Origin of the sequence: Kribbella sp. NPDC005582 (assembly GCF_040605415.1) — a bacterium.
Classification (GTDB): Bacteria; Actinomycetota; Actinomycetes; order Propionibacteriales; family Kribbellaceae; genus Kribbella.
In genome coordinates this window covers 286550-342924 of the sequence record NZ_JBEXCU010000004.1, presented here as the reverse complement: position 1 = coordinate 342924, position 56375 = coordinate 286550, and the positions used below count along the sequence as shown (strand labels likewise).

Below are 56375 nucleotides of genomic sequence, written 5' to 3'. Positions count from 1 at the left end.
CTCCCGGCGTCGGCCTGGACCCTCACCCACCAGGAAACCGGCAAACTCGGCGAACTCGCCCTGGTGTACGACCGCGCCCGCTAGGCCTGGTGGGCCGCGGCCAGTTGGTAGAGCAGGTTGTTGACCGGCGTCGGCGTGTTGGTCTCACGACCGATTCGTACGACGGCGCCGGTCCAGGCCTCGAGTTCGGAGGGGCGGCCGGCCAAGATGTCCCGTTGCAGGGAGCTGGTTCCTTCTGGCGGGAGCTGGTCGATGAACGCGATCTCCTTCGCCACAACGGACTCCTCGAGCTGAACACCCTTCGCTCGGCCCACCTGATAGACCTCGGTCATCGCCTCCTCGAGCAGTTGCCGGATCGCCGGGCGTGCGCGGAGAGCGCCGTACGGGGAGTTGGTCAGCGTTCCGATGGCGCCGATCGAGGCCAGCGCGAGGAACTTCTCCCACAAGGCGGTCCAGACATCCCGGGCGAGCACGGCCGTCAATCCTGAGTCCTGCAAGGCGGATCGCAGGCTCTCGGTGCGTGCGCTCGGTTGGTTGTCCCATTCGGCGAAGGTCAGCTTGCCGCCGCCGATCTGCCGAATCCGGCCGGGCCCATCGAGGAACGCAATGACCTCCACCGCACCAGGCAGAACTGCTTCGCGGCCGACCACGTCGGCCACCTGCTGCGGCGCATCGACGCCGTTCTGAGTGGTGATCACCGCCGTCTCGCTCCCAATGAGCGGCTTGAGCGCGGCGATCGCCGGCTCCAGCTGCCAGGTCTTGACGCCCAGCAACACAAAGTCGACCTCGCCGATCTCCGCGGTGTCGTCCGTGGCGCGAGCGTCCGCAACCGTGAAGTCCCCAGCCACGCTGGTCACGGTCAACCCGTCCCGCCTCAGGGCTTCGAGGTGCTCGCCGCGCGCCACGAGACTGACCTCATGCCCGGCCGCGGCCAGCCGTCCACCGAAGTACCCGCCGACGCCGCCGGCTCCGATCACTGCAATCTTCAGGCTCATACCGCCGTACGTTACCCCTTTAACCGGTAACGCAGGTACCCTGTCCACATGAAGGACCTCGCCTTCCCCTGGCACGGCGGCCGCCCGTCGCTGAACTTCACCGCCACCCTCGCCAAACGCGGCGGCCCCGCCTTCGACCGTCTCCGCACCCCCGCCGACCTAGCCCGCTGGTTCCACGAAGCCGGCCTGGCCGACCACTCCCTGCAGGCCTCCGGTAAAGACCTCACCGACGCACGAGCGCTACGCGAAGCCCTCTACGCCGCCCTCACCACCCCCACCGCAGACCTCACCCTCCTCAACCACTGGACCACCCGCCCCACCCCCGGCAGCACCCTCGAACGCACGCCCGACGGCCTAAAGCTCCGCCGCCCCCACCTCGACACCGAAGCCCTACTAACCGTCGTCGCCCAAGACGCCGCCGACCTACTCACCGGCCCCCTAGCCCACCGCATCCGCGAATGCGCCCACCCCGGCTGCTGGCTCCTCTTCGTCGACGAAAGCCGAGCCAACAACCGCCGCTGGTGCTCCATGGAAACCTGCGGCGCCCGAACCAAAATGTCCCGCTACCGCACCTGACGGGCCAAGCACTTGGTGGTGCCGCAGGCCGGGCGCACAGCGCTGCGCCCCGACCTGCGGTATCTGGTGTAGGGCAGGTATTCAGCTCACTTCGGAGAACCAACGGTGATCGAGCCATCCACCGCAAGGCCACTGGATCAGTTGGACGCCTGGGTCACCGCTGGCGCCGGGTACGCCAATGCACATCCCGTTGCTGTTGACGATCTCGAACGATCCGTTGTGATCTACAGCCTTCCACCACAGTGGACGGACGTTTTTGCAGGGCTGCTGCGACAGCGGTGCCCCTGCTGCGTCGTTGGCCGCATTCGATATGCAGAGATAGCTGTTCCGATTCCTGATCCAGAAGTACCCGTTGCCCAGCGACTCCGTGGACCAGTCGTGATCGGCCCAGGCTCCACACGGCCATTGGGTGACAGCGGCGCCACGGGCCGTGCTCCCCCCGGGGATATTCATGCAGTACCCGTTGCTCATGTTGACCAGGTGATACCAAGTGACGTTGGTAGTCATGGATCCCGCAGCCGCGGTGGTCGTGACTGCGGTCGAGGTCAACAAGGCGGCGGCGAGTAGAACTGTTGCGCGACGTAGGAACTTTCTCATTCCAGCCTCCTGGAATTGGGGCGGGGCTCCTCAAGGTGGTACCGCGTGGTCGTCATGAGCAACGACCAGCGGCCAGTCGAGCGTACGTAATCCCGTCCCTCGCAACCCGGCGATGACAACTTCCGGCCATGAGTGAATCCACTGTCTTGAGGGTCAGAGCACGGGGCCGAACACGATGGATTGCAGGCGCTTCTTGAAGGCGGCTTTCGTGACTCCTTGGGCGACGTCGACCCGGTATCCCGGGCCGTACGTCACGTAGTAGGGGCACGAATCTTCCGCAAGCCTGTCGCCTCGGATCGTGAGCGTCGTGACCGGTCGGGCAGTTCTCGTCTCGTAGATCGTGAAGGTGTGAACTGCTGGATAGACAGGGATGTTGGGTACGTCGCCACCGCCGCACAGCCCAACTGCCTCCTCGCTGAGGAGCTTGAGCCCGACTCTGCAGATGATCAGCTGTGCTTGGTACGGGTCCGGCACTTGGATGTCCTCTCGCGGAGGGGCCAGGAACTCGTCGGGCAGCGAGAAGTAGCCGAAGTCACTGTGAACCACTTTGGATTCAGATTGGACTCCGGTTTCCATGAGATGGGGCCCCGCCCCGGAGTAGGCGGGAGCCTCCGCAAGAGGCAGTTGTAGCGTGCCGCACGGCACCTCCGGAGACTGCGTCGCAAGTGGGGCTGGCGCGGCGCTCGGCGGGGTCCGCTCGGTGGTGCTGCAGCCGATCAGTGCCATGGTCAGTAGGACCACGAAGATGGTGCTGGTCCGATGCCGTTGCATGCAATTGACCTGCCTACTCGTCGGGCGGGTCCGATCGTCGCCGGGTCTGCGGCTTGCCCGTGGGCCGACTCTGCCACTCACGGGCGCAGGTAGTGCCCGGTGTCAGGTTCATGCCGCACCGGCTGAGGTACGGCGCCTGAGGGCGCGGTGAGGTTGGTGGTGGGGCGGGTGGGGCTCGAACCCACGACCCAAGGATTATGAGTCCTCTGCTCTGACCAGCTGAGCTACCGCCCCGTGCGGGGTGATGGTATCTGGTGTGGGGGTGGGGTGGGGGAAACCAGGGGTGGGTCAGGGGTTTGACGGAGTGGTTTTTGGGGTGGGGCGGGCATGATGGAGGTCAGGTCCGGAGTGGTCGGACCCGACGAAAGGGACGGGCGATGGGCTGGTTCATTTTCCTGGTGCTCGTGGTCGGGGCGGTGGCGGCGTTCAAGTACCGGGTGCCGCTGATCGCCAAGCTGACCGGGCAGCCGCAGCAGCGGATTCAGCGGGCGATCGATCGCCGCAAGGGGAAGTAGCGGCCGGGGCGGCTGACTGGGCAAGTCACCGCGGGCGCTGGAGAGAAGGCGGACCTCGGGCGGGGTCCGCCTTCTGTTGTCAGTCGGCGATGCGGCGGTTGGCTCGGCGGGCCAGGTCGGTGAAGAAGGCTCGGTAGAGCGGTTCGTCGGTGGTCTGGATCTCGACCCTGGCGAGGAGCTGGCCGGGTGCGGTGGCGTAGAGGGGCTCGTCGAGGTCGGTGACGTGGCCGAAGTTGAGGCGGGTGAGGCCCTTCTTGCGGTGGTCGACGCGGACCTTGGCCCACTTCACGGGGGTGCGGTACGAGCCGATGATGCGGTTGCGGCGGAAAAGCTCGAGGATGCCGCTCTCGACGTGGAGGTAGACCTCGTGGTGCTCGAAGGTGATCGGGTCCACGGAAACCTCGCTCGTCCGGTATGACGAAGGCCGGTCCCTGAGGGAACCGGCCGGTGCTGTGAGCTCCCGCGACTGGACTCGAACCAGTAACCTGCCGGTTAACAGCCGGCTGCTCTGCCAATTGAGCTACGCGGGATCGTATTTTTCTGTCCTCGATCCCCTGAGGACTTGAGTAGGTTAGCAGGCCCGGGGCGTCCTGCAAAAACGGGATTCCATCGGTGGGATTTTGGCTGCCGGGTCAGACTCCGAACTCCTCGCGGACGGCGGCCAGGGCCGCTTCGGCGGCGTCGACGATGCCGGGCTGGGTGGGCTCCAAACCCTTGTCCAGCACGAAGTTCCAGGTGATCGGGGACTCGGTGCTGGCGGGGTTGCGGCGGCCGACGATGCGGACGCCGCGCTTGCCGGCGAGCGGGACGTGCCGCTGTACGACGATGCTCGCGTCGACGCGCTCGCGCAGCAGCTGACCGAACCGGCCGGGGTCGTCGATCTTCAGGTCGGTCGCGCGCAAGGGCGTGCCGAAGTCGGTCGTCTCGTAGACGTGCAGGACCGACGCCTCCGAATCCCAGCCTGCCCGCTCGATCTGCTCCCAGCCGACCCGCCGTACCGACTCGGGGGTCGGCTTGCCGGGGGACTCCGTGGGGACGTCCGCCGGGAGGTAGACCGCTGCGCGGGTGCCCGCGACCCAGTTCCCGTCGGCCAGCTGGGCGGCCGCCAGGATGGACTCCTTCCGCCCGGACGCCGAACCGCTCACGGCGTCGGCAAGCTCACGGGGCCAGGTGCTACGCCGAAATCTCACGCCTTCATCATCCCAGCCGCGACAAGCCGCCTGCGGGTCCGGGGGTCAGGCGACGTAGTCGCGGAGGTGGTGGGTGGCTCGGCGTCGGAGGTGGCGGAGGGCTTCGCGTTCGAGGGCGCGGATCTGGTCGGGGGTGCGGTTGAGGTGGGTGGCGATCTCGTCGATGGTGGCTGGGGGCTGGCCTTGGAGGCCGTAGCGGTGGCGGATGACTTGTTCGTGGAGTTCGTCGAGGAACTGGAGTTGGTGGGCGATGTCGCGGCGGAGGGCGGCTTGGAGGATGCCGGGCTCGTCGTCGATCAGGGGTTCGGAGTCGATCAGGTCGAGGGCTTCGGGGTGGAGCTGCCAGGCCTGGGCGCGCTCCAGGCGGGCGAGGGTGAGGGTGGTGGCGTCGGCGAGCTCGGTGGGAGTGGGTTCGCGGCCTAGGCGTTGGGTGAGGTCGTGGCGGGCGCCGGCGACGCGGCAGGCGTCGGCGTACGCCTGGGCGGGCATCCGGACCAGGCGGGACCGGTCGGAGATCGCGCGGCCGAGCGCTTGCCGGATCCACCAGATCGCGTACGTCGAGAAGCGATGACCGAGGCGGTGGTCGAAGCGCTCGATCGCGCGGATCAGGCCGATGTTGCCCTCCTGGATGAGGTCCAGCAGCGAGATGCCCTTGCCGGTGTAGCGGCGCGCGATCGTGACCACGAGCCGCAGGTTGGACTCGATCATGCGTCGCCACGACCGGCGCCCGAGCGCGACGACCTGCTGCAGCTCGGCAGCGTCGTACGGCGCGGGGCCGGTGGCGAGGCGCTCGGCCGCCAGCACGCCCGCCTCGATCCAGTGTGAGTGCTCGTAGACCTCCTCCAAGGTGAGTAGTTCGTGCCGGCCGATCTCGCGCAGGTAGGCCACCAGCGCGGTCACGTCGGCAGGTTCGCAGTCCAGGTGCTCAGCCATCCGCTCCCTCTCTCCTGAACAAGAGGATGCAGTCGAAACCACCCTCTGTGACCGAGCAATTTCAGATCGGTGGATAACTCGCTGACGCGGCAGGTAGATCCCGTGGCGTGCAGCGGCGGAAGTGGGGGTCCACCGGGGCGGTCGACCTTGAGCACGGTTCGACCGTTTTGGCGGAGGGTGCGTGGTTGGTGGGTGCTCAACGTGACTCGCAGCGGTGGGGTGCCTGGTGAGAGTGCGGGCGGCCGCAGTGAGGGGTGGGGGTAGGACGGGTTGGCGGGTACCTTGGGGCGGTGCGAGTGGCTACCTGGAACGTGAATTCGGTGAAGCAGCGGATGCCTCGGCTCCTGGAGTGGCTGGACGAGCGGGAGCCTGACGTCGTCTGTCTGCAGGAGACGAAGCTGGCGGATGACGCGTTCACGGCGTTGCTCGGCAGTGAGTTGGCTGGTCGTGGTTACGAGACCGCCCTGCACGGCGAGGTCCAGTGGAACGGCGTTGCCATCCTGAGCAAGGTTGGCCTGGAGGACGTGGTGACCGGGGTCGCCGGGGCGCCGGGCTTTCCGCATCCGGAGGCGCGTGCGGTCGCGGCGACCTGTGGCGGCATCCGGATCCACGGGCTGTACGTGCCGAACGGTCGCGTTCCGGACTCGGATCACTATCAGTACAAGCTCGCCTGGCTCAAGGCTCTCGCCGACGTGATCGCGGACGGTCCGGAAGACCAGATCGTCTGCGGTGACATGAACATCGCGCCGACCGACGCGGATGTCTTCGACCCAGCCGCGTACGTCGGCTCCACGCATGTGACGCCGCCCGAGCGGGAAGCGCTGGCCGAGCTGATGGCGGCGAAGGGACTGCGTGATGTGGTCCGTGAGCGCTGGCCCGAGGACCAGGTCTTCAGCTACTGGGACTACCGCGCCGGCATGTTCCATCAGAACCTGGGCATGCGGATCGACCTGGTGCTCGCGTCGGAGGCAGTCGCCGACCGGACGAAGGCGGCCTGGATCGATCGCAAGGCCCGAAAGGGGACGGGCCCGAGTGACCACGCGCCGGTAATCGTGGACCTCGACGTGGCACCCGACGGCGACATTGGCCCGATGGTGCCGCCACCGTCTGCGCCGCGGGCTCGCAAGCGTGCGACGACGCTGCCGCAGAACCGTTGAGGCGGTCGAGACAGGTGAGGCAGCGAGTCGTCGCGGCCGTCGTCCTTGCCGCCTCTGCCCTGGCCGCTTCCGCGCTGACCGCCTGCACCAGCAAGAGCGAGGCTCAGCCGACGATCAGCTGGGAGAAGGTCGACGTCGGTGCCGAACCGGTCGCTCTCGCCGAGCACGACGGTCAGATCCTGGTCGGCGTCAAACACAAGGGCGCCAAGGTCGTCCCCGGAGTCGTGCTCCTCAACGGTTCCGAGCGCAAGACGCTCACCGTCAAACCCTCCGCGTCGAGCCCCTACTCGTTCGAGGCGATCTGGTACTCGATCGCCTGGGACGGCAAACGCGTCCTTGGCCTCGGCGGTGCCTCCGGCGGCGCGCACGGCAACGTCCGGTGGACGGTGTGGACCGGCTCGGTCGACGCCGGTCTTCAGGAACACCCCCAGACGTTCGACACGTTCAACGGCCTCTCCGCCGGCCAGATGAACTCCGCCGTACTGACGCCTGCCGGCGAGGCGCTGACGGGCTCGTGGGAAGGCGTCGTGACCGGCCTGGACGCGGCGGTCTGGTTGCCGCAGGCCAACAACAAGTGGCTTAAGCAGGGCTCAGCGAAGACCCCGCTGCAGAACACCAAGAACCTGCTCGTCGGAACCGGCTACGCCACCGCGTACGGCGATGGTCTCGTGCTGACCGGCTCGCAGGTCCGCCTCGAACCCAATGTCGTCCAGCAGGGCGCCGCGATCTGGCGGTCCGCGAAACTCGCGCAGGGCTGGACCCGCGTCGAGCTCCCCGATCCGGGCAGCCGCAGCCAGGCGAACACCGCCACCTGTGCCGACACCTGCGTGATCTCCGGATTCGTCGAGAACAAGCTCGCGATCTGGCGGTACGACGGCGCCAAGGCGCAGCGGCTGACCGGCGTACCGGAGATCCCGGTCGGTGACAAGGACGTCCTGCCGCCGCCGCTGTCCGACGGCAGCCCGGGCGGCGACGTCACCCAAGTGATTGCCCAAGACAACAAAGTGAAGGTTGTCAACGGCCACGAGGGCAGCTGGACGGTGTCGGAGTCGACCGGCGGTCTGCAAGGTCCGGTGACCGCGCTGGTCCGCACCAAGGACCAGGAGGCCTACCTGATCGCCGGTGGCGCGTTGTGGAAGGCGAACCTGCCTAGCTGACCAAGCCCTTCAGGTACGCCGCCTGGCCGATGTGCTGTATGTCGTCGTCCAGCACGCTGACCAGTCGAGCGCCAAGGGTGACCGGCGGGTCCCAGCGCGTGTCGACGATCCGGTCGAAGTCCGAGTCGGCTTGCTGCCGCAGGAACTCGAGCGTCTGCTCGTGCACGGCGTCGTAGTAGCCGATCAGCAGGTCCGCGGACACCTGAACCTGCCCGACCTGCTCCGGACTGTGCCCGTAGCCAGTGTCGGTAGCGTCCAGCGGCAGGCCGAGGCGCTCGTGCCACCCGTCAGCCGTGTACGTCTGCTCGTGCCCGGCGACCTCGGAGACGTGGTCGTCCTGGACCCGGGTCAGATGCCAGACGAGCCAGGCGATCGAGTTCGCCGAGTCGGACGGTCGTGAAGTGAGGATCTTGTCCTCCTGACCCTTCACGACGTCGTGCACCCGCTCCTGAATGCGGCTGTAACCATCGATCAAAATCTCGCTGGCCTTCATCACAAATCCCTTCGTCGACGCACAAAACACCCTAGACCTCGGCGCCGACAAAACCATTAGGCAGGGATTACGCCTGACCAGAGCACGCCGAGCGCCAGGCAAGCGAGCGCGATCAACCCGAAGATCCCGACCCACAACACCGCCGGTACGCCGGTCAGCCGCCGAAGCTGATCGGCATCCGAACTCCGCCCCTGCCCGCCGCGTCGCGAGTGCTGCAACTCGACCACCGCACGAGGCGCGGCCAGCAGCAGGAACCACGTCAGCAGATGCGCGAACGCCGACTGCACGGACGGCGAACCCCACCAGGTCACGCCGAAGACGACCGCACCGAAGACCAGCACCGACCAAAGCCCGTACAGGTTCCGGATCTGCAGGAGCAGGATCACCAACGCGACCAGCAGTCCCCAGAGCAGCGCAACGGCGTACCCGCGGCTGAGGGTGAAGGCGGCGGCGAGCCCGAAGAGCGCAGGGCCCGGGTAGCCGACCAGCAGGACGGCGATCATCCCCGCACCGGTCGGTTTGCCCCGGGACACGGTCACTCCGGACGTGTCCGAGTGCAGGCGGATCCCGGCCAGCTTGCGGCCGACCAGCGCGGCGATCAGACCGTGCGCGCCCTCATGCGCGATCGTCACCACGTTTCGGGTGAAGTGCCACAGCGGCCGCCAGGCGATCAGTACCAGCGCGACCACGCCGGTGCCGATCACCACGCGGACGGATGGATCCGGTTGTGCGGACGTGATGCTGTCCCAGAACTCACTCACCGGCCCATCCTTGCAGTACTACGGAAATGCAACGTGCACGGTCACTCGTTCGCGCAGTTGCTCGTTCATGACCCACAGCTCATCGGTGGCCGGCCAGTAGGACAGGTTCTCGGTGTTCTTCGGTGCTTTCGTCCACACTGACGTCGAAACACCGCCGGTGCCGCGATGCAGACAGCTGGGGTAGTCCACACCGTCACCGATGTTGTCGGCGTACTCCGGACAGACGCCAGCGATCACGAAGCTGTTGTTGTAGGACACGGCTCCCTGCATGCCCCACACCGGCGAGTTGAAGGCCTCAACCGCACGCACGACTCCGTCAGTACCGGCGGCAGGCAGTCCGGTGGTCTTGTTGAGCGGCCAGCGGACAATCCGCCCACCGCCCTTCGTAGTGTGCTCAGCCGCGACGAACGAGCCGGTGCCGGCGTGGTCGAGCGCGAGACTGGCAAAACACGGCCGTACGCCGGTAGTCGAGGCACACCCACCACCGGAGTACCAGTAGGCGCCAACCTGCGGTAGCGCGAACGCGTGCCACAGTGCGTGGTACTTGCCGTCAGCACCGAGCCCAACCTCGCCAGTGCTGGTGTCGGTCCGCCAGATGTGCCGCAGGTCGAACACCCGCAGTACGGCGCCGCCACTCGCGACCACCAGCATGTTGCCGGACCAGTACAGCCCGTGGCCGTGCCCGGCGACCGCCTGGAAGTTGCCATCCGCGGTCGGCTCCACCAGCAACACATGCCGGTACTTGTTGGTCGCGAGATCGAGCAAGGACACGCGGATCGCTGTGTCTCCGCTGTTGTGCCAGCTTGCGACGACGACCCGCCGCGCGCCTCCGGCCGGCTGTGCGTCTCCCGAGCCCGACAACCCCTGCGGGATCCAGACGTTCTCGTCGTCGTCCTCGCCGTCCTGCCAGCAGAACCCCTGCGGGTTCAGCGAGGCGGTCAGGTACGTCGAGTGGCACAGCGCGCGCCCGGTCCGGTTGGACGCCGCGAGGACCTCGGTGACCCCGACCGGAGCGAGCGCCGGCTTGGTCTCGAGCTGAGCCACGCGAGCGCCGTACGTCGCGAAGGTGTCGCCGGATACGAGTTGGAACCCACTCGCGTCGATGCGGGGAAAGGAGGCAGCGGCCTGAGCCGGGAGAGCGGGGACGGTGGCGATCAGGAGGGCGGCGGTTAACAACATTCGGCTGATACGCATGTTGTTGATAGTCCTTGACATCGACTCAGGCTGCACGCCGAACGTGGCGCGTCGCGGGCCGTTGACAGAGCGCAGCGAGCGGCGGACCGTGAATTCAAGGGGGAGAGATGACTGCTGCAATCGATGAAGGTGCTGTTGTCCCGTTGCCGAAGTTCCTGGCCGGAGCCGGGACGCTGACGCTCGTGCAGCGCAAGATCGTGGTCGATCAAGCGCTGCTGCTGCTCGACCAGAACTATGTGCACCTGCCGCTGAAGGTCGCCATGCATGCGGTCAATCCGCTGCAGCGGCTGCGGGTCCTGCGCGCGAGGATGGACCGCCAGACCCCGGAGACGATGGAGCCGGAGTGGCTCTTCCATCGGCAGTTGTCGAGCATCTTCCACTCGGTCCGCGACCTGCACACGAACTATCTGCTGCCCACGCCGTTCGCCGGGAAGGTCGCGTTCCTGCCGTTCATGATCGAGAAGTGCCATGACCCGGACGGCAGTGAGCACTACCTGATCGCCCGGACCGTGACCGGGTACAGCGCACCGCAGTTCGGTGTCGGCGCCGAGGTCACGCACTGGAACGGTACGGCGATCGCCCGCGCGGTCGCGCTCAACGGCGCCCAGTTTGCCGGGAGCAACGAAGCGGCGAACCTCGCGCGTGGTCTCGAATCCCTGACGCTGCGCCCGTTGGTGATCCAGGCACCGCCGGACGAGGACTGGGTCGTGCTCAGCTACCTCGGTCTCGACGGCTCGAAGCAGGAGCTCCGCGAGCAGTGGCAGGTCACCACCAACCTGCCGCCGATGACCGATCTCGATGCGATCACCGCGACGTCGGCGCTGATGGGCGTGGACCTGGACTCGGACGAGAAGGCGCGCGCGAAGAAGGCGCTCTACGTCCGCGAGGTGGTCGCGCTCGAACGCGGCCAGAGCTCGGCCGAGCTCTCGGCGCCGGCCGCGGTCGGTGGCGCCGACCTGCCGACCACGATGCCCGGCGTGTTCCGGGCGCGGGCCGTCAGCACGCCGTCCGGTACGTTCGGCCATCTGCGGATCTTCACGTTCAGCGTGCAGGATCCGGTCGCCTTCCGGGACGAGTTCGTCCGGCTGGCCGCGGCGCTGCCGCAGGACGGGCTGATCGTCGACGTCCGCGACAACGGCGGCGGGCACATCCACGCAGCCGAATTCACGCTGCAGACGCTGACTCCGCGACGGATCACGCCAGAGCCGGTGCAGTTCCTCAGCTCGCCGCTCAACCTGGCCATCTGCCGGCGGCACCGCGAGAACCCGGCCGGTATCGATCTCGGCCCGTGGTTCGAGTCGCTCGACCTGGCGACCGAGACCGGAGCGGCGTACTCGGCGGCGAAGTCGATCACCCCGGAGGACGGAGCCAACGACATCGGCCAGACCTATCACGGGCCGGTCGTGCTGATCACCGATGCGCGCGTCTACTCGGCGACGGACATCTTCACCGCCGGGTTCGCCGACCACAAGATCGGCACCATCCTCGGCGTCGACGAGAACACCGGCGCGGGTGGCGCGAACGTGTGGACGCACGGCCTGCTCGCCGCGCTTCTCAACGAACCGCCGCCACCCGACCCGACCTCGCCGTACGAGGCGTTGCCGAACGGCGCCAACCTGCGCGTCGCAATCCGGCGTACGCTCCGCGTCGGCGAGCTCGCCGGTACGCCGGTCGAAGACCTCGGCATCCAGCCGTCGGAGCTGCACCGGATGACCCGCGCCGACCTGCTCGACGGCAACGTCGACCTGCTGGCCCGAGCCGGCGCGCTCCTGGCCGCGATGCCCACTCGTCGCTTGGATGTCGCTACGGCGTTGGCCGGTACGACGCTCACCGTCACGCTGACCGTATCCGGAGCCGATCGCGCCGACCTCTATCTCGACGACCGACCGATCAGCTCCGAAGACCTGTCCGCTGCGCCACTCACCATCACGATCCTCGACGCTGCCGCCGGTCAGCAGCTCCGCACCGACGCCTATCAGGATGGCAGCTTGGTGGCATCCCGCCGTACGACGATCTGATTGCCCTTACGGTCGCGGGCACGAAGACGTTGGTGCTGTCGCTGGTCCATCAGCGGATTCCGGGCCGCAGATCCCGCTGCCTGCAACACGTTTGTGGCTCCGGCGACCACCGTCGGCTGACCGATCCCCGGTGCCACCCGAAGGTGACACCGGGGCCGGGCGTCAGCTCAATGAACGGCGGCCTGCGGCGGCCAGCTCTTCGTCGGCGCGGACCAGGTAGGGCTCGCGGTCGAGAACCAGCCGCGCCGCGGCGACGCTGATGTCGAACCAGAGGCCGACCAGCTCCAGCCGACCTTCCTCTTCGGCCCTGCGGACACAGGCGAAACTGCGCAGGTTCGCGAGCTGGACACCGACGTTCGCGACCGAGAGTTTGTCGGTCGGCGACAGTTTCGCGCCGGTGGCCGGGTCGACGATGTCCGGCATCGCGACCGCGCGCCGTACCGAGGGTTCGAAGTGGCGCAGCCAGTTCTGCAGGCCGGTGCCGGTGGGCACGTTCGCCTCCAGGGTGGCCGCGGCGGCGCCGCAGTGCGAGTGGCCGCAGACGACGAGCGTCCGGACGCCGAGCACGTCGACGGCATACTCGATCGCGGCTTCGACCGAGTTGCTGTCGGAGCCGTGCGGTGGGACGAGATTGCCGATGTTGCGCACGCAGAACTGGTCACCGGGGCCGGTGGTGGTGATCATGTTCGGCACGATCCGCGAGTCGGCACAGGTGATGAAGAGCTGCGTCGGTCGTTGACCGTCGGCAGCGAGTTTGGCGAGCATCGGCCGGATCTGGTCGGCCGACTCCTCGAACGCGCGGATACCGTCGAGCATCGAGGCGCGCTGGTCCGGCTCGGCGATCACCTGGGATTGCCAGGGCAGCAGCCGTCGCGCGGGGGTGGAGCGCAGCGCGGCCCGGACGGCCATCCGGTTCACCTCGACCGATCCGCCGCGGGCGATGTGACCGCGGCGCCAGTCCTCGATCGCCTCGTACGCCGCGTGGTCGAGGTGATCGACCGCGAGATCGACCCGGACCTTGGCGCCGGTCGGGATCGAGCGCAGCGTCCGGATCAACGACGAGACGCCAAGGAAGACGAGGGTGCCGCGGATCTGCACGGTCCACTGCCCGTCCTCCTCGGTGGCGGTGACCGTTGCCCTCGACAACCGATAGAGCACGCGCACGAGCGCCAGCACAAGGCCGATCAGGACTCCTTCGGCCAGTCCCAGTACGGCGACGCCTGCGGCGGTGACGACGTACACGAGGAGTTCGTCGTGCCGGCGGAGCGTCCGGATGTGCGCGAGCTGCACGAGTCGCAGACCGGTCACCAGCAGTACGCCGGCCAGTGCCGCCATCGGGATCAGCTCGAGCATGGAGCCGGCCGCGAGGACGAACGCCGCGATCCAGAGACCGTGCATCATCGCCGAGGCGCGCGATTTGGCGCCGGCCGCGACGTTGGTCGAGCTGCGCACGATCACACCGGTCACCGGCATCCCACCGAGGGCGCCGGAGACTGCGTTCGCCGCGCCTTGCCCGATCAGCTCGCGATCGAGGTTGCTGCGTTTGCCGTTGTGCAGCTTGTCGACAGCAACAGCCGAGAGCAAGGACTCCACACTCGCCACCAGGGCGACGGTCAGCACCGCCGCGATGATTTGGCCTGGTGTCCCCTCGGGGATGGCCGGTGGGATGAGCTCTTTGAGCGGCTGGTCGGGCAGGTTCACCCGCGTGACATCAGGCATCCAGACTGCGGCCAGCGCCGTGACGGCCACCACCGCGACCAGCGGTGCGGGCACCACTTTGACCTTGGGCAACCGGGGCCAGGCCAGCAGCATGACGACGGTCAGCACGCCGACCAGCACCGATTGCGGATGGTGTGCGACCAGGCGACCGGGAAGCGCCGCTACGTTGGCGATCAGCGAACTCTGCGCCTGACCGCCGAGGACGACGTGCAGTTGTTGCACGGCGATGGTGATGCCGATTCCCGCGAGCATGCCGTGCACGACAGCGGGGGAGAGCGAGAGCGCGAGCCGCCCGATCCGGGTGACTCCGAGCAGGATTTGGACCAGGCCGGCAGCGCAGGTGATGCCGGCCGTGGCGGCCCACCCGAACTGGCCGACGAGGCCCGCGACGACAACAGTGAGGCCTGCGGCGGGGCCGCTGACCTGGAGCGCTGAACCGCCGAGCGCACCGGCGACGACGCCGCCGATCACGGCGGCCACCAGGCCGGCGATCAGCGGGGCGCCCGAGGCTGCGGCGATGCCCAGCGAGAGCGGAATGGCAATCAGGAAGACCACCAGCGAGGCCGGTAGGTCATGGTGAAGGATGGAGCCCAGGGAACTACGAACTGTCGCAGGCCTGGACTGGGGCGGGGAGTGGGAAGTGGTCATGGTCGGCACGGGTCCCTCCGGCGTCTGGTGCTCACGGCATCTGGCGTCGAAACAAAGAGTGTCGATCTGCTCACTCACTGTACGGGCTCGATCAAGCTCACCCAAGCGTTTGTTCGAATTCGTTGCCAGAAGCATCGAGGAGGAATGCAGTGGATCTGCAACTGTCCGGCAAAGTGGCTGTGGTCACCGGCGCGAGCAAGGGCATCGGGCTGGCCTGTGCCGAGGCGCTGGCCTGGGAGGGGGCGACGGTCTTCGGGATCTCCCGCAACCCCGTCAACCTCGGCCAGGCCCGGGAGCAGCTTGCGGCCAAGGGCCTCGAGTTCCTTCCGGAGCTCGCCGACCTGACCGACGCGGACGCGACCGCGGAGGTGTTCGCGAAGATCGGCGTACCGGATATTTTGATCAACTGCGCCGGGGCCGCGCGGCAGATCCCGATCGACGAGCTGAGCAGCCGGACGCTGCACGACGCGATGGAGTCGAAGTACTTCACGTACATGCATGCCACCGAGGCCGTGATCCGCGGGATGGCTGAGCGTGGCAGCGGCGCGGTGGTGAACGTGGTCGGCTCGGGCGGCAAGTCGGCGAACCCGCTGCACATCGGCGGCGGTGCCGCGAACGCGGCCCTGATGCTCGCTTCGGTCGGCTATGCCAAGGCGTACGCCCGTCAGGGTGTCCGCGTGAACGTGATCAACCCCGGACTGACACTGACCGGCCGGATCGACGACCGCCTGGACGCGGCAACCCGCGCCAGCGGCCGGCCGCGCGACGAACTGCTGACCGAGATGGTCGCCGACATCCCGATGGGCCGCCCGGCCGACCCGGCCGAGGTCGCGAACGTCGCGATCTTCCTCGCCTCGCCCAAGGCCAGCTATGTCACGGGCGCCGTCGTCACGATGGACGGCGGCGTCGCCTCGATCATCTGATCACTCCGAGAACGGGGTGACCGGCCGCTCCACCGGTACGCCGTCGATCGTGAGGTCGACGGATTCGTTGAAGAAGGCCACCAGCCCGGCGATCGGCAGGAGCGGCGCGGTCGGGAAGTCGTACGACCAGGCCAGGTCGCGGCCGCCGATCGACCAGTAGCCGGTCGTGCGGCCCTTGTAGGGGCACGCCGTCTGGGTCTCGCTCGGCGTCAGGTGCTCGAAGTTCACTGCCGGCCGCGGGAAGTAGTACCGCGGCGGCAGCCCGGTCTCGAACACGATGACGGTCGACGTCGAGTCGGCGAGGACCACGCCGTCCCGGGACACCTGCACGTGCCGCGACGACCGGATCGCGTCGCACCGCGAGTACGGGTTGCGAGGATGGACGAAGACCTCTTCGTCCTCCTCGAGCCAGCTGTCCAGTGCATCCCACTGGAACCGCACGCGGCCGAGGTCGTCGTACACCCAGGCCTTTCCGCGCCCGGCGGTGTGTACCCTCGCGACTCCGTGATCGAAGACCTTGGTCTCCCCGGTGTCAGCCAGTACGCCGTCCGCCACGTCCGCGAGCGGCAGGTAGTACTGCGGGTACGGCGGGAACTCCCACACATACAGCGCATTCTCGGAGTCGACGACCACCTGGCCGTCGAGCAGCGCGCGGATCCGGCGGGGGACCGGCGCGCTGCCGCCCGGTGGTACGAAGGGCAAGGGGTAGTCGCTCATACCCCCAGTATCAGACCGTGATCCAGTCGATGTCCGCGATGTAGCCGGACGGGTTGCTGACCTTGATCGAGTTGGACCCTGCGGTGAGCTTGACCGGCAGGTAGACGACCTGTGGCGTGCCCCAGTCGTTGTCGCCGAGACCGTGGTAGTTCACCCAGTAGCTGTCGGCGTCGTTGATCGTGAGCATGCTCTGCCGGCTGGTGTCGCCGTCGGTGTAGGCGATCTTCACCAGGTACGTCCCGGTCGTCGGCACGGTGATTCCGTTCAGCGTGACGGAGGCGTCGTACCCGATGTTGCCGATCTTCTTGCCGCCCGAGCACAGCGTGCAGCCGTTCGCACTGGCGTTGCCGGTGAGGGTGCTGGTCGACGCCTCGGCCTCGTACCGGACCGGTCCGCCGTTCTTCGCGGTCAGCATGGTGATCGGTGCGCTGGCTTCCGACGTACGACTGCCGTCGACGCCCTTCACCGTGAACGTGTACTGGGTCTGCGGCGACAGCCCGGTCACCACCACACTCGTGCTCGACGTCGTCGCGACCTGCTTGCCGTTGGCGAAAACCTTGTACGACGACGCGCCGGTGCTCGGCCGCCAGGTCAGCGAGGTGGTCGTGCGGCTGACGTCGGTCACGGTCAGGTCGGCCGGGATGCTCACGCGCGGCCGGTCGTTCGGCGTGATCTTGTAGAGCTTCGAGCCGTGCGCAGGCAGGGCTGCGCTGACCGAACCGGAGACGTTACGGGTGTTCTGGTCGGCCCAGATGTCGCGGACGGTCGCCTTGCCGTTGATGCCGAGCTGACCGAAGTCACCCGTGACGGTGGCCGGCGTCTCGGCCAGGTTGAACAGGCCGACCGTGACACTGCCGTCGGCGTTCTTGGCGTACCAGGTCTGCTGAAGCTGATCCTGGTTCAGCGGCCGAGCCGGGTTGCCGGACTGGTTGATCGCGATCACCTCGCGGTTGGTCAGCAACTTCAGGCCGTACGCGTCCAGCTTGGTCAGGTCGTCACCGGCGAACAGCGGCGCGGCGTTGATCGCCCAGAACGTCATGTAACTCTGCCGCTCGGCCTCGTTCAGGCCGTCCATCGCGCCGACGCCGACGTTGATCGCGTCCAGGTTGTTCCAGTGCCCGGGGCCGGCGTCGTCGATCCACTGCGCCACGTCCCACCAGCGCTGCTTCACCGAGCCGTCCCAGCGGACGATCGTGTCGCAGTAGCACTCGACGTCGGTGTCGATCCGCCAGCCGTTCGAGTTCTGTTTCCAGACATCGGCGTACCGGTGACTGAGCGACCACGACAGCGTGTACTGCATCGGGCGGCCGGCGTTCTGCACCGAACGCCACCAGGCCTCGACGTCCTCGGTGTTGTTGTGGTTCGGGTCGTCCGGCGCACCCTTCCAGGAGCCGGGGCCGACGCCGTCCATCTTGATGAAGTCGACGCCCCAACTCGCGAAGAGTTTGGTGATCGAGTCGGCGTACTTCTGCGCGCACGGGCTCTCGTAGTTGATCTTGTACGCCGCATCCCAGCCGTTGGTCTTGCGCAGGTCCGGGTAGACGATGTCGCGGGTGAAGCAGCCGGGCGCGTCGTAGATCGGCGTGTTGCCGTCGCGGTAGACGTCGAGCCCGAGGCCGACCACGGTGTAGATGCCGAACTTCAGCCCGAGCTTGTGGATGTCGTCGCCGACCGCCTTCATGCCGCGCGGGAACCGCTTCGGGTTCGCGACCGGGCGACCGTACTCGTCACCGCCGTCCTGCCAGCCGGCGTCGACGTTGATGTACTCGTAGCCGAACGGCTTGAGCTTGGTCGCCATGGCGTTGGCCTGGGCGAGGATGTTCTTCTCGCTGATGAAGCTGCCGGGACCGTCCGGGTTCACTCCGGGGTAGTTGGTCGACTGCAGGCTCCAGGAGCTCCAGCCCAGGTAGGGCTTGGCCGCGACCTGCGGGTACGTCGCCGGAACCGGCCGGGCGTCGTTCGTCGGCAGGGGTTTCGCGGCGTCGGCGGGGGCGTTCAGGGCTGTCGTCGTCACCAGAGCGACGGCAGCCAGGACTGTGGTGACACGGCGTCTGTTCACCTGGCCGAGCGTAGGGTCGCTTAATTTACATCGTCAAGTATTCGAGCCCGATGACTGTGAGTGCTGGTTGAGACACGGTTGGCACACGACTGTGATCAACCTTCGGTGGGGGGTTGCGCGTCGTACGCACAGAGGCCGGTTCGTGAGGACCCGGCCCGATGTGGAGGGGGTTCCATCATCATTACGTCCAACAAAGCCGTGCGTACGGCGATCGCGGCGGCGAGTGCTGCCGGTCTGGTCGCGCTGGCGGCGACCAGTGCATCTGCGGCAGGTACCGCGGCGCCCGCCAGGCCCGCGCTGATCCTGACGTCGCCGGTCACGGAGGTGACGCTGACCGCCGATGACGAGTACGGGACTGACCTGAACCTCAGCACGTACGTCGTTGCCGGCAATGCACCGATCGAGGTGCGCGCGACCCGGGCGAACTTCAAGTCGCCCGTCGTCGCCAAGCAGTATGTGAAGGGCAAGCCGGTCGCCCTGCCGAAGGGCCTCGTCACCGACTTCTCGGGGCTCGGCAAGTTCCTGCACGTCACGTTGACCGACGCGAGTGGCAAGAAGGCGCTCGATGTCGACCAGTCGCTGTGCCTGAACGGCGACGGTTCGCGGACCCGGCCGGATGCTCCGGCCACGTCGCCGTACCCGAACTACTGCAACTCGAACCCGTTCACCACGGGTGCGGTCTGGGGCTTGCAGACCGGCTGGTCGGCGAGCACCTACTCGTACGACCAGAAGCCGGTGAAACTTGCCGTGGGCAAGTACAAGGCGAAGATCGTCGTCAACAAGGCCTACCGGGACCTGTTCAAGATTCCGGCGAAGCAGTCGACGCTGACGCTGACCGTCAACGTCGTCAAGGGTCAGGACCCGTGCGACCCGGGCCACGGCCTGCGGGGTTGTCTCGCGGCGAAGGCGCAGAAGGCGCAGGCCACCAAGGCCACCGCGCTGAAGGCGCACGCGGCCCGGCCGACCGGCAAGGCGAGTACGCCGAAGGGTCCGAAGCCGGACCTGGTCTCGGTGCCGGCGTGGGGAATGTCGATCACCAAGGGCGAGGAGGGGACCGTCGACGCGGACAAGGAGTACCTGGCCTTCGCCGCGACCGTGTGGAACGCGGGACCGTCGCCGCTGGTGCTGGACGGATTCCGTCGTCAGGGCAAGGACCTGATGGACGCGTTCCAGTACTTCTACGACGACAAGGGCAAGGAGGTCGGATACAAGAACACCGGCACGATGGAGTGGGACCCGCGGGAAGGCCACGTGCACTGGCACTTCACCGACTTCGCCCGCTACAGCCTGCTGAACGCCAAGCAGTCCGAGGTCGTCCGCAGCCAGAAGGAAGCCTTCTGCCTGGCCGCGACCGACATGATGGACTACACGGTGAAGAACGCCAACTGGCACCCGATGAACACCGACCTGCACACCGCCTGCGGCGACCACACGTCGCTGTCGGTGCGTGAGGTGCTGGACGTCGGATCCGGCGACACCTACAACCAGACCAAGCCGGGTCAGTCGTTCGACATCACCGACCTGCCGAACGGGGAGTACTTCGTCGAGGTGAAGGCGAACCCGGAGGGCAAGCTGGTCGAGGGCAGCACCAAGAACAACGTTGCCCTGCGCAAGGTGATCCTGGGCGGCGTCAAGGGCGCCCGCACGGTCAAGGTCCCGCCGGTCGGCGTGATCGACGCTCCGTAAGAAATTCGGTCCCCCGAAGGCTGCTCGCCCTGCCTTCGGGGGACCTCTTCTCACTCGTACGGCGTCACCGCCGCAACCGGCTCCGGTTGCGGTGTGGCCGTCCGTCGGCCGCGCATCGGTGGGCACTTTGAGCACCGCTCGACCACCTGACGTGCGCAGTCGTGGTTGGTGGGTGCTCAACGTGGGTCGGGGCGTTGAGCTGGATGGTGGACTGCTGGAGGGTGAGGCGGACGGGGACCTGGTGCCAGGGGGAGCGGGTGCGCACCAGGACGACCCGGAATCCACCGTCACGCCGCAGGCGCAGACCGATCACGACCGTGGCGATCGCCGGGACCAGTCCAGCCAGCGACAGGCTGACGCGAGCGCCGAAGTTCTGCGCGATCAGTCCGACCAGCGGACCGCCGATCGCGCCGCCACCGATGAAGACCAGGTTGTAGATCCCGGAGACGCGGCCGCGCAGGCCGTCCGGCGTGGTCAGCTGAACCATCGACTGCGCCGCGGTCAGGAACATCAGCGTGGCCATGCCCATCGCGGCCAGCACCGGGATGAACGTCCACAGCGACGGCTGGATCGCCGCGAGTACTTCGGTGATCGTCAGCAGCGTCGCGATGCCGACCAGGTTGCGCAGCCGCGTCGGGCGGACCCGGCGCGCTGACAGCAATGCGCCGGCCAGGGCTCCGACCGCGACCACGGAGTTCAGTACGCCGTACCCGGTGGCGCCGGTGTGGAAGACGCGGTCGGCGAACGCCGTCAGCGTCACGGGCAGGCTGATCGCGAACATGCCGTAGATGCCGACCAGGGTGATCGCCCAGCGGACGGCCGGCTCGTGGAACGCGTAGTGCAGGCCATCGCGGAGACCGTCGCGAATCCGCAGACCGGTTTGTCTCGCGGCCTTGCGGGCGGGCATCTCGCTCTCGCGCATCATGGTGAGTGCGGTGATCGACGCGAAGAACGTGCACGCGTTGATCGCGAACGCCCAGCCGGCGCCGAGCGTGCCGAGCAGTACGCCGCCGAGCGCCGGACCGACCATGCTGCCGAGCTGGAACGTCGACGAGACCATGCTGATCGCGTTGCGGACCCGGTCGCGGCCGACGAGTTCGGTGACGAACGACTGCCGGGTCGGGTTGTCGACCGCGGTGGCGAGGCCGAGGAACAGGGCCATCGCGTAGACCTGCCAGACCTTGACCTGACCGGTGAACGCGAGCAACGCCAGTACGCCGGCGGCCGCGCCCATCGTGATCTGGGTGACCAGCAGGACCTTCCGCTTCGGGAAGCGGTCCGCGATCACGCCGCCGTACAGGCCGAGGAGGAGGGTGGGGAGGAACTGCAGCGCGGTGGTGATACCGACCGCGGTGGCGCTGCCGGTGATCGTCAGCACCAGCCAGTCCTGGGCGATCCGCTGGATCCAGCCGCCGGTCGAACTGACCAGCAGACCGCTGACCAGGAGGCGGAAGTTGCGCACCTGCAGGGCGCTGAACGTGTCGCGGAAGCCGGGGCGGCGGAGCGGCTCGCTGATTTTCGCGGGGTGGGGATGGCTGTGGTTGTCGATGGCGGGTTCGGGTCGGACAGTACCGCTGGCCCGGGTGGTCAAAGGGATTCCCTACACGAGTGGGTGGTCAGGGGAGGACATGTCCATCCTGGTCGATGGGTCCTGAATTCCGACAGCGAATTACTCCTATTAGTCTTATTGCGTCGCGTGATAGGAGGTCCATCGATGTACGACCCGGACCAGCTCCGGACGTTCCTGGCCGTCGCCCAGTCGCTGAGCTTCACCCAGGCGGCCGAGCGGCTCGGGATCCGGCAGCCGACGGTCAGCCAGCACGTCCGCAAACTCGAAGCCGCGGTCGGGCGGCCGCTGTTCCTGCGCGACACCCGGACGGTCACGCTGACTGCCGACGGCGACGCGATGGCCGGTTTCGCCCGGACCATCCTGGCCGCCCATGAGGAGGCCGCCGGCTACTTCACCGGCTCGGAGCTCCGTGGCCGGTTGAGGTTCGGCGTCACCGATGACCTCGCGCTCACCCCGCTGCCCCGGATCCTGCGCGACTTCCGGCAGCTCTACCCGCGGATCGACCTCGAGCTCACGGTCGCCCAGAGCCCCAACCTGCTCCGCCGCGTCGAGTCGGGCCACCTCGACCTCGCGTACGTCAAACACTCCGTCGGTACCGGCTACGAGCCCAACGGCCGCCTGGTCCGCCGTGACCCGCTCGTCTGGGCCGGCATCGCCGGCACCCGCATCGCCCCTGACGGTCCGGTGCCACTGGTTGCCTACCAGGCTCCTAGTCTCAGCCGCTCCCTCGGCGTCCAGACCCTCGAGCAGGCCGGGCGCTCGTGCCGGATCACGTGCATCGTGCGCGGCGTCAACGGCGTACTGGCTGCGGTGCGGGCCGGTCTCGGCATCGCGATCTTCGCGCGGTCCCTGATGCCGGTGGACCTGGTCGAGCCGCCGCCGAGTGCGGGTCTGCCTGAGCTCCCGGCTATCGACTTGGTGCTGATCACCAACCCTCGTGCCGCGAAGGAACCTGCCGAGGCGCTCACGGCTGCCATCCTCGGCAGCAACGCGCCCCTGAAGCCAGACGCCGCCTAGAGCGCGCCGCCTCGCAGTACCAGCGCGGCTACGCTCACGCCGGCTATGGCGATGGTGACGAGGAAGGGCGCCTGTCGCCACGCCACGATGACCACCAGCAGTGCTGCAACCAGGCTTAGCGCGATCCAGCCAACCACTCCGATCGGTCCGGCGGGTGCGATCACCAGCAACCCCGTGGCGACCGCCAGGGGGAGTGGGGCCAGGAGGCGGGCGTTGGCGCCGAGGCGTTGCGGCCAGCCGCGGACGCCGGTGGCCAGGTCGTCCTGGAGGTCCGGTACGACGTTTGCCAAGTGGGCACCGACCCCGAGTAGCGCGGCTGCCGTGGTGGCCCACCAGGGCGCCCAGGTGTGGGTCGTGCCCAGGGTGACGAACGACGGGAGTCCGCCGAACGCGACGGCGTACGGGAGCCAGGAGATGACTGTCGACTTCAGACCGAGGTTGTAGGCCCAGGCGCACGCTACGAAGAGCAGGTGAACCAGACCGGCCGCGATTCCGTTGGCCAAGGAGACGGGGACGGTGATCGCCAGCATGAGCCCGGCCGCGACCGCCAGTGTGCGGCGACTCACCAGTCCGCGCACCACAGGCTTGTCCTTGCGGTTCACAATGGTGTCGCGGGCGGCATCTATCGCGTCATTGCTCCAGCCGATCGAGAGGTGGCCGGTGAGGATCGTTGCTGCGACCAGGAGACATCCGGCGGGACTGCGACCGGCCGACCAGGCCACGGCCGTCACCAGTGCGGTGACTGCGACAGTCGGTCCGAGATGGCAGGCGAGTACCAGTCCCTTCAGCGTTCTCACCGACACCACGATGTCACGATGACGCGGATCGCAGCGGTCCGGCCCGCGCTGCCGCCGTACCGATATGAGCAGGCGGAACTGACCGACGCGTTCGCCTCGATCTGCCTGCCGGACGGCCGCGGAAACGCGCTCCTGCGGCGCCTGCATGCCAATGCCGGTGTGTCATCGCGCCACCTGGCGCTACCACTCGAGCAGTACGGCGTACTGAAGGACTTCGGCGCCGCCAACGACGCGTGGATCGCCGCTGCGGTGGATCTGGGTGCTGAGGCGGTCGCTGGTGCGGTAGCGGATGCAGGGCTCGAGCTGGCGGACGTCGACGTCCTGATGTTCACCACTGTGACCGGTGTGGCCGCGCCGTCGATCGATGCGCGGGTTGCGATGCGGTTGGGGCTGCGAGAGGACGTGAAGCGGCTCCCGCTGTTCGGACTGGGGTGTGTTGGTGGTGCGGCCGGGATAGCGAGGTTGCACGACTATCTGCTCGCGTGGCCGAAGCAGGTCGCCGTACTGCTGTCTGTAGAGCTGTGCTCGCTCACGCTGCAGCGCGATGACTCCTCGCTGCCCAACCTGGTCGGTGGCGCACTCTTCGGTGACGGTGCGGCCGCAGTGGTGCTGACCGGCTCCGAACACCCGGCCGCCGCAGGTCCGTCGGTGCTAGCGACCCGGAGTCGCCTCTACCCGGACTCCGAGCGAGTCATGGGCTGGGACGTCGGCTCTGGCGGCTTCCGGATCGTGCTGGGTGCAGATGTGCCGGAGGTGGTGCGCATGTACCTCGGCGGTGACGTGCGGGGCTTTCTGGCCGACCATGACCTCACCGTGCCTGACATCGGCACCTGGGTCAGTCACCCCGGCGGACCGAAGGTCCTGGAGGCAGTGGCCGAGACCCTCGACCTGCGGCCCGGCGCACTCGACCTGACCTGGAAGTCACTCGATGCAGTCGGCAACTTGTCCTCTTCATCAGTGCTGCACGTGCTCGGTGACACGCTCGCCCTGCATCCTTCAGGCAAGGGCCTGCTACTCGCCATGGGCCCGGGGTTCTGTTCCGAGCTAGTGCTTCTGGAGTGGCCGTGAACTGGTACGTCGTCCTGGTACTGCTGGTCGGCCTGGAACGTGTCGCCGAGCTGGTGGTGTCGCTGCGCAACGCCAAGTGGAGTTTCGCCCAGGGCGGTGTGGAGTCGGGGCGCGGGCACTACCCGTTCATGGTGGTCCTGCACACCGGACTGCTGTTCGGCTGCCTGGCCGAGTCGTTCCACCGGCCGTTCGTCCCGGCACTCGGCTGGACGATGCTCGCGCTGGTGATCCTGTCGCAGGTACTGCGCTGGTGGTGCATCAGCGTGCTCGGACCGCAGTGGAACACCCGAGTGATCGTCGTACCGGGTCTGCACCTGGTGGCGCGCGGACCGTACAAGTTCTTGAAGCACCCGAACTACGTGGCTGTGGTGGTCGAGGGGATCGCGCTACCGCTCGTCCACACCGCCTGGATCACCGCAGTGGTTTTCACGCTGCTCAACATCCCGCTGCTCGCCGTACGCATCCGCTCTGAGGAAGCAGCGCTGAACGCAGCCCTGGTCAAGTGATCGACCTCCTGGTGGCCGGCTGCGGACCTGCTGGTGCCGCCACCGCCATCAGGGCCGCACTGGCCGGGCTGTCCGTTGTGGTCATCGAGCCCCGCAGCGGGCCGATCGACAAGGCCTGCGGAGAGGGGATCGCCCACAGTGCGGTTCAGTACCTGCAGCGGCTGGGAGTGTCTCTGGAAGGCCGACCCTTCAACGGCATTCGCTACCTGGATGCCGAGCACTGCGTAGACGCCCGCTTCACCACCGGCCCTGGGCTCGGCGTCCGCCGTACCAGCCTCCACCAAGCCCTGACCGCCCGCCTGACCGAACTGAAGGTGCCCGTCGTTCGCACCCGCGTCGGCGCCATCACTCAGGACGCGAGCTCCGTGAGTGCCGCTGGGCACACTGCCCGCTACCTGGCCGCAGCCGACGGCCTGCACTCGCCAATCCGCCGCCAACTAGGGCTGGGCGCCGCGGCGGGAGCTACCCGCCGCGGACTCCGCCAGCACTTCCACGTGGCGCCGTGGACGGACCTGGTGGAGGTGTACTGGTCGCGGCTGGGGGAGGCGTACGTGACTCCGGTCGCCGACGACCTGGTCGGCGTCGCCATCCTCACCACTGCCCGCGGCACGTTCGAGTCGCACCTAGAGGCGTTCCCAGCTCTCAAGCGTCGCCTCGCCGGCGCCACCTCAGCCTCTGCCGTGATGGGCGCCAGCCCACTCCACCAACGCGTCCACCACCGCGTCTTCGGCCGCGTGCTGCTGGTCGGCGACGCGGCCGGCTACATCGACGCGCTGACCGGCGAAGGCATCGCCGTAGCGCTCCGCACCTCCGCCGAACTCGTCGACTGCGTCCGCGACGACCGCCCATCCGACTATGAGACCGCCTGGCGCCGCGTCTCGCGCGAGTGCCGCTTCCTGACCGCCTCGTTGCTGTGGGCCCGTAATCGCCGCCTGCTCGCCCCGCACATCGTCCCCGCCGCAGCCCGCCTCCCGGGCGTCTACGCGCACATAGTCAACCGCCTGGCCTGACCTGTCGGCTTTCCGCCACTCTCTGTACGGCGCCGACCACGCTCGGTACCCTCGCCGCAAAACTTTGCTGTCGAGGAGCCCGCCCATGAAAGCTCTCGCCGCCCTCACCCTGCTCGCCGTCCTCGTTGGCTGCGGCTCCCCGGCCGCGACCTCCGCACCGCCCCCGCCCACCACAGCAGCCAGTACGCCGGCCACCGAGTGGAAGATCGACCCGTCGTTCAACGCGCTGGATCTGGCGTGGATCGAACTGATGATCCCGATGGACGAGCAGCTCCTGCGGGTGCTGGCGATGGCCGAGAAGCAGGCCGCCGACCCGGCCCTGCGGGCGTTCGCGACCGCGATGGCCGCTGGGCACCGGGACGAGGTGGAGAAGCTCAAGCTGAACCGGACGCGGTCCGGGATGCCGGTCCGCAACCCGCACGCGGGGCACGACATGGCAGGCATGATGACCGAGCCCGAAATCGTTGCCCTCGGCAAGACCTCCGGACCGGCCTTCGACCAGCTCTTCGCAAAGAACCTGAAGGAGCATCTGGACGAGTCGATCGTGCTGGCCAAGGACATCGGCAGCAACGGCAAGGACGCCGCGGTGAAGTATCTGGCCGACTCGATCCGGACCACCCGCTCGGCGCAGCTCGCCGAGCTGGCCAGCCTCACGAAAAAGTAAACGGGCCCGGCGGTCGCTCAGACAACCGCCGGGCCCAGTGGTTTTGGGCTCCCTGGTGAAGAGTCCAACCCCGGTCACTCCTCGAGCTCCCTGGTGAAGAGCTCGATCAGCGACAAGGAAGACTCTGTCAGCCGGATGTTGCTCAACCATTGCCGGAAAATGAAGCCTTGTTACAGCGGCCTGTGGCCTACGTCTCAGTGCTCAGTGCTCGGTTCGGACCGCCGCGATCTGCAACTGCAATGCCAGTCGTTCCAGTGGATCACTCAGGTCCAGCGCGGCGATCTCGCCGATCCGCTTCATCCGGTGCCGCAAGGTGTTGGTGTGCAGGTGCAGCTCACGCGCTGCCCGCTGCGGCTGGCCCGGATACTCCAACCAGGCCTGCAGCGTCTCGACGAACCCGGTGTCGTGCTCGATGTCGTGTCGCAGCAGCGTCGCGAGCGGGCCGTCCATCTTGTTCACGTCCAACGACAGGACGGCACGGTGCACGGTCAGCACGTGCCACGCCTCCTCGACCCGCAATACCGGGCCTGGGGCGAGCCCACGCCGTACCAGGCCTAGGAGCTCGACCGCCTCGGCTCGGGAGCTCGGCAGATCCGCCGGTCCGCGCGCCGGACCACCGGCCGCGGCCAGCGAGCCCTTCGGCTGGTCCGCAACCAGTTTGGCCAGCCACGGCCATGACCCCGGCCCGTCCGTGTCCGTGACGACAGCCAGGACAATGCCGTCGAGGTCAGCCAGATGCGGGTCGCTCCAGCCGTGCCGCCGCCCGGTCGACTCCCACAGATCGAGCTGCTGCGGTACGTCGTACCCCTCCGGCGAGGAGAGTGCGACCACGCGCCATGGCCGAGGTGGAAGCCGCACATCGAGCGGATTGTCCGGGGAGAACTGTCGGAGCACGGTCCGCAGCCTGTCGATCGCACTGCGCCGGGCGACGTCGGCCTGAGCTCGCAGTCGGAGCAGGTGCAGCGCCAGCACCGACGCGGCGTTGCTGAGCTCGGCCATGACCTCGTCGCTGACCGGACCGTTCACCACTGCCCAGATTGAGCCCAGCCACTCGCCGCCCGCGCGCACTGGCACGATGAGGCGCGGCCGGATCCCGTTCGGACCTTCCGGCACCAGAAACGGCTCACTGGACCGTGCGAGCCGTCTGAACACGCCCCTGGCCCGAAAGTGTGCGATCACCTCCGGCGGAACCCGACGCCCGACGATGGTGGAGACCCGGGCCGGGTCGGTGAAGTCCTGTCCGGAGGAGTACGCCAGTACGCGCGACTGGTTGTCTTCGATGGTCACTGGCGCGTCCACGATGGCCCTGGCCGCATCGGCCAGTGCGAACAGTTCCTGGTGCACGCCGGCGTCACCGGCCACGGGGGAGTCCGGTGCGGCCGCTCGGTCGAGGACTCCGCGCAGCAGCCACACCACGTGCGCCCAGGCCACGCTCGGCTGCAGTGCGACCAGCGTGAGCAACCACCGCTCGGCTGCCGCGACCACGGCTGGGTCGCGGGCGAGCGTCGTACGGAGAACTACGCCGGAGGCGTTTCCGGCCGCACAGCGCTCCACGAACTCCACTGCGTCCTCAGCGCCGCGCAGACCGAGCCCCAGCACCAGGTCGCCCGGATGGCCCGTGGCAGGCTCTTGCGGATCGGCCAGGAAGACGTCCCGGACCTCGATGTCGCCCTGCCCGGCCACCACCACCTCGAACAGGGCGGGACCGACGGCGACGATCAGATCAGGCGCGGAGATCATTTGGTTATTGTGCGCTGAGCACAGTCATTTGTCCCGCAAATGGTGTGATCGCACCATGACAGCCACTCCGGGCGGCCGCACTATCGATACATGGTCGCTGCTGGCTCCACTCACATCGTTCCCGATCGCGTCGCCGTCGTCGGCGCGGGCATGGTCGGTCTGGCCACCGCCTGGTTCCTCCAGGAGGCCGGCGTCGAGGTCACCGTGCTCGACCGTGAAGGCGTCGCCGCAGGTGCGTCCTGGGGTAACGCGGGCTGGCTGACGCCCGGCCTGGCCACCCCGCTCCCGGAGCCTGCCGTCCTCAAGTACGGCGTCCGTGCGGTGCTGAGTCCGTCCTCCCCGGTGTACGTCCCACCGACCGCGAGCCCGCGGCTCCTCAATTTCCTCACCCGCTTCGCTCGCAACAGCACCGCCGGACGCTGGAAGACCGCGATGGAGTCGCTGGTCCCGATCAACCGCCAGGCCCTGCCGGCCTTCGACTTCCTGGCCAAGGCCGGTGTCGAGGCCCAGACGTACGAGGCCAAGTCCTTCCTGGCGGCGTACCGGACCGAGGCCGAGCGCAGCGTGCTGCTCGAGGAGATCGAGCAGATCCACGCCGCCGGTCAGGGCATCGAGTTCGAGGCGATCACCGGTGACGACGCTCGCGAGATCGAGCCGTCGCTGTCCGACGAGATCGGCGCCGCGATCCGGCTGCACGGCCAGCGCTTCATCAACCCCGGCGAGTACGTCCAGCTGCTGGCCGACTCGGTCGTCGCCCGAGGCGGCCAGATCATCACCGGCGTCGTGGTGAAGAACATCATCGACGAGATCCGCGGCGTCCGCCTGGTCACCGGCGACGGCGAGACCGATCCGTTCGACGCGGTCGTGATGGCGACCGGCGCCTGGCTGACCGATCTGGCCAAGGACTTCGGTGTGAAGACCGTCGTCCAGGCCGGTCGCGGGTACAGCTTCAGCGTCCCGATCGCCCACGTCCCGGCCGGCCCGGTCTACTTCCCGGCCCAGCGAGTCGCCTGTACGCCGCTCGGCGACCGGCTGCGGGTCGCGGGGATGATGGAGTTCCGCAAGCCCGAGGCCAAGCTCGACCCGCGCCGGATCGACGCCATCGTGGAGGCGGCCCGGCCGCTGCTGCGGGACGCCGACCTGGATGCTCGGACCTTTGAATGGGTCGGCCCGCGTCCTTGCACTCCGGACGGTCTGCCGATCATCGGCGCCACCAGGTCGCCGCGGGTCTACGCCGCCGGCGGTCACGGGATGTGGGGCATCACGCTCGGCCCGGTCACCGGTCAGCTGCTGGCCGAGACCATCACCACCGGCCGCACTCCGGCCGAGCTCGCTCCGTTCGACCCCTTGCGCTGAATTCTTTCCCAGGAGGGACCGGCGTCGATCGGTCCCTCCGCCCGGTACTGACCGACACCTCGGCGCCAGTCGAGTGAACCGCTTCCGGACGGCAGCCTCACCCGCCCGGCAACCACCAGGGTTCACTTCACCGCCACGGTCAGCACCAGGAGCGGGCCCTGGCCGTTGATCTCCTGCCCAGGGCCCGCTCCCATCGACGACGCTGTGACATAAAACGAAGCCCCGGACCCCTGTCGGAGGAGCCCGGGGCATCGTTCATGCGTACGTCAGTGCGTGTGCGGCTCCGTGCCGTGCTCGGCCTCGTGCGCCGCGATCTGGGCGCGGACCTCGTCCATGTCCACGTCGCGCAGCTGCTTGATGAGGTCCTCGAGCGCCGGCGCCGGCAAGGCGCCCGGCTGCGAGTACAGGACCACGCCGTCGCGGACCGCCATCAGCGTCGGGATCGACTGGATCTGGAACGCCTGGGCCAGCTCGACCTGCGCCTCCGTGTCCACCTTCCCGAACTTGATGTCGGTGTGCTCCTCGGACGACTTCTCGAACACCGGCCCGAACATCTTGCACGGACCGCACCACTCCGCCCAGAAGTCGACCAGGACGAGGCCCTCGCCACCCACGACCTCGTCGAAGTTCTCCTGGGACAGCTCGACCGTTGCCACTACGACCTCCGAAGTTAGACGACTACACGCGATTCAACACCGAACCACCCGCGAGTGTTCCCGGTGCCCGGATCGGCATGGCTCAGATCGGGATGTCGATGAACGGGGAAGCGTAGTCCTGGACCTCCTGGAGGATGGATGCCGCGTCCTCGGGGGAGAGCTCTGCGCGCTCGCGCTCCGCGATGATCATCTGTTTGAGCAGTCGCGTCTCACCCGCCGTCGCCAGGCCGGTGATCTCCGGGTGCCCGTTCAGCAGCCACGCCGTGGCGGCCGTCACATACCGCTGCTCGTCGAACGGCCGGTACCACGTGTCGTACGTCTTCTCCTCACCGTCGCGCCAACCCCGCCGGGCGATCATCTTGATCGTCATCAGCGCGGCGTCCGACTCCTGTACGGCGGCCACCAGCTCGGCGTAGTCCGCGGCGTACTGGGGATCCGTGGAGAGGTGGTAGTTGAGCGGGGTGAGCACGCTGTCGAAGTCGAACCGGCGCAGCGCCTCCCGGTGCACGGACGGCGCCTGGGCGGTGTGGCCGGTGATCCCGATCGCCGTCACGAGGCCCTCCTCCTTGGCCCGGATCGCGGCCTCGAGCGAGCCGCCCTTGCCGGTGACGAGGTCGAGGTTCTCCAGATCACAGACCGCGTGCATCTGGATCAGGTCGAGGTGATCGGTCTGCAGGCGCTCCAGCGAACGATTGATCTCGCTCCACGCCTCGTCGAACGTCCGGCGGCCGGTCTTGGTCGCGAGGAAGATGCGGTCCCGGATCTCCGGCATTCGCGGACCGAGCCGCAGCTCCGCGTCGCCGTAGTCGGCCGCGACGTCGAAATGGTTGATGCCGGCGTCCAGCGCCTCCTGGATCGAGGCGTCGGCGCGGTCCTGGTCGACGGCGCCGAGCGAGGCGGCGCCGAAGATCAGCACCGAGCTCTGGTGGCCGAGCCGGCCGAGGCGGCGAGTTTCCATCCTGGTCCTCCAGGGGTAGCAGGGGGTACGTCGACCCTATGCCCTGACAAAGAGGTTTTGACCCCTCGCCACGGGAGAGTTTTCCACAGGGGCGCCCGAACGATCGGTTACTATGCGTGATCAGTTGGTGCGGTCTTTTACTCTTGTTGTTCGCACGGATTTTCGAATCTGTCCGAGCGGTGTGGCAAGGTGTGCGCTGCCTGATCGACCGAGGCGGGAATGAGAGAGGAGCTATGGCGACGGTACCGAAGGTGTCACGCTTGGCGTTCGAGGGTGACACTGCCCGCAAGTGGGGTAACAGTATGGCTGCGGGGAGCGATGGAGCATCCGGATCCTGGTCTCAGGACTCCCGGTGGATAGTTGCTTGCCGTATTCTCCCGGCTACTGTCCGCGTAACTGCTGTCTGAGGGGCGGGTAGCGATGAGTTGGTGGCGAACGGTGCTGAATCTGCCGCCAAAAGGTGAACACTGGTCCGACCAGCGGCGGCCGAAGAAGGCCGGCCGCGGACGGCCGCAGAACACCGCACCCGAGTGGTGGGCCCACCCGGATGGTCCGGTGTCACCCACCCCTCGCCAGGCACAGGGCGTAGCCGCGCAGTGGGCTGCACCTCAGACGCCTCCGCCTGGTGGCGTGATGGCTCCACCCCGTCGTCCTGGCGGCCGTCCGCCTGAGCAGCCCGGCCAGCCGGTCCAGGGTCATCCGCAGCCCGGTCAGCCGATTCCTGCCGATCCGCGGTCGGCTCCCGCCCAGCGTTCTCCGGAGCGGCTGCGGCAGCGGTCACCACACGGTGCCCACGCGGCGCCTGGTCCGGTCCGCGAGCCGCTGGAGCCCGGGCAGACGCCGTGGGCGACCGAGCCGGAGTCCTCCTTCTCGACGTGGGCACGTCGCTTCTTCCGCGGCCTGGTGGTCGCGGTTCTGTTGCTCGCCGCGATCAGCGGCATCCGGTCGTGGATCGCCCCAAACCGGACGCCGGAGACGGTGGTCGGCAGTCAGAACAGCTATCCGGTCGACGAGGCCCGCGCGATCGGGACGCGGTACGCGATGGCGTACCTGACCTGGGACGAGCAGAACCCCGACGCCCGTCCGGCCCAGGTCGGGCTCGACCTGGCAGCCGGCCTGGACAGCCGCGCGGGATGGAACGGGCGCGGCAAGCAGGTGGCTGTCACCGCCTATCCGGGTGAGGTCACGGTCGATCCCGGTGGCGTGGTCGCGAAGGTCGACGTACGGGTGCGTGTCCAGCAGTACTACCTCAAGGGCCGCGTGCTCACCCCTGGCCAGTTCGTCTGGCAGCGGGTGTCGGTACCGGTCGCGCGGACCGCGTCCCGGGTGGTGGCCAGTGGCCCGCCGACGTTCGTACCGGACAGCCGTGCGGCACTGCCGGACAACATGCCGGAGGCCGGCGTACCGGACGACGACCTGACCGCCGCAACGCGGAAGGACGCCGTGGCGTTCTTCAGTGCGTACGCCGAGTCCGACGACAAGGTTTCGGCGGTCGCCTCGCCGGGTTCCAGCATCCGCAGCCTGAACGGCGCGGTGAAGTTCGGTGAACTGAAGGACTGGCAGATCTTCACCGGCAACGACGACGAGCGACGGGCCACCGCCGCCGTCACCTGGAAGGGCGTGGGAGACACCACGCTGGACCAGACGTACACGCTCACGTTACGGCGTACTGTCGCCACGGACGGAGCACAACGATGGCAAGTGGCCGCCGTCGGATGACCACAGCAACCCGCCGTCGGACGACCGAGGCACCAAGGGAGACACCGCAATGACGACGCACGAACTGGCTGCGAGCGTGGTTCAGCTCGTCGCGCCACTGGCGAACGCCAATGTCCCGACCGGCGCGGATTTCAAGGACTGGGTCCTCGTCATCGCGGGCAACATCTTCATCGCCATCCTGGTCCTGCGCGCGATCGGGCACTACTTCAAGCGCGAGTGGGGCGAGCTGTTCGGCCACATCGCCGCCGGGGTCCTGGTCGGTGGGCTGATCTACGCCAACAATCAGACCATCAATGTGCTGAAGGGCTTCTGGGGATTGCTCTCCGGGGGTAATTGATGCGCGTCGGCCGTACCCTGACCCACCACTTCGAGATCGAGACCCGGCAGTACGACCTGCTCGGGATCGACCTCGGCGAAGGCGCGCGGCGCCGGATGATCATCTTCGGTGCGGTGATCATCCTGGCCTGGATCGCGCTGCTGTTCCCGTTCATCGGGGTGCCCCAGAAGGGCACCGTCAGCCTGTACGTCGTCCCGCCGTTCGTGATCACGGCGTTCGGCTGGCGACCCGGCAAGTTCCACGAACGCCGCCGCCGCGTCACCGAGTGGGCGCTCGCCGTCCGCTACGCGCTGCGCGCACACCGCCCGATCATCGGACTCGGCGCCCGGGCCGCCGACAAGACGGAGTACCTGCCATGGCGTGAGCGCGTCGCGACCCAGAAGGTGGCGAACCTGGCGAAGGCCCGGGTCACGCCGGAATGGGAACGCGAGGTCGTGGTGGAGCTGGATCCGATGGTCCGCGCCGGCGCGGACATCACCGTGAACCAGCGCGCCCGCCTGCTCGGGGCGGACCACGTGCAGCGGGTCAGTCGCAGGAATTCGTCAGGGAAGGTGCACGAATGAAGATCGCTGACAAGCTCCTGAACCTGGTCGGGGTCGGCCGCGAACGCGGCCTGCCGCCGCCCCGGCTGGTGGCCATTGCCGACGGTCTGCTCGTCACCGAGCGCAGCGCCGAGGCGTGGTTCCTGATCTCGGTGGCGAACACCGACCTGGCCACCGAGGCCGAGCAGGACGCCGCTCTGGACGCCGCCGTGAGCGCCGCCGCGACGATCCTCGGTGACCGGCTCAGCCACCTGAAGGTGGTCTGGGGCCGCTCCACCGGCCAGGACTACATCGACTCCGTAGCCGGCCACTACCGGCTCGGCGACCACGAGGCCTGGGCGCAGACCCGGGCCGACCGGATCGACGAGATGCGGATGCCGGAGCGGTACGTCGCGCTCGGCGTCCACCTCAGCGACCGCGACCCGCGCGCGACCGCGCAGGTCCGCGGCTCGATCAGCGACGCCCTCGGTACGACGTCCTGGCGCGTCAGCGCGCGCGAGCTCGCGCACCTGGACGAGCGAGTCCGCAAACTCGGCCGGCAACTCGGCTCGACCGTGTGGCGTGCGCACACCGCCCCGGCCGAGGTCATCTCCTGGCTGATCAGCCGCGAGATGCACCGCGGCGCCGTGGCCGCGCCCCGCCGCGGCCTGATCACGGGCGCTTCGCTGGCCCGGCTCACCTCCGGTCGCGTCGTGCCGTACACCGATCACCTCCGGATCTACGACACGCGCGGCCAGATCGCGGCGTACACGACTGTTCTGGCGATGACCGACTTCCCCGAAGAGCTGGAGACCCCGGGCCCGGGGGAGTGGCTGCGGACGCTGTCGGAGATCAAGGCGATCGACGACGACGGCGACGAGATCGACGTGACCGTCGAAGCCTCGGTCCGGTTCCGCGTCCTCACCAAGAAGACGGCCCGGCACCTCGTCGACGAAACCCGCAAGAGTGCCAAGGAGCAGCGCCGTTCGGCCGCCAAGGGCACCGCGGAGGAGACCGCCGACGAGATCGTCGAGACCGAGCGGGTGATGCGTGAGGTCAAGCGCGACATCAACCGCAGCGGCCTCACCCTGGTCGAGGACCACCCACGCCTTCTGGTCAGCGCGGATACCCGCGAGGACCTCGAGGCGTACGTCGACGCCGTCATCGCGCACTACGCCGACCGCGGCATCACCGTCGCCCCCGGTGCCGACGAGCAGCGCGACCTCTGGCTCGAGTCGCTCCCCGGCGACCAGCTCCGCGTGCCCGACCTCGGCCACGTTCGCGAGTCGACCGCCTTCTTCGGCTCGTGGTTCTGGGGCGGCGCGTCGATCGGTGACGCGACCGGTCCGGCGATCGGCTACCTGACCGGATCCACGCCAGGCCTCGTGCGCTTCGACGCCGCAGCCGGTTCGGCCCTCGGCGACGCGACCACGACCCTGTTCCTCGGCCGCTCCGGTCGAGGCAAGACGACCGCAGCCATGCTCGGTGGTCTCGACTCCGCGTTCGCCGGGGCTTGGGTCCCCTTGCTCGACTTGAAGGGTGACGCGGCCGGCGTATCGGCCGTCGCCGCGGAGTACGGCGTACCGACTGCTGTCATCGAGATCACCGCCCAGTTCTCCGGTGCCGCGGACCTGCTCCGCGTCCTCCCGGTCGACGACGCGCTCCTGCAGGCGCCGTCGCAGCTGATGCTCCTGCTCCCGCCACACCTCCGTGGCGCCGCCGAAGCCCCGGTCATGGCCGCCACCCGCGCCGAGATCCAGTCACCCGACCCCTCGTCGTGGGGCGTCATCCAGCGCCTCTGCAACTCCGATTCCGAAACCATCCGCACGGTCGGCTTCGCCCTCCGCGACCTCGTCGAGACCGGCCTCGGTTCCGTCGTCGCCGGCCCACCCTCCGGCCTGTCCTCCCTGACCACGAACCCCGGCCTCTGGGTCGTCCAGATGCCCGGCCTCACCCTGCCGTCCCCCGAGTCGGCCCCCGAGTCCTGGTCCCCGATCGAACGCGTCGGCATGGCCTGCCTCCGCGGCTGCCTCGCCTGGATGGTCCGCACCACCGGCCGCCGCGAGTTCCGCGGCCGCTCCAAGGTCGTCATCGTCCCCGAGGTCCACCTCCTGACGAAGACCCCCGACGGCGCCTCCTTCCTCGACTACATCGCCCGCGTCGGCCGCGCCCTCGGCGCCTCCCTGGTCCTCGACACCCAGGACCCCGCCTCGATCCTCAAACTCCCCGGCCTCGTCGAGCAGATCACCACCCTGTTCGCCTTCAGCCTCCGCTCCCGCGAACAGGTCGACTCCCTGCTGGAGTTGTTGGGCCGCCCGCAGACAGCGCCGTACCAAACGCTCGTCCGCGGCATCAACACCGCAGCCAACGGCAAGTCCATCCGCCACGGCCACTGCATCATGCGCGACCGCTGGGACGAAGTAGCCACCGTCCAGATCGACATCCCCAGCCAGCGCGTAGCCGCCCTCCTCCGCACCACCCCCGAATCCGAACACGCCAACACCCCCGCCCAACCCGTCCTCCCCCCGGCCGCCCCCGCCGACCCCTTCGCCGACGACGAAGACCCCCAAGACCTCCCCCAACCAGCCGCCACCGCCACCGCCCAATCCGAAGCCCACACCACCCAAGACCCACCCCCCACCGACCCCGCCCCCACCACCGCCTCCCTAGCCACCCCGCCCCCACCCCCCACCCCCAGCGGCCACCACCCCACCACCCGCCACGAGGCCCCCATAGGCCCCGACGACGTCTACGACCAAGAAGCCGACCACCCCGACTACAACGAAGCCATGTCCCCCGCGTACGCCGACACCGAGCCCCCCAAGGGCAACAAGGAGCACGTCGCATGAGATGGGCTCGCCGTCTTCGTACGGCGGTGACCGTTCTGTGCGTCTCGTTCGTGGTGACGGCTCAGCTCGCGCTCGCGGCCGACCCTAACCAGGGACCTACGAATCCGACCGGATTCGGTGACCTGCTCCCGACGCCGGACCTGACGCATGGTGACACCCGGACGATCTTCGAGCAGTACAGCCCGATGGTCTACGGGCTCGACTTCGAGAAGAGCATTCGCGATCCCATCGAGTCGGTGTTCAACGGTTACGCGCATCTGGTGATGATGTACATCATCGCCATCACTCGCGGCGCGATCTCGGTTGGTTGGTGGTTGTTCTCGTTCACCGACGTGAAGCCGCTGACGGAAGCGACCTCGGCCACGATCGGTGCCTCAAGCAACCAGTTGATCGGCTGGTTGCTACCGTCGGCGCTCGCGTTCGGCGCGGTTGCGGCATACATGCAGCGGCGGTCGAGCGGTAGCGCCATGGGACAGATGGTCTGGATCTTTGTGGCAGGTGTACTCGCGGTCAGTTTCGCGGTGGCGCCCGCGACCTGGCTCCGCGGTATCGATGGCGCCCGCCAATTGGGTGCGGAGACCATCATGACCGCTTCGGCCGACGCAATGGGCCCCACGATGCAGAGCCCACTACCTTGGCCGGAACCTGGCTTCACCGGTACGGCGAAGGACACGATGCTGAGGAAATCCGCTGATGCCACCTGGCGCGGATTCGCCGTCACGCCGTGGTGCATCGCGGAGTTCGGCTCTCTGGACGCCTGTGGTCGGTACGGCAAGGGAATGCTCGACGCCGGCACCGACGCCGAGGCCCGATCGAAGTACATCGATTCGGTCATTGCACCGGCGGAAGGAGGCAATGATGCTCCCACGGTCAAGTGGGTTAAGGGCGACAACGCTTTCGGCAGAATCTCGGTCGTGATGCTTGCCGCGATTGCGGCAACGCTGTTCGCCTTTCTCAATGTCTCTCTCGCGTTCACGGCCCTGATGGCGTTCGTCGGCTGCTTGCTGTTGTTGGTTGTCGGCGTCTTTTTCGCGTGTCTGTGGATCATTCCCGGAAGACCACGGCAGTGGGGTCTCAACTGGTTCGAGGCTCTGATCGGGCTCGTGATCCAGTCGTTCCTTGCCATGCTGGTCTTCGGGACCGCTCTGACGCTGGTTACGGCGGTCTTCAGCCTGACCGGTGCACTGGGCTGGCTGCCCGTCTCCGGACTTGCGATCGCAGTTCTGATCGCCGGGTTCCGATTGCGGCGCTTGCTGGACAATCTCACGTCGATGATGCGTCCTGGATCCGGCAGTATCCTGCTAGGCGGTCTAGCCAGGCGCGGAGCGATGGGCGCGTTCAGGCGGTTGGCTGGTTCTCTGGGTAGCAGGAGCGCAGCTCCTGCGTTGACCGAACGGCGCGGCGGACGTCTCGGTGCCGGCGACGCGGAGCCGCAACGTGTCTCGTCGGTCAGGGTCTATCGGCAGGCACCGGTGGCCGGCGCCGTCGGCCGAGGCGGTGCTGCCGGTAGCTCGCCTTACGAGCTGACAGCCGGTGCCGAGCGGCGACGAGCGGATGCCACATCGGCCGGCGGAACTGGGCCAGGCGGACAGACCGGCCCGGGCGCAACGTTGGCTGGCAACGCCGCGCCTTCCCGCGGTACGTCAGCGGCGAATCTGTCCCGCTCGCGTGGCCAATCCAAGACGGAAGGCCGAAGGACGATTACTGTCACCGCAGCAGGCGTCGCAGCCGGCGGAGCAGCGCCGGCGTCAGGTGGGCGAGCCTCGGCCGAGCAGAAGGCGCGACACTCGCGCCCCGTGGCTGCTCCTGCCAACGAGAACAGGTTCGAACCGCGAACTCACAGTCAATCCGCGAGTCTTCGCGAAGGCCCTCCCAAGGCGCAGCGATCCCGGCGTACCTCTGGTTCATCGCCGCAGCGTCGATTCCGCGAGTACTCGGCTGTGACCAAGGACGGCGTGACTCTGCACGTGCCGTCGCGCAGGTGATCCCCGATGGCCAGAAAATCACGAGCTCCACAAGATCGCCGGGAAGGCGCGGGTAGTCGCTCGCGTCACCGAGCCGATGACGCCAACCCGCCCGCCGCGGGAGCGGCCCCAGAACCAGGTCGCCGTCGTCCGGATGCCCCGGACGACTGGCGTTCGTTCCTGAGTGCCGATTACGACTATCCAGATGAGCTTGACGACCTCCATGGTCGGGACCGGCGGCGCGCGAAGCGAAACTGGCGACGCGACGACCACGCACAACGCATGGCCTGGCTACGCGATCAGCGGCAGGCTGAGCCCACGAGCCCGGCTGTCATCGTCGCGCTGGTCGTCATCGTTGCGATTGTCATCCTCGGACTAGGTGGCGGCTTGCCGCGGTTGTTCGGCGGGAAGAACTCTGACGATGGTGCGCCGATCAGCCTCTTGACGCCGGGCCAATCGGTTGTGCTGCCGACAGCTCCGGCCAGCTCCAGCCAGCCGACTGCATCGACCACCACGACGCAGCTCACGGTTCCGCCCCCGCAGACGCAGCGTCCGTCGGGTGGAGCCGTCGCATCGGCGGACCAGGTTGTTGCTGCCTGGGCCAAGGCGTTCTACACCAGGGATCCAGGGACGGAGACCTACGCGGCGTTGGTCGCGAGATGTGCGCAGTACACGACCCCGGATGTCGCGTCGAGCTTCGGTTCTGCCGGTGACCCGACCTACGACGCCTTGAAGCGCGACGGCGGCAAGTCGACGGTCATCGCCGCCCCCGTAAGCGCACCTCCGGCGAACGCGGAGGCACCCGTCGACACGCCGGAGCGAATCACGCGGTTCGTCAAGGTCACAATCGATGTGACGGGTAAGAACGCTCAGCGTTTCGACGTCCCTTTGCTGATCACGCTGACCCCTCAGAATAATCAGTGGCTTGTCAGCGACGTCTCCGGCGGCACCGGGCCATGACAGCAAGGGGGCGTGATGTTCGACGAGCGTGATCTCGGACGTGGCTTCATGGCTGTCGCGAGCAGAGGCATGGTCGCGAAGGCCGCTGCCGGATTGGCTGTGCTGGGGCTCGCGAGCCTCTTGATGCTCGCCCCGTTCGGCGGGGCCAACAAATCACAGGCAGCCTGTCTCCCTGGTGTTCCCGGGCAGCCAGGGATGCCGTACCAATCAGGAGAACTTCGCCAGACTCAGATCGAGTTCGCCAAGCTGATCGACCAGGTCGCCGTAGAACGGGGCCTGCCGGGCAGGGCGACGTTGATCGCGCTGATGACCGCCCTAGTGGAGTCCAATCTTCAGAATCTGGACTACGGCGACGCCGACTCCGTAGGGCTGTTCCAGCAGCGGCCTGACGCGGGTTGGGGTGACGCTATCAAGATCACGGAAAATCCGCCGATCTATGCGATCAACGCCTTCTTCGGGGGCGACGCTGCGCCAGATCCGCCTGGTCTGGTGGACATCAACGGATGGCCGTCGATGGCGCTCGGGGATGCGGCCCAGCGTGTGCAGGTGTCGGCGTTCCCTGATCGTTACGCCACCCGCGAGCGCGAAGCGCGCAAGATCGCCGCGGCTGCGGGCATTGATCTCGCAAGGCGAGGTAATCCGTACGCGGGTCGGTCTGGCCTACCCCCGGGTGCCTCCGTGGGCGATGGCACACCGGACGAGGACACCTGTGACAGCGGCGGAGGCCTGGAGAGCGGCCAGCCGGTGAACGGCGTCTGGCCGGAGCAGGCGCAGTCCGTCACCGACCCAACAGGCACCGGGGGACTGCTGACCCCGCGAACAGCGGCATGGGTCGAGGAAGCCCGGAAGAACCTAGGCACCCTCAGCATGAGTTGCTGGGACGCACACGTCTGGAACCCGACCAGCGACCACCCTCGCGGCAAGGCCTGCGACGTCATGGTCGGTGCCGACGCCAGACGCTCCTCCCCGGCACGCGCTCGCGGCGACGAGATCGCCAACTGGGCCGTCAAGACAGCCGGCCAAACCGGTGTGCACTACGTGATCTGGTACGGCAAGATCTGGTCTGCGCGCCGAGGCACGTGGATCCCCTACAACGGCGGTGGCGTCTACGTCCCCACTGACACGACCGGCGGCCACTTCGACCACGTACACGTGTCCATGTGGTAGGTCCTGGTCAAGCGACAGACTCGAGGAGGAACGACCGATGAGCGGCCCCGGCGACCCGAACTACCGGAACAATGCCTGGGGCGATGAAGAGTCGGCCTATCAAGGGGGCTATGAAGGACAGAGGGCTGTGCCTCCGCCTCCGAACCGACCGGAGTTGCCGAGCTCACCCGGATCATCTCCCGGAAGTCGCGCACCTCGAGTCGAAGTCTCGACTGCGACATTGCTCCTCTCGGCAGTGCCTTGGTTCTTCTGGAGCTTCGCCGTCGTTTCGTGGATCGTCGGACTGCTCGGATTCGGCTGGGGCTGGATCATCGTCGTCGCCTGGCTGGTCTCGGGGCTGGTGGTGTTCGTACGACCGGTGGAGGAGTTCCTCGCGCGGTACTTGTTTCGTCTGAGGCTGCCCACCTTGGTCGAGGAGCAGCGACTACGTCCGATCTGGCAGCAGGTCGTCGGCCGGGCCGGCGTACCGGAGAAGCGTTATCAGCTCTGGATTCAGGAAGCCGACGATCCGAATGCGGTTCCTACGCCCGGCCACACTGTCGGAGTCACCAGATGGTCGCTGTACAACCTTCCACCGTCACATCTCGAGGCCGTGCTTGCGCATGAGCTCGGACATCACCTTGGTGGCCGAGACTGGATCAGTCTGCTGAGCTTTTGGTATTCGATTCCGGCTCGGTGTGCTTTGATCGGTGTCCGAGCACTCGGCAGGCTGATGAAATCCGTTCCGGCCGTCGGGTGTGCGGTGATCGGGTTCGTCGTGGTCGGCTACGCCGGAGTGCTCGTCGCTGTACTGACGTTCGATGACAGTTTGGTGCTGCCGTTCCTCTTCCTTACTCCACTTGTCGCGCCACCGATCCTCGCCTGGCTCAGCCGCCGGGAGGTGCTGCAGGCCGATCGACGTGCAGCGGCCATGGGGTACGGAGCGACCCTCATTCAGGTGTTGTACGGCTGGCAGGTCCAGCATCAGCAGATGCTCGGTCGAGACACCAATCGCCGTTCCCAATTCATGTCCAGTGCACCTTCACCGGCTGAGCGGGTCCGAGCCTTGGAGACGCTGACATCGACCAGTTGAGGTCGCCCCGGCGGCACTCCGTATCGCTGAAGGACCGCCCGGTGTCTTCGAAACAGCTCGGCCTCTGGCCGGGCTGTTTGCGTTATGGGGTCAGGAAGCGGACTTCGTGGGCGGCGCCTGGGTGGGCGAAGGCGAGGAGCGCACGGGCTTCGGGTTCTATCTGGGACTGGGTTTTCTTGGGGAGAGGGGCGAGGGGGGTGATTTCCAGGGTGGCTTGGGATTTGGTGGGTTTGGGGATTCGGTAGGTGGCGGTGGGGTGGCCGTTGTGGAGGAGGGTGCCTTGGGTGTAGAGGGATTGGAGGGGGCGGGGGGAGGACCAGCGGGAGCGGTCGGCGTGGGAGAGGTAGAGGTTGTCGAATTCGGGGAGGAAGCGGATGGGGGGAGTGAGGTCGGGGGAGGGGAGGGTGAGGGTGGGGAGGTCGTAGAGGGTGCGGCCGGAGTCGGCGTCGGTGTAGGTGCGGAGGTCTATGCGGTCGAAGATTTCGGCTAGGTGGGTCAGGCCGGACCAGGACTGGGCGTCCAGGACCGAGGCGGGACCGTAGGCGGCTAGGTAGCGGAGGACCAGGGATTCGGGGTCGGGGGTGGGGGAAGGGTCGGCGTTGAGCCAGAGGTGGGGGAGGGACATGGCGGGGTTGCCGCCTTTGCCCCAGATGCCGCGGGGCGGGGTCTGGATGGTGGGCAGCAGGCACCGTACGGCGTGCGCGAGCGCGGCGGGGTCGCGGTCGGGCCAGAGGGGGGCGAGGTGCTCCCGCAGCTGTACGGCGGTGGCCGGGCCCGCGGTGATGCGGTCGGTGCCGGCCTGGAGTACGGCGGGCATGTCGAGACCCTCGAGGCGGTGCCGGCCGTAGGTCATGTTCTGGTAGACCTCGCGGTCCAGGCGGGGCTGGATGAGCGGGCGGAAGGCGAGGAAGTCGCGGCTCGACATCAGGTGGATGGTGGCGCGCATCATCGAGCCGCGGACGGCGGTGCGGCCTTCGAGGAGGTCGGCCAGGTCGGCGGGCTGGAAGGCGGTGAGGCGGGACCAGAGGCCGACGTACGGCGCGAGCGGGATCTGGGCCTGCATGCCGACGAGGTGCTCGATCGCTTCGAGGGCGGTGGCGTCGTGGCGTTCGAGCAGCCATTGGCGCTCGAGGGTGGCGCGGTTCTGGGCCTGCAGGCTCAACTTCGACATGGCCGATCTTCTCCCGGCCGGCGGTTCATCCGCCAGAAAGCCGGACCCGAGCCGACAGGTTTTCCCTTGCCGCCCCGACTTGCCGGGAAGTTCTGCTTCCCAGCGGGTACCGAAGGCAACTAGTGTCTCGACGGATCGTAGTGGTTGCGTCACGCAACCTGGACGCAACCTGAACGAATCGCCGACTGTGGGAGGGAATGTATGTCGAACCGCCGTAAGGCGATCGTGGCCGTCACCGCCGGACTGGCCACCATCTCGCTCGGTCTTAGTGTCACCAGCGCCGCGGGGGCAGCGCCGGAAGCCACGACCCTGGGCAGCCTGAAGCTCGTGAAGACCAAGACGTCTTTGCTCGGCAAGCACTACTGGTACCAGCAGACCTTCAAGGGGCTGCCGGTGATCAACGGGTACTACGCGAAGCACGAGTCGAAGTCCGGTGTGCAGATCGCGGACGGGCGGGACGCCATCCCGGCGAACCTGGACGTCTCGGCGAAGCTGCCGGCCGCGACCGCGAACACGAAGGCCGCCGAGGCGATCAGCGCCAAGGCCGCGCGCGCCCGGATCGCGGGGGCGGACAAGGAGGCCGAGAAGGTTCCGGCCGCCGGCAAGAGCACGGCGCAGCTGGCCGTGATCGGTGGACCGAACGCCCGCCTGGTTTGGGCGGTCACCAGCCGGTCCAGCGAGGGGTCGACGCGGAGCCTGGTCGACGCGGACAGCGGTTCGGTCGTCGAGTCGAAGGTGCTGAGCGACAACGTCAACGGGCACGGTTCGGTCTTCGACCCGAACCCGGTGGTCAGCGAGCAGAACGAGAAGCTCACCGACAACAACGACAAGAACAGCGACGAACTGTTCCTGGCGCAGAAGAACGTGATCCTGCGCAACCTGGACGGTTCGGGCAAGCTCAACGGCAGCTACGTGAACATTGCGGAGGCCAAGGGCGGGCTGGCGCAGAGCAAGACCAACACGTTCGTGTACCAGCGCCAGAACGACAAGTTCGAGCAGGTGATGGCGTACTACCAGGTCAATCAGACCCAGGAGTACATCCACAAGCTCGGCTTCACCGAGGTCAACAACGAGTCCCAGGACTTCTCGATCAACACGTTCTCCGGGGACAACTCGTTCTACGACCCGTCGGTCGACGTGATCACGATGGGCGAGGGCGGGGTCGACGACGCCGAGGACGCCGAGGTGATCTGGCACGAGTACGGTCACGCGATCCAGGACGACGTCGTACCTGGTTTCGGTGAGTCGCTCGAGGCCGGGTCGATCGGTGAGGGCTTCGGTGACTACTGGGCCGTCACGATGTCGATCCCGGTCAGCAAGGGGTTCAACCTGCCCTGCGTGATGGACTGGGACGCGACGTCGTACACGTCCACCGAGCCGCACTGCCTGCGTCGTACCGACACCGGCAAGACCACCGACGACATCGTCGGCGAGGTGCACGACGACGGCGAGATCTGGTCGAACGCGCTCTGGGACATCCACAACGCGCTCGGCCGCGAGAAGGCCAACAAGCTGATCCTCGAGGGCACGTTCTTCTACGCCCCGGACACGTCGTTCGCCGACGCCGCCCGGGTCACGGTGCAGGCCGCCCGCCTGCTCTACGGCAAGGCTGACGCTCAGAAGGTCACCGACGCCTTCAAGGCCCGCAAGATCCTGTAGCAAGTGCAGGCTGGTCATGGGGCCCCGCTACGGTGGCCCCATGACTGACCTGACCGGACGACGGGCGCTGGTCACCGGCGCCACCAGTGGACTCGGCTACGAGACGGCGAAGGCGCTGCTCCAGTACGGCGCTGAGGTGCTGGTCGCGGCCCGTAACCCGCAGAAGACGGCCCAAACAGTCCAAGACCTCAAGCAGGCAACGGGTCGTGAGCCGGTCAGCGTCGAGCTGGACCTGGCCGACCTGTCGAGCGTCGAGGCGGCGGCAACCCACGTCACGAACACGTACGACACCCTCGACATCCTGGTCAACAACGCCGGTGTGATGGCGACGCCGTACCGGCAGACCGTCGATGGGTTCGAGCTGCAGGTGGGCACCAATCACCTTGGCCACTTCGCGCTGACCGGCCGCCTGATGCCGCTGTTGCAAGGCGGACGTGTCGTCACGGTGAGCTCGTTCATGCACAAATCCGCGCGCGGAATCACCAAGGCGGATCTCAAAGCAGAGAGCGGCTATGCGAAGTGGCCGCAGTACAGCAAGTCCAAGCTGGCCAACCTGCTCTTCATGTTCGAGCTAGGCCGACGCGTACCCGCGGTGCTCAGTGTCGGCGCGCATCCGGGCTATGCCTCGACCCATCTGCAGGCGGCCGGTCCCGAGCTGGCCGGCGCCAAACTCATGGCCAAGGTCTGGGGCGGTCTCAACCTGTTCGCCCAGTCCGCGGCCGCCGGTGCCCAGCCGACCCTGTACGCCGCCACCGCGCCCGACCTGCGTTCGGGCACCTACGTCGGCCCGAGCTTGTTCGAGCTCCGCGGCGCGCCGAAGGTCGTCCAAGCCACCCAGCTGGCTCAGGACCCCACGCTGGCCGAGCAATTGTGGGCCTGGTCGGTCGAGGCCACCGGCGTCGATCCGGCACTCAGCGTGCGGAGTTAGTGACACAGCGGCAACTTTGTGGTTACCTTCGGGTAATTTCCGAAGCCGGAGGTCCGCCCGTGCGCAAGCTCCTCGCCGCCGTCGTTGCCGCAGCCCTGACCGTCATCGCCCTCGGGCCGCGCGCCGACGCAGCCCCACCCGGCTTCAGTACGGCGTACCAACGCATCCCCGGCGCCGGCGGCATCCAGATCGGCGCCGTCGTCCTCACCCCGACCGGCCAGGGCAGCGGTCCGTTCCCGCTGATCGTGATGCCGTCGAGCTGGGGCGTCCCCAACCTCGAGTACGTCGGCCAGGGCGCCAAGCTCGCCACCTCCGGCTTCCAGGTCATCTCGTACTCCAGCCGCGGTTTCTGGGACACCGGCGGCGGCATCGACATCGCCGGCCCGCCCACCGTCGCGGACGTCTCCAAGGTGATCGACTGGGCCGCCCTCAACACACCTGCCGACACCAGCAAGGTCGCCGCGATCGGCATCTCGTACGGCGCCGGTACGTCGCTCCTCGCGGCCGCGGAGGACCCCCGGATCAAGGTGGTCGGCGCGCTCAGCGGCTGGGCCGACCTGCTCCGCTCGATCAACCCGAACGAAACCGTCTCCCTCCAGGCCGTCGCCGGACTGCTTGCCCTCGGCAATATCACCGGCCACCCCGGACCCGAGATGCAGTTGCTGCAGACCAAGTTCCTCACCGGCCGGTACGACGACGCTGTCGCCGACGCGAAAGCGCTAGCCCCCGTACGCTCCGCCCAGACGGTCGTCGGCAAGATCAACGCCAACCGCCCGGCCGTGTTCCTGGCGAACGCCTTCGAGGACTCGATCTTCCCGCCGACCCAGTACACCGACTTCTTCACCGCACTGACCGTTCCGAAGCGGCTCCAGTTCGCCCACGGCGACCACGCGATCCCCGAGGTCCCCGGTGCGATCGGCCTGCCGAACGAGACCTGGGACGAGCTGATCGCCTGGACGCGCCACTACCTCACCGGCGTGAACAACGGCGCCGACGCCGAGTCGCCGGTCCAGCTCAAGTCTCAGCGCAACACCTGGCGCGGCTACAGTAGTTGGGCCGCGGTCGGTCAGCCGCGGACGACGTACCTGGGCAAGGGAAATCTTCAGACCAGACCAACGACCGGCTGGGAGCGCGGAATCGCCGCGGGCGTGCCGACCGTCGCCGACAGCGGGATCGCCCTGGTCTCCGGCGCTCTGCAGGGACTGCTGTCGATCCCGACCGGCGTCGCGACACCGTTGATCGATCGATCCTTCGCCGGTGTCTGGTCCGGAGAGGTCTACTCCAGCCCCACGGTCGTCAACGGATCCCCGAGACTGCACTTCACAGCAACACCCTCCGTGCAGGACACTTCACTCTTCGCGTACCTCTATGACGTCAACGCGCTAGGAGTCGGATCCTTGATCTCGCACAAACCGCTCACACTGCGAGGGGCAACCCCTGGCAAAGCCGTCCAGCTCGATCTGCAACTGGAGGCGACCAGCTGGGAGGTCCCGGCCGGTCACCACCTCACTCTCGTCGTCGACACCGTCGACCCGCGCTACCTCGGCCGGAGCTCCGTCGGCAGCTCGGTCACCTTCAGCTCACCCGCGGGCGACCCGGCGAGCTTGACCGTTCCGGTGGCCTCATGACCACGACGCGCCGAGGATTCCTCGGCCTCACCGCTGCCGCCGTCGCCGCCGCTCCGCTCAGTGCTCAGGCCGTGAGGGCGACGAAGTACCTCTACCACGGCAAGTACGGCGACGGTGTCGGCATCGCGTCGTACGACACTGCCGGCAAGGTCACGTCGACCGGCGTACTGAAGGGTGTCGCAGACCCGTCCTTCATCGTCCGCTCCGGCAACGTCCTCTACGCCGTCAACGAGCAGGAGACCGGAGCGGTCAGCGCGATCGCGATCGATGCCCCCGGCAAGCTCCGGCTACTGAATCGTCAACCCAACGAGGGCTCCGGACCTTGCCATCTGGCGGTTGCCAACGGCTACCTGTTGAGCGCCAACTACGGGTCCGGCGATGTCTCGGTGCACAGGCTCCGGGCCGACGGCGGGATCGGAAGCCAGACCGACCTCGTCAAGCATGTCGGCGATCAGCCGCACGCGCACCAGATCGTGGCGGCCGGCAACTACATCCTGGCCGTCGACCTCGGTACCGACTCGATCTACACCTACACGCTGGCGAGCGGCAAGCTCACGCTCAAGCAGCAGCTGACTCTGGCGGCCGGCGCCGGTCCGCGGCATCTCGCGTTCCATCCGTCGGGCAAGTTCGCCTACGTGGCGAACGAGCTGAACAGCACGATCACCGTCTGCAGCTATGCGGACGGCAAGCTCACCGCACTGAGCAGCCAGAGCACGGTCCCGGCCGGCTCGCCGACGAACTACCCGGGCGAAGTGATCGTGTCCCCGGACGGTCGATACGTCTACCTCACCAACCGCGGTCACAACAGCATCGCCGTCTTCGCGACCTCGGCGAGCGGGGACGCGCTCACGCTCAAGGCGACGCCCAGCGCGGGCGGCGTCTGGCCGCGGCACTGCATCATCGACCCGACCGGCGGGCTGATGTTCGTCTCCAACCAGAACTCCGGCAACATCGTCACGTTCGCGGTCGACCTCGCGTCTGGGAACCTGACTCAGAAGAGCTCGTTCAGTACGCCGACGCCGGTGTGCGTCAATGTTTGATTCTGATCGAGGTCTTGCGTTCTCACGTTAGAAACGTTTCCATTGGAGCGCCTTTCCCCGCCCTGAAAGGAGCTCCGATGTTCAAGCTTGCCGTCGCGGCCGCTCTTGCGGCCGCGACCACCCTCGTGCCGACGGCGCAAGCCGCCCCGGCCGAATGGCATCGCGGGACCCCGCCGCTCAGCACACCGTGGACCGATGACGTCTCGCCGTCCAACGCACTCCCGGAGTACCCGCGTCCCCAACTGACCCGCCCAGAGTGGCGCAACCTCAATGGGCTGTGGGAGTTCGCCGCCGCGGCGCCGGGGGAGCAGCCCCCGATCGGCCGCGCGCTCGGCGAGAAGGTCCTGGTGCCCTACCCGATCGAGTCCGCGCTCTCCGGCATCCAGCGGCACGAGGACCGGATGTGGTATCGCCGGACCTTCACCGTCCCGCAGCAATGGAAGAGCCAGCGCCTCGTCCTGCACTTCGGTGCGGTCGACTACGACGCCAAGGTCTGGGTCAACGGCCGCCTGGCCTCCACCCACCGCGGCGGGTACGACGGTTTCGACGTCGACGTCACGAACTACCTGCACAGCAGCGGCCCACAGGAGCTGATCGTCTGGGCCGAGGACCTGACCGACGAGACCTTCCAGCCGATCGGGAAGCAGCGCGAGGTCGGCGATCGCGGGATCTTCTACCAAGGCAGCTCCGGGATCTGGCGCACGGTCTGGATGGAGCCGGTGAACACCGCGTCCATCGAGCGACTCCAGCTCACCCCAGATCTGCCCGGCCAAGCGCTCAAGGTCACCGCGGACACAACCGGCCCGGCCGGTCTCGACGTCGAAGTAACGGCGTACGACGGTCGTCGGCAGGTCAGCAAGGTCCGCGGAAAAGCCGACACCGAGCTGCGCGTGCCGATCCCGAACCCGAAGACCTGGACGCCTGACAAACCGTTCCTGTACGACCTCACGGTGCGCCTGATCGATCGCGGCAAGACCGTCGACCAGGTCGGCTCGTACGCCGGGATGCGGTCGGTCGGTCTGGTGAAAGGGGCCGACGGCAAGCTTCGGATGGGTCTGAACGGCAAGGTCCTGTTCAACCTGTCCACGCTGGACCAGGGTTTCTGGCCGGACGGCCTGAACACCGCACCGACCGACGAGGCCCTCGCCTTCGATCTCGTGCAGCACAGGAAGCTCGGCTTCAACACCGTCCGCAAGCACATCAAGGTCGAGCCCGACCGCTGGTACTACTGGGCCGACAAGCTCGGTCTGATGGTCTGGCAGGACATGCCGGCCACCAAGACCTCGGCGATCCCGGAGCCGTGGCGCGCGCAGTTCAAGTCCGAGCTGCACGAGATGGTCGAGGAGCACAAGAGCTTCACCTCGATCACGGTGTGGGTGCCGTTCAACGAAGGCTGGGGGGAGTGGGACCGCGACGAGACCGGCCGGATCGCCGACTCGGTCAAGGCTCAGGACCCGTCCCGGCTCGTCAACGCGCACAGCGGCGTGAACTGCTGCAACTCCAAGGGCGACTCCGGCCGCGGTGACCTGCTCGACCATCACGCCTACCTCGGCCCCGGTACGCCGTCGCCCGCCGGCGAGCGCGCGTCGGTCGACGGCGAACACGGCGGCTTCGGCCTGAAGACGCCCGACCACATGTGGTTCGGCGACGGCTTCGCCTACGAGATGACGCCGGACAAGGCCACGCTGACCAGGCGGTACGTCGAGAACCAGCGCGACGTCCTGAAGTCGGCCAACCAGTGTGGGATCAGCGGTTCGGTCTACACCCAGATCACCGATGTCGAGGGTGAGCTGAACGGCTTCTTCACCTATGACCGGCAGGTCCCGAAGATGGACTTCGCCCAGGTGCGCACGATCAACCAGCAGATCATCGCGGGCGCCGACGGAACCGGAACCGGCGGGCCGAACCCCGGTCCCGGCACACCGGGTGCAGACGGCATCCACTTCTATCCGCTCGACGGCAGCGGCGAAGATGCCGTCGGCACCAATGACGCGACCTTGCAGAACGGCGCGATCTTCGCTCCCGGCAAGAACGGCCAAGCCGTTGCCCTGAACGGATCCAACCAGTACGTCGACACCGGTGCCGCGCTGCTCGACACCAGCGGCAACTACACCGCCAGCGCGTGGGTGAAGCTGAACAAGGTGGACGGTTTCCAGACCTTCGTCAGCCAGGACGGCGATCGCGACAGTGCGTTCTTCCTGCAGTACTCCGGCGCCGACCAGCGGTTCGCGATGAGTTTCCCGGGCGTCCGGGCGCTCGCGCCGACCAAGCCCAACCCCGATCAGTGGTACCACGTCACGGGCGTCCGGGACGCGGTCAAGGGAGAGCTCAGGCTGTACGTCGACGGCCAACTGGCCGGCGCGAAATCGGCCTGCAGCCTGGACTCGACCTCGACCGGTAACACCGTGATCGGCCGGGCGAAGTTCGGCGGCAACCAGGTCGACTTCCTCGACGGCACGATCGACCAGGTGCACCTCTACGACCGCGCCCTGACCGATCAGGAGGTCAAGGCCCTGTACGACTCCGGCCGCTGACACTCGGACCCGAGATGCGAGCACATCGCACACCACCGATCCTGGTAAGCACATAGACAGCCAGAGGAGGTGGGTGCGATGGCCGCGCCAAGCCCCGTGCTCGCACCTCAGTCCGTCAGCAAGTTCCGCCCGCCGCGCTTCGGCCTCAGCGGCTCGCGTCTGGGCGAACCCGACGGCGAATCCACGGCCGTCGCGACCGTCGACGCGGCGTACCAGGCAGGGATCCGCTTCTTCGACTCCTCCCCGGCGTACGGCGACTCCGAGACCAGACTCGGTACGGCGCTCAGCCGCCGCCCACGCGGTGAGTTCCTGCTCTCCACGAAGGTGGTCGGCGCGGACGCGGAGGAGTCGGTGCGGGGCAGCATGGAGCGGCTGGGTCTCGCTGTCGACCTGGTCCTGGTCGAGGACGCGTTCGAGCCGGCTCTCGACGGGCTGCGGCGCGACGGGCTGATCAAGGCGATCGGCGCCGTTTCGACCGACTGGCAAGTGCTTGATCGTCTCGTCCGCGATCACGAGCTCGACTGCGTCCTGCTGGCCGGGCGGTTCTCGCTGCTCGACCAGAGCGCGCGGCCGCTGCTGGATCGTTGCCTCGCGCGCGGAGTTTCGGTGATCATCTCCGGCGTGCTGTCACCCGAGGTTCTGCACTCCGACAGCGTGCAGGCCCGGCGGATCTCGGCCGTCTGCGAGCGGTACGGCGTTTCGCTGCCGCAGGCCGCGCTCGCGTTCCCCGCCCGGCACGCGGCTGTCACCTCGGTACTGATCTCGGCCGCGAGTCCGGCGGAGATCAGAGCCGATGCGGCGCTGGTCCGGCAGCCGGTGCCGGCGATGTTGTGGCGGGATCCCGAGCTGCTGCGTTTGCTAGCCTGAACGGAGGTCCTGCGCACCGCGGGCCCCGGACGAGTGGCGTCGTACCCGGTCGGTGACAAGACGACGCCTGCCCCTTGGAGGGGCTTCTCCGATGCATGCTGTCGACGTTTTCGAGATCATCGGCGCGTTGGTCATCCTGGTCGCGTTCGCCGCTGCCCAGGCCGGCTGGTTGCGCCAGCGCACCCTCACCTACCAGCTGCTGAACTTCCTCGGTTCCGGCCTGCTGGCCGTGATCGCGCTTCAGCAAGACTCCTGGGGCTTCCTGCTGCTCGAAGGCAGCTGGGCCGTGATCAGCCTGATCGGCCTCATCACCCTGCGGACAGACCGCGAGCCACAACAGGTCTAGAACTTGTCGCCCGGGTTGGTTGGACTGGGCGCGGTCGTCTCCGGCGTGCCGGTCGGGAGACTGCCGGACGGGTCCGGCGTGACCGGCGTGCTGGGAGGTCCGGTGGACCCCGGCGGCGGGGTCGTCGGCGTGATAGTCGTGGTGACGGTCCGGGACGGCGTCGGAATCACCGGCGGCGGGTTGAGCGGCGGCGAGTCCTTGAACAGCAGCCAGGCCGTCAGCAGCGCCAGCGCCATGATCAGCAGCATCGTGGCCAGCGCGTACCAGATCGCTGCCCAGGAGGCCGGCTTCAGGGCGGTCGGCCATGGCAGCGGCCAGATCCGGAACAGACCAGGCCGGCGACGGCCCTCCCAGTAGTGCCGGAAGTCGGGGCCGCGGCGCCGCCCCTGCTGCGGAATCCTGTCCATCAGTACGGCGGAGAGCACGTCCTCGCCGCGGCGCTCGGCCAGCAGCCGCTCGTCCGCCGCGGCACTGGACCCGTCGTCCTCGCGGATCGGCCCGAACGCGGCCCAGAGCGCGAGGTCGTCGTCGTCCTCGTCGTTGTGCGCCAGTACGACGTCCTCCGGCAGCGAGTCGACGGCGTGCACGAACCGGTCTCGCGCGGCGGCGTCGTCGGCCGAACCCTCGGTCATGATCGCGACCACGGCGTGCCGCCCGTGCTCGTCACTGGCCGTGTAGAGATAGCCGGCCGCGTTCGCGCCGAGCCGGCCGCGCAACCAGAACTCGCCGACCCGCGGCGGGTCCTCCGGCTGCAGCGGAAGGGCGGCAGGAATCGGCGACGGAGGCGCCTGCACCGGCGGCTCGGCCGGTGGCACCTCCGTGGTCGATTCGGTCGCGGTCATCCCCCCAATCCCACCACATCCCTGGTAGCACTGCCGCAACTCCCCGGGATTTGCGTCGCCGGGGAGGATGGGCACGGTGGGCCGTGGAGCGGCGGACCCGTGGATCTGATGGAATGGCCGGTGTCGAACGCATCGGGGAGTGACAAGGTCCGCGGTATGGACCCCGGAAGGACAGGCATGACCGAAACCACTGTGCCGGCTGCATCCGTGGCGCAGCAGTCCCGGCTGATCGGCGAGGCGCTCAGCGAGATCAAGCGGGTGATCGTCGGTCAGGAGCACATGGTCGAGACGCTGATGGTCTCGCTGCTGGCCAAGGGTCACTGCCTGCTCGAGGGTGTGCCGGGCGTCGCCAAGACGCTCGCCGTGCGGACCTTCGCGAGTGTGGTCGGCGGGACCTTCGCCCGGATCCAGTTCACGCCCGACCTGGTCCCCTCCGACATCGTCGGTACCCGGATCTACCGGCAGACCCGCGAGGCGTTCGACATCGAGCTCGGCCCGACCTTCGTGAACTTCGTCCTGGCCGACGAGGTGAACCGGGCCCCGGCCAAGGTGCAGTCGGCGATGCTCGAGCTGATGGCCGAGCGGCAGGTCTCGATCGGCGGCCAGACCTTCCCGATGCCGAAGCCGTTCATCGTGATCGCCACCCAGAACCCGATCGAGTCCGAGGGCGTCTACCCGCTGCCGGAGGCGCAGCGGGACCGGTTCCTGGTCAAGATCGACGTGCCGCACCCGCGCGGCCACGAGGAGTTCGAGATCCTCCGCCGGATGAGCGTCGACCCGCCGGAGCCGCGGCCGGTGCTGCAGCCGGACACGATCATGGAGCTGCAGCGCAGCGCCGAGCAGGTCTTCGTGCACAACCTCGTCGCGGAGTACGCCGTCCGCCTGGTGATGGCGACCCGGACGCCGACCGACTTCCACCTGCCCGACCTGGAGCCGATCATCGAGCTCGGCGTCAGCCCGCGGGCGACGCTCGGCCTGGTCTCGGCCGGCCGCGCGCTCGCGCTGATCCACGGTCGCGACTACCTGCTGCCGAGCGACATCCAGACCGTCGCCCTCGACGTGATGGGTCACCGCCTCGGCCTCACCTTCGACGCGGTCGCCGACAACATCGACCCGCGCGCCGTGGTCGAGCGCATCCTGGCCACCGTCCCGCCGCCGCAGCCCGTCTGGCGCGACGGCTCCGACGGCCAGGGTCGCCCGGAGTTTGTGTAGTGGCCAACCGTCCCGACCCGCGGGCTGCGATGACGATCTCGCAGCTCGCACCCGAGCGGGCGTTGCGGCGGCTGGAGTTGACCGTCGTACGGCGCCTCGAGGGGTATCTGCACGGTGAGCACATGGGCCTGTTGCCGGGGCCCGGCACCGAGCTGGCCGAAGCGCGGGCGTACCAGGTCGGCGACGACGTACGCCGGATGGACTGGGCGGTGACCGCGCGGACGACGATGCCGCACGTGCGCGACCTGATCGCGGACCGTGAGCTGGAGACCTGGGCGATGGTCGACCTGTCCGGCTCGATGAACTTCGGGACGTCGACGCTGGAGAAGCGGGAGCTCGCAGTCGCAGCGGTGGCCACGGTCGGCTTCCTGACTCACCGGCTAGGCGACCGCTTCGGCGGCCTGATGCTGCGCGACTCTTCGTTGCGGCGCTGGCCGGCACGCTCCGGACGCCTCGCCCTGTACGGACTGCTGCGCGCGCTGCTGGCCGAGCAGTTCACCGCCGAGCAGACTGCGCAGCGCAGTGATCTGTCTGCAGCCCTTGAATCGATGGCCCGGACGCAGCGCAAGCGCGGTCTGCGAGTGATCGTGTCGGACTTCCTCACCCCCGAGGACGGCGAGATCGACAGCCGGCTCGAGCCGTCCTGGGAGCGGGCGATGCGCAAGCTGACCGCCCAGCACCAAGTGCTCGCCGTGGAGATCGTCGACCCGCGCGAACTCGAACTACCCAACATCGGCGTCGTCATGATCGGCGACCCGGAGACCGGCCAGGTCCGCGAGATCGACACCCGCCGGCGCAAGGTCCGCGAAGCGTTCGCAACGGCCGCACTGGCACAGCGGGAACGAACCCGGATCGCCCTGCGTAGGGTAGGTGCGGGACATCTGGTCCTGCGGACCGACCGGGACTGGGTCGCCGACACCGTGCGGTTCGTGCTCGCCTACCGGCGGATGGCGCCGCGTTTGCACCAACCGCCGAAGGGAGTGGCTCGCTGATGGAGTTCCTGTCTCCCGGCCGGCTGTGGTTCCTGCTGATCATTCCGGTGGTCGTCGGGGCCTATCTGTATCTGCAGCACCGGCGCGCGCAGTACGCGCTGCGGTTCACCAACATCGCGCTGCTCGACCGGGTCGCGCCGCGCCGCCCGCAGTGGCGCCGGCACCTCGCGGTCACCTTCGCGTTGCTGGCCTGCATCTCCTGCATCGTGGCGTTCGCGCAGCCCAAGGACAAGGTCAAGGTGCCGCGCGAGCGGGCCACGATCGTGGTCGCGATCGACGTCTCGCTGTCGATGATGGCCACCGACATCGACCCGAACCGGCTCGAGGCGGCGAAGAAGTCGGCGAAGAACTTCGTCAACCAGCTGCCGACCAAGTTCAACGTCGCACTGGTCAACTTCGCCGGGTCGGCCTCGATCATCGTGCCGCCGACCACCGACCGGGCGACCGTGCTGCGGTCGATCGACGGACTGGACCTGGCCGAGTCGACCGCGACCGGTGAGGGCATCTTCACCTCGCTGCAGGCGCTCACCCAGGTCCCGCCGGACCCTGACCACCCGAACGACCCGGCCCCGGCGCGGATCGTGCTGCTCTCGGACGGCAAGCGGACGGTCGGCCGGACCGCGCAGGAAGGCGCCCAGGCCGCCAAGGCCAAGAAGACGCCGGTCTACACGATCTGCTTCGGCACCGACTCCGGCTTCATCGAGATGGACGGGATCCGGCAGCGCGTCCCACCGGACCGCGCCGAGCTCCGCAGTGTCGCCGAGATCAGCGACGGCAAGGCCTACACCGCGGAGTCGGCAGGCGAGTTGGAGGACGTCTACAAAGACATCGGCTCCTCGGTCGGCTACGACGAGGTGGACAAGGAAGTCACCTCCCGGTTCGCCGGGATCGCCATGCTGTTCACGCTGGCCGCGGCCGGTGCGTGCATCGCGATGGCGTCCCGCTTCCCTTAAAGCACACTGTCCCTAGGCGTCAGTTCTCGTCCGCGTACGTCGTCAGCCAGGCCAGCGCTGAGTTCCAGTTCACCGCGACCTCGTTGGTCGAGTACGAACCGATCTCGTCCAGGTAGCACTTCGCCGGTGCGCAGCCGACAAGGTTGCGCTGGGCAACAGGATC

At 67.9% G+C, this 56375-nt stretch carries 52 protein-coding genes, 2 tRNA genes and 1 riboswitch (2 of these 55 running past the window's edge); of the genes, 32 read left to right on the top strand and 22 right to left on the bottom strand.

Annotated elements, in window-relative coordinates; translation table 11 throughout:
• A protein-coding gene (locus ABZS29_RS24800) for a dihydrofolate reductase family protein (protein WP_355464972.1) crosses the window boundary here: on the top strand, nt 1–84 show its 3' portion. The gene continues 504 nt to the left of window position 1, outside the view; only the last 84 of its 588 coding nucleotides appear in the window; its start codon lies off the left edge, out of view; it ends in the stop codon at nt 82–84.
• Here ABZS29_RS24800 and ABZS29_RS24795 read toward each other — a convergent pair.
• Nucleotides 81–995, bottom strand: coding sequence for a 2-dehydropantoate 2-reductase (locus tag ABZS29_RS24795; protein ID WP_355464970.1), 915 nt, complete (start codon nt 993–995; stop codon nt 81–83). The genes ABZS29_RS24800 and ABZS29_RS24795 overlap by 4 nt on opposite strands.
• Nucleotides 996–1043: 48 nt before the next feature.
• Between ABZS29_RS24795 and ABZS29_RS24790 the strand changes: the two genes are divergently transcribed.
• Nucleotides 1044–1571, top strand: coding sequence for an ABATE domain-containing protein (locus ABZS29_RS24790; RefSeq protein WP_355464968.1), 528 nt, complete (start codon nt 1044–1046; stop codon nt 1569–1571).
• Between the two features lie 81 nt (nt 1572–1652).
• Here the strand turns inward: ABZS29_RS24790 and ABZS29_RS24785 are convergent, their stop codons facing one another.
• The 3 genes from ABZS29_RS24785 to ABZS29_RS24775 all read right to left on the bottom strand — a co-directional run bounded on the left by ABZS29_RS24785 (nt 1653) and on the right by ABZS29_RS24775 (nt 3173).
• Complete coding sequence (locus ABZS29_RS24785) at nt 1653–2078, bottom strand: RICIN domain-containing protein (RefSeq protein ID WP_355464967.1); 426 nt, start codon at nt 2076–2078, stop codon at nt 1653–1655.
• Between the two features lie 243 nt (nt 2079–2321).
• The gene (locus ABZS29_RS24780) at nt 2322–2894 is read right to left on the bottom strand and encodes a hypothetical protein (RefSeq protein ID WP_355464965.1); all 573 of its coding nucleotides are present in this window, start codon (nt 2892–2894) and stop codon (nt 2322–2324) included.
• A 202-nt stretch (nt 2895–3096) separates the two neighbouring features.
• Nucleotides 3097–3173 (bottom strand) — tRNA-Ile (locus ABZS29_RS24775).
• 143 nt (nt 3174–3316) lie between these two features.
• Here ABZS29_RS24775 and ABZS29_RS24770 point away from each other — a divergent pair.
• The gene (locus tag ABZS29_RS24770; protein WP_165952873.1) at nt 3317–3454 is read left to right on the top strand and encodes a hypothetical protein; all 138 of its coding nucleotides are present in this window, start codon (nt 3317–3319) and stop codon (nt 3452–3454) included.
• A 79-nt stretch (nt 3455–3533) separates the two neighbouring features.
• Here the strand turns inward: ABZS29_RS24770 and ABZS29_RS24765 are convergent, their stop codons facing one another.
• The 4 genes from ABZS29_RS24765 to ABZS29_RS24750 form a co-directional block, all read right to left on the bottom strand.
• Nucleotides 3534–3848, bottom strand: a complete 315-nt coding sequence (locus ABZS29_RS24765; RefSeq protein WP_355464963.1) for a hypothetical protein — start codon at nt 3846–3848, stop codon at nt 3534–3536.
• A 63-nt stretch (nt 3849–3911) separates the two neighbouring features.
• Nucleotides 3912–3984 (bottom strand) — tRNA-Asn (locus ABZS29_RS24760).
• Between the two features lie 102 nt (nt 3985–4086).
• Nucleotides 4087–4644: a hypothetical protein gene (locus tag ABZS29_RS24755; protein ID WP_355464961.1), complete on the bottom strand. Its 558-nt coding sequence runs from the start codon at nt 4642–4644 to the stop codon at nt 4087–4089.
• 45 nt (nt 4645–4689) lie between these two features.
• On the bottom strand, nt 4690–5577 hold the full coding sequence (locus tag ABZS29_RS24750) for a sigma-70 family RNA polymerase sigma factor (protein WP_355464959.1): 888 nt from the start codon (nt 5575–5577) through the stop codon (nt 4690–4692).
• Nucleotides 5578–5867: 290 nt separating this feature from the next.
• Between ABZS29_RS24750 and ABZS29_RS24745 the strand changes: the two genes are divergently transcribed.
• Both ABZS29_RS24745 and ABZS29_RS24740 read left to right on the top strand, forming a co-directional pair.
• Entirely contained in the window at nt 5868–6734 is an 867-nt protein-coding gene (locus ABZS29_RS24745) for an exodeoxyribonuclease III (RefSeq protein WP_355464958.1), read from the top strand.
• Nucleotides 6735–6748: 14 nt separating this feature from the next.
• Nucleotides 6749–7891 carry a hypothetical protein gene (locus tag ABZS29_RS24740; protein ID WP_355464956.1) on the top strand — a complete coding sequence of 381 codons (1143 nt, stop codon included), beginning with the start codon at nt 6749–6751 and terminating at the stop codon, nt 7889–7891.
• On the opposite strand, the gene ABZS29_RS24735 is transcribed toward ABZS29_RS24740, so the two are convergent.
• Genes ABZS29_RS24735 through ABZS29_RS24725 form a run of 3 tightly spaced genes read right to left on the bottom strand, consistent with a single transcriptional unit; the run spans nt 7884 to nt 10339 of the window.
• Complete coding sequence (locus ABZS29_RS24735; protein WP_355464954.1) at nt 7884–8384, bottom strand: DinB family protein; 501 nt, start codon at nt 8382–8384, stop codon at nt 7884–7886. The genes ABZS29_RS24740 and ABZS29_RS24735 overlap by 8 nt on opposite strands.
• 56 nt (nt 8385–8440) lie before the next feature.
• Entirely contained in the window at nt 8441–9145 is a 705-nt protein-coding gene (locus tag ABZS29_RS24730; protein ID WP_355464952.1) for a M50 family metallopeptidase, read from the bottom strand.
• 18 nt (nt 9146–9163) lie between these two features.
• Nucleotides 9164–10339 carry a hypothetical protein gene (locus tag ABZS29_RS24725; protein ID WP_355464951.1) on the bottom strand — a complete coding sequence of 392 codons (1176 nt, stop codon included), beginning with the start codon at nt 10337–10339 and terminating at the stop codon, nt 9164–9166.
• Between the two features lie 107 nt (nt 10340–10446).
• Here ABZS29_RS24725 and ABZS29_RS24720 point away from each other — a divergent pair, with 107 nt between their 5' ends.
• Entirely contained in the window at nt 10447–12357 is a 1911-nt protein-coding gene (locus ABZS29_RS24720; RefSeq protein ID WP_355464950.1) for a S41 family peptidase, read from the top strand.
• A 162-nt stretch (nt 12358–12519) separates the two neighbouring features.
• Here the strand turns inward: ABZS29_RS24720 and ABZS29_RS24715 are convergent, their stop codons facing one another.
• Nucleotides 12520–14724, bottom strand: coding sequence for a bifunctional SulP family inorganic anion transporter/carbonic anhydrase (locus ABZS29_RS24715; protein WP_355464949.1), 2205 nt, complete (start codon nt 14722–14724; stop codon nt 12520–12522).
• Nucleotides 14725–14873: 149 nt separating this feature from the next.
• Here ABZS29_RS24715 and ABZS29_RS24710 point away from each other — a divergent pair, with 149 nt between their 5' ends.
• A complete protein-coding gene (locus tag ABZS29_RS24710; protein ID WP_355464948.1) occupies nt 14874–15647 on the top strand; it encodes an SDR family oxidoreductase in 774 nt (257 codons plus the stop codon).
• Here the strand turns inward: ABZS29_RS24710 and ABZS29_RS24705 are convergent, their stop codons facing one another.
• Together ABZS29_RS24705 and ABZS29_RS24700 are read right to left on the bottom strand one after the other, a co-directional pair.
• Nucleotides 15648–16364, bottom strand: a complete 717-nt coding sequence (locus ABZS29_RS24705) for a DUF427 domain-containing protein (protein WP_355464947.1) — start codon at nt 16362–16364, stop codon at nt 15648–15650.
• A gap of 10 nt (nt 16365–16374) precedes the next feature.
• The gene (locus tag ABZS29_RS24700) at nt 16375–18423 is read right to left on the bottom strand and encodes a fibronectin type III domain-containing protein (protein ID WP_355464946.1); all 2049 of its coding nucleotides are present in this window, start codon (nt 18421–18423) and stop codon (nt 16375–16377) included.
• A gap of 198 nt (nt 18424–18621) precedes the next feature.
• On the opposite strand from ABZS29_RS24700, the gene ABZS29_RS24695 reads away from it, so the two are divergent.
• Nucleotides 18622–20109, top strand: coding sequence for a lysyl oxidase family protein (locus ABZS29_RS24695; RefSeq protein WP_355464945.1), 1488 nt, complete (start codon nt 18622–18624; stop codon nt 20107–20109).
• Nucleotides 20110–20173: 64 nt separating this feature from the next.
• Here ABZS29_RS24695 and ABZS29_RS24690 read toward each other — a convergent pair whose 3' ends face one another.
• Nucleotides 20174–21700, bottom strand: a complete 1527-nt coding sequence (locus ABZS29_RS24690) for an MFS transporter (protein ID WP_355464944.1) — start codon at nt 21698–21700, stop codon at nt 20174–20176.
• A 123-nt stretch (nt 21701–21823) separates the two neighbouring features.
• Between ABZS29_RS24690 and ABZS29_RS24685 the strand changes: the two genes are divergently transcribed.
• Nucleotides 21824–22696, top strand: a complete 873-nt coding sequence (locus tag ABZS29_RS24685; RefSeq protein WP_355464942.1) for a LysR substrate-binding domain-containing protein — start codon at nt 21824–21826, stop codon at nt 22694–22696.
• Here ABZS29_RS24685 and ABZS29_RS24680 read toward each other — a convergent pair.
• A complete protein-coding gene (locus tag ABZS29_RS24680) occupies nt 22693–23493 on the bottom strand; it encodes a UbiA family prenyltransferase (protein ID WP_355464940.1) in 801 nt (266 codons plus the stop codon). The two genes, ABZS29_RS24685 and ABZS29_RS24680, sit on opposite strands and share 4 nt — an antisense overlap.
• A gap of 18 nt (nt 23494–23511) precedes the next feature.
• Here ABZS29_RS24680 and ABZS29_RS24675 point away from each other — a divergent pair, with 18 nt between their 5' ends.
• The 4 genes from ABZS29_RS24675 to ABZS29_RS24660 all read left to right on the top strand — a co-directional run bounded on the left by ABZS29_RS24675 (nt 23512) and on the right by ABZS29_RS24660 (nt 26741).
• Nucleotides 23512–24561 carry a type III polyketide synthase gene (locus tag ABZS29_RS24675; protein WP_355464938.1) on the top strand — a complete coding sequence of 350 codons (1050 nt, stop codon included), beginning with the start codon at nt 23512–23514 and terminating at the stop codon, nt 24559–24561.
• Entirely contained in the window at nt 24558–25067 is a 510-nt protein-coding gene (locus ABZS29_RS24670) for an isoprenylcysteine carboxyl methyltransferase family protein (protein ID WP_355464936.1), read from the top strand. Before ABZS29_RS24675 ends, ABZS29_RS24670 begins: the two co-directional genes overlap by 4 nt.
• Nucleotides 25064–26077 (top strand): FAD-dependent monooxygenase, encoded by a 1014-nt coding sequence (locus ABZS29_RS24665; protein ID WP_355464935.1) that lies wholly within the window; start codon nt 25064–25066, stop codon nt 26075–26077. Before ABZS29_RS24670 ends, ABZS29_RS24665 begins: the two co-directional genes overlap by 4 nt.
• Nucleotides 26078–26162: 85 nt before the next feature.
• Nucleotides 26163–26741 (top strand): DUF305 domain-containing protein, encoded by a 579-nt coding sequence (locus ABZS29_RS24660; RefSeq protein ID WP_355464933.1) that lies wholly within the window; start codon nt 26163–26165, stop codon nt 26739–26741.
• Between the two features lie 201 nt (nt 26742–26942).
• On the opposite strand, the gene ABZS29_RS24655 is transcribed toward ABZS29_RS24660, so the two are convergent.
• A complete protein-coding gene (locus ABZS29_RS24655; protein ID WP_355464931.1) occupies nt 26943–28481 on the bottom strand; it encodes a helix-turn-helix domain-containing protein in 1539 nt (512 codons plus the stop codon).
• Nucleotides 28482–28571: 90 nt separating this feature from the next.
• On the opposite strand from ABZS29_RS24655, the gene ABZS29_RS24650 reads away from it, so the two are divergent.
• A complete protein-coding gene (locus ABZS29_RS24650) occupies nt 28572–29837 on the top strand; it encodes an FAD-dependent oxidoreductase (RefSeq protein WP_355464929.1) in 1266 nt (421 codons plus the stop codon).
• 266 nt (nt 29838–30103) lie between these two features.
• On the opposite strand, the gene trxA is transcribed toward ABZS29_RS24650, so the two are convergent.
• Together trxA and ABZS29_RS24640 are read right to left on the bottom strand one after the other, a co-directional pair.
• Entirely contained in the window at nt 30104–30493 is a 390-nt protein-coding gene (gene trxA / locus ABZS29_RS24645) for a thioredoxin (RefSeq protein ID WP_355464928.1), read from the bottom strand.
• 82 nt (nt 30494–30575) lie between these two features.
• Nucleotides 30576–31451, bottom strand: a complete 876-nt coding sequence (locus ABZS29_RS24640) for an aldo/keto reductase (RefSeq protein ID WP_355464926.1) — start codon at nt 31449–31451, stop codon at nt 30576–30578.
• Nucleotides 31452–32084: 633 nt separating this feature from the next.
• Between ABZS29_RS24640 and ABZS29_RS24635 the strand changes: the two genes are divergently transcribed.
• The 8 genes from ABZS29_RS24635 to ABZS29_RS24600 all read left to right on the top strand — a co-directional run bounded on the left by ABZS29_RS24635 (nt 32085) and on the right by ABZS29_RS24600 (nt 42040).
• Complete coding sequence (locus ABZS29_RS24635; RefSeq protein WP_355464924.1) at nt 32085–33170, top strand: conjugal transfer protein; 1086 nt, start codon at nt 32085–32087, stop codon at nt 33168–33170.
• A gap of 49 nt (nt 33171–33219) precedes the next feature.
• Nucleotides 33220–33507, top strand: a complete 288-nt coding sequence (locus ABZS29_RS24630; RefSeq protein ID WP_344153770.1) for a hypothetical protein — start codon at nt 33220–33222, stop codon at nt 33505–33507.
• Nucleotides 33507–34070, top strand: a complete 564-nt coding sequence (locus ABZS29_RS24625; RefSeq protein WP_355464922.1) for a hypothetical protein — start codon at nt 33507–33509, stop codon at nt 34068–34070. Before ABZS29_RS24630 ends, ABZS29_RS24625 begins: the two co-directional genes overlap by 1 nt.
• Nucleotides 34067–36877 carry an ATP-binding protein gene (locus ABZS29_RS24620; RefSeq protein WP_355464920.1) on the top strand — a complete coding sequence of 937 codons (2811 nt, stop codon included), beginning with the start codon at nt 34067–34069 and terminating at the stop codon, nt 36875–36877. Before ABZS29_RS24625 ends, ABZS29_RS24620 begins: the two co-directional genes overlap by 4 nt.
• A gap of 50 nt (nt 36878–36927) precedes the next feature.
• A complete protein-coding gene (locus tag ABZS29_RS24615) occupies nt 36928–38862 on the top strand; it encodes a hypothetical protein (RefSeq protein WP_355464918.1) in 1935 nt (644 codons plus the stop codon).
• A gap of 261 nt (nt 38863–39123) precedes the next feature.
• On the top strand, nt 39124–39801 hold the full coding sequence (locus ABZS29_RS24610) for a hypothetical protein (RefSeq protein ID WP_355464916.1): 678 nt from the start codon (nt 39124–39126) through the stop codon (nt 39799–39801).
• A gap of 15 nt (nt 39802–39816) precedes the next feature.
• On the top strand, nt 39817–40968 hold the full coding sequence (locus ABZS29_RS24605) for a hypothetical protein (RefSeq protein ID WP_355464914.1): 1152 nt from the start codon (nt 39817–39819) through the stop codon (nt 40966–40968).
• 235 nt (nt 40969–41203) lie between these two features.
• Entirely contained in the window at nt 41204–42040 is an 837-nt protein-coding gene (locus ABZS29_RS24600) for a M48 family metalloprotease (RefSeq protein WP_355464912.1), read from the top strand.
• A gap of 82 nt (nt 42041–42122) precedes the next feature.
• Here ABZS29_RS24600 and ABZS29_RS24595 read toward each other — a convergent pair whose 3' ends face one another.
• Complete coding sequence (locus ABZS29_RS24595; RefSeq protein ID WP_355464910.1) at nt 42123–43211, bottom strand: winged helix DNA-binding domain-containing protein; 1089 nt, start codon at nt 43209–43211, stop codon at nt 42123–42125.
• A 201-nt stretch (nt 43212–43412) separates the two neighbouring features.
• Here ABZS29_RS24595 and ABZS29_RS24590 point away from each other — a divergent pair, with 201 nt between their 5' ends.
• The 7 genes from ABZS29_RS24590 (at nt 43413) to ABZS29_RS24560 (ending at nt 52213) form a co-directional block, all read left to right on the top strand.
• Complete coding sequence (locus tag ABZS29_RS24590) at nt 43413–44870, top strand: M4 family metallopeptidase (RefSeq protein ID WP_355464908.1); 1458 nt, start codon at nt 43413–43415, stop codon at nt 44868–44870.
• A gap of 40 nt (nt 44871–44910) precedes the next feature.
• Nucleotides 44911–45798, top strand: a complete 888-nt coding sequence (locus ABZS29_RS24585) for an oxidoreductase (RefSeq protein ID WP_355464906.1) — start codon at nt 44911–44913, stop codon at nt 45796–45798.
• Nucleotides 45799–45857: 59 nt separating this feature from the next.
• Complete coding sequence (locus ABZS29_RS24580) at nt 45858–47426, top strand: CocE/NonD family hydrolase (protein WP_355464904.1); 1569 nt, start codon at nt 45858–45860, stop codon at nt 47424–47426.
• A complete protein-coding gene (locus tag ABZS29_RS24575) occupies nt 47423–48466 on the top strand; it encodes a lactonase family protein (protein ID WP_355464902.1) in 1044 nt (347 codons plus the stop codon). The genes ABZS29_RS24580 and ABZS29_RS24575 overlap by 4 nt, the downstream gene beginning before the upstream one ends.
• Nucleotides 48467–48543: 77 nt before the next feature.
• Nucleotides 48544–51000 carry a LamG-like jellyroll fold domain-containing protein gene (locus ABZS29_RS24570; RefSeq protein ID WP_355464900.1) on the top strand — a complete coding sequence of 819 codons (2457 nt, stop codon included), beginning with the start codon at nt 48544–48546 and terminating at the stop codon, nt 50998–51000.
• Nucleotides 51001–51078: 78 nt separating this feature from the next.
• Nucleotides 51079–51867 carry an aldo/keto reductase gene (locus ABZS29_RS24565; RefSeq protein WP_355464898.1) on the top strand — a complete coding sequence of 263 codons (789 nt, stop codon included), beginning with the start codon at nt 51079–51081 and terminating at the stop codon, nt 51865–51867.
• Between the two features lie 3 nt (nt 51868–51870).
• A riboswitch (guanidine-III (ykkC-III) riboswitch) is annotated at nt 51871–51937 on the top strand.
• Nucleotides 51938–51958: 21 nt separating this feature from the next.
• Nucleotides 51959–52213 carry a hypothetical protein gene (locus tag ABZS29_RS24560; protein WP_355464897.1) on the top strand — a complete coding sequence of 85 codons (255 nt, stop codon included), beginning with the start codon at nt 51959–51961 and terminating at the stop codon, nt 52211–52213.
• Here the strand turns inward: ABZS29_RS24560 and ABZS29_RS24555 are convergent.
• Nucleotides 52210–53055, bottom strand: coding sequence for a hypothetical protein (locus ABZS29_RS24555; RefSeq protein WP_355464895.1), 846 nt, complete (start codon nt 53053–53055; stop codon nt 52210–52212). The two genes, ABZS29_RS24560 and ABZS29_RS24555, sit on opposite strands and share 4 nt — an antisense overlap.
• Before the next feature lie 177 nt (nt 53056–53232).
• Between ABZS29_RS24555 and ABZS29_RS24550 the strand changes: the two genes are divergently transcribed.
• Genes ABZS29_RS24550 through ABZS29_RS24540 form a run of 3 tightly spaced genes read left to right on the top strand, consistent with a single transcriptional unit; the run spans nt 53233 to nt 56212 of the window.
• Entirely contained in the window at nt 53233–54267 is a 1035-nt protein-coding gene (locus ABZS29_RS24550) for a MoxR family ATPase (RefSeq protein WP_355464893.1), read from the top strand.
• A 29-nt stretch (nt 54268–54296) separates the two neighbouring features.
• A complete protein-coding gene (locus ABZS29_RS24545) occupies nt 54297–55259 on the top strand; it encodes a DUF58 domain-containing protein (RefSeq protein WP_355465574.1) in 963 nt (320 codons plus the stop codon).
• Nucleotides 55259–56212: a VWA domain-containing protein gene (locus ABZS29_RS24540; protein ID WP_355464891.1), complete on the top strand. Its 954-nt coding sequence runs from the start codon at nt 55259–55261 to the stop codon at nt 56210–56212. Before ABZS29_RS24545 ends, ABZS29_RS24540 begins: the two co-directional genes overlap by 1 nt.
• A 19-nt stretch (nt 56213–56231) precedes the next feature.
• Here the strand turns inward: ABZS29_RS24540 and ABZS29_RS24535 are convergent, their stop codons facing one another.
• A protein-coding gene (locus ABZS29_RS24535; protein ID WP_355464889.1) for a glycoside hydrolase family 9 protein crosses the window boundary here: on the bottom strand, nt 56232–56375 show its 3' end. 2061 nt of this gene lie beyond the right edge of the window; only the last 144 of its 2205 coding nucleotides appear in the window; the start codon falls outside the window, past its right edge; its stop codon occupies nt 56232–56234.

Coding starts and splice junctions, on each gene's coding strand:
- ABZS29_RS24795 (WP_355464970.1), bottom strand. CDS start 995: ATGAGCCTGAAGATTGCAGTGATCGGAGCCGGCGGCGTCGGCGGGTAC.
- ABZS29_RS24790 (WP_355464968.1), top strand. CDS start 1,044: ATGAAGGACCTCGCCTTCCCCTGGCACGGCGGCCGCCCGTCGCTGAAC.
- ABZS29_RS24785 (WP_355464967.1), bottom strand. CDS start 2,078: ATGACTACCAACGTCACTTGGTATCACCTGGTCAACATGAGCAACGGG.
- ABZS29_RS24780 (WP_355464965.1), bottom strand. CDS start 2,894: ATGGCACTGATCGGCTGCAGCACCACCGAGCGGACCCCGCCGAGCGCC.
- ABZS29_RS24770 (WP_165952873.1), top strand. CDS start 3,317: ATGGGCTGGTTCATTTTCCTGGTGCTCGTGGTCGGGGCGGTGGCGGCG.
- ABZS29_RS24750 (WP_355464959.1), bottom strand. CDS start 5,577: ATGGCTGAGCACCTGGACTGCGAACCTGCCGACGTGACCGCGCTGGTG.
- ABZS29_RS24735 (WP_355464954.1), bottom strand. CDS start 8,384: ATGAAGGCCAGCGAGATTTTGATCGATGGTTACAGCCGCATTCAGGAG.
- ABZS29_RS24725 (WP_355464951.1), bottom strand. CDS start 10,339: ATGCGTATCAGCCGAATGTTGTTAACCGCCGCCCTCCTGATCGCCACC.
- ABZS29_RS24720 (WP_355464950.1), top strand. CDS start 10,447: ATGACTGCTGCAATCGATGAAGGTGCTGTTGTCCCGTTGCCGAAGTTC.
- ABZS29_RS24715 (WP_355464949.1), bottom strand. CDS start 14,724: ATGACCACTTCCCACTCCCCGCCCCAGTCCAGGCCTGCGACAGTTCGT.
- ABZS29_RS24705 (WP_355464947.1), bottom strand. CDS start 16,364: ATGAGCGACTACCCCTTGCCCTTCGTACCACCGGGCGGCAGCGCGCCG.
- ABZS29_RS24685 (WP_355464942.1), top strand. CDS start 21,824: ATGTACGACCCGGACCAGCTCCGGACGTTCCTGGCCGTCGCCCAGTCG.
- ABZS29_RS24675 (WP_355464938.1), top strand. CDS start 23,512: ATGACGCGGATCGCAGCGGTCCGGCCCGCGCTGCCGCCGTACCGATAT.
- ABZS29_RS24660 (WP_355464933.1), top strand. CDS start 26,163: ATGAAAGCTCTCGCCGCCCTCACCCTGCTCGCCGTCCTCGTTGGCTGC.
- ABZS29_RS24655 (WP_355464931.1), bottom strand. CDS start 28,481: ATGATCTCCGCGCCTGATCTGATCGTCGCCGTCGGTCCCGCCCTGTTC.
- ABZS29_RS24650 (WP_355464929.1), top strand. CDS start 28,572: ATGGTCGCTGCTGGCTCCACTCACATCGTTCCCGATCGCGTCGCCGTC.
- ABZS29_RS24640 (WP_355464926.1), bottom strand. CDS start 31,451: ATGGAAACTCGCCGCCTCGGCCGGCTCGGCCACCAGAGCTCGGTGCTG.
- ABZS29_RS24635 (WP_355464924.1), top strand. CDS start 32,085: ATGGCTCCACCCCGTCGTCCTGGCGGCCGTCCGCCTGAGCAGCCCGGC.
- ABZS29_RS24630 (WP_344153770.1), top strand. CDS start 33,220: ATGACGACGCACGAACTGGCTGCGAGCGTGGTTCAGCTCGTCGCGCCA.
- ABZS29_RS24625 (WP_355464922.1), top strand. CDS start 33,507: ATGCGCGTCGGCCGTACCCTGACCCACCACTTCGAGATCGAGACCCGG.
- ABZS29_RS24620 (WP_355464920.1), top strand. CDS start 34,067: ATGAAGATCGCTGACAAGCTCCTGAACCTGGTCGGGGTCGGCCGCGAA.
- ABZS29_RS24610 (WP_355464916.1), top strand. CDS start 39,124: ATGGCCTGGCTACGCGATCAGCGGCAGGCTGAGCCCACGAGCCCGGCT.
- ABZS29_RS24605 (WP_355464914.1), top strand. CDS start 39,817: ATGTTCGACGAGCGTGATCTCGGACGTGGCTTCATGGCTGTCGCGAGC.
- ABZS29_RS24595 (WP_355464910.1), bottom strand. CDS start 43,211: ATGTCGAAGTTGAGCCTGCAGGCCCAGAACCGCGCCACCCTCGAGCGC.
- ABZS29_RS24590 (WP_355464908.1), top strand. CDS start 43,413: ATGTCGAACCGCCGTAAGGCGATCGTGGCCGTCACCGCCGGACTGGCC.
- ABZS29_RS24585 (WP_355464906.1), top strand. CDS start 44,911: ATGACTGACCTGACCGGACGACGGGCGCTGGTCACCGGCGCCACCAGT.
- ABZS29_RS24575 (WP_355464902.1), top strand. CDS start 47,423: ATGACCACGACGCGCCGAGGATTCCTCGGCCTCACCGCTGCCGCCGTC.
- ABZS29_RS24570 (WP_355464900.1), top strand. CDS start 48,544: ATGTTCAAGCTTGCCGTCGCGGCCGCTCTTGCGGCCGCGACCACCCTC.
- ABZS29_RS24565 (WP_355464898.1), top strand. CDS start 51,079: ATGGCCGCGCCAAGCCCCGTGCTCGCACCTCAGTCCGTCAGCAAGTTC.
- ABZS29_RS24560 (WP_355464897.1), top strand. CDS start 51,959: ATGCATGCTGTCGACGTTTTCGAGATCATCGGCGCGTTGGTCATCCTG.
- ABZS29_RS24555 (WP_355464895.1), bottom strand. CDS start 53,055: ATGACCGCGACCGAATCGACCACGGAGGTGCCACCGGCCGAGCCGCCG.
- ABZS29_RS24550 (WP_355464893.1), top strand. CDS start 53,233: ATGACCGAAACCACTGTGCCGGCTGCATCCGTGGCGCAGCAGTCCCGG.
- ABZS29_RS24545 (WP_355465574.1), top strand. CDS start 54,297: ATGACGATCTCGCAGCTCGCACCCGAGCGGGCGTTGCGGCGGCTGGAG.
- ABZS29_RS24540 (WP_355464891.1), top strand. CDS start 55,259: ATGGAGTTCCTGTCTCCCGGCCGGCTGTGGTTCCTGCTGATCATTCCG.